The organism is Parabacteroides caeci (assembly GCF_023656795.1).
GTDB classification, from domain to species: domain Bacteria; phylum Bacteroidota; class Bacteroidia; order Bacteroidales; family Tannerellaceae; genus Parabacteroides; species Parabacteroides segnis.
Genome location: NZ_JAMOKT010000006.1, coordinates 115,344 through 165,359, shown reverse-complemented (window position 1 = coordinate 165,359; position 50,016 = coordinate 115,344). Strand labels below are relative to the sequence as shown.

At 42.3% G+C, this 50,016-nt stretch carries 36 protein-coding genes; 14 read left to right on the top strand and 22 right to left on the bottom strand.

The features are described 5' to 3' along the window. Positions 1–103 precede the first annotated feature (103 nt). The 8 genes from NBH15_RS04885 to NBH15_RS04850 are packed head-to-tail and all read right to left on the bottom strand — an operon-like array spanning position 104 to position 2,368. Positions 104–283 carry a hypothetical protein gene (locus NBH15_RS04885; RefSeq protein ID WP_250822137.1) on the bottom strand — a complete coding sequence of 60 codons (180 nt, stop codon included), beginning with the start codon at positions 281–283 and terminating at the stop codon, positions 104–106. Between the two features lie 7 nt (positions 284–290). Continuing rightward, positions 291–431: a hypothetical protein gene (locus tag NBH15_RS04880; RefSeq protein ID WP_250822136.1), complete on the bottom strand. Its 141-nt coding sequence runs from the start codon at positions 429–431 to the stop codon at positions 291–293. A gap of 26 nt (positions 432–457) precedes the next feature. Further along, positions 458–715 (bottom strand): hypothetical protein, encoded by a 258-nt coding sequence (locus tag NBH15_RS04875; protein ID WP_250822135.1) that lies wholly within the window; start codon positions 713–715, stop codon positions 458–460. Positions 716–728: 13 nt separating this feature from the next. Further along, entirely contained in the window at positions 729–1,205 is a 477-nt protein-coding gene (locus tag NBH15_RS04870) for a TRM11 family methyltransferase (protein WP_250822134.1), read from the bottom strand. After that, entirely contained in the window at positions 1,198–1,491 is a 294-nt protein-coding gene (locus NBH15_RS04865) for a hypothetical protein (RefSeq protein ID WP_250822133.1), read from the bottom strand. Before NBH15_RS04865 ends, NBH15_RS04870 begins: the two co-directional genes overlap by 8 nt. A gap of 6 nt (positions 1,492–1,497) precedes the next feature. Beyond that, positions 1,498–1,749 (bottom strand): hypothetical protein, encoded by a 252-nt coding sequence (locus tag NBH15_RS04860; RefSeq protein WP_007654425.1) that lies wholly within the window; start codon positions 1,747–1,749, stop codon positions 1,498–1,500. 12 nt (positions 1,750–1,761) lie between these two features. Beyond that, positions 1,762–2,124 carry a helix-turn-helix transcriptional regulator gene (locus NBH15_RS04855; RefSeq protein WP_250822132.1) on the bottom strand — a complete coding sequence of 121 codons (363 nt, stop codon included), beginning with the start codon at positions 2,122–2,124 and terminating at the stop codon, positions 1,762–1,764. Next, positions 2,093–2,368, bottom strand: a complete 276-nt coding sequence (locus NBH15_RS04850; RefSeq protein WP_007654428.1) for a hypothetical protein — start codon at positions 2,366–2,368, stop codon at positions 2,093–2,095. Before NBH15_RS04850 ends, NBH15_RS04855 begins: the two co-directional genes overlap by 32 nt. Before the next feature lie 143 nt (positions 2,369–2,511). On the opposite strand from NBH15_RS04850, the gene NBH15_RS04845 reads away from it, so the two are divergent. The 11 genes from NBH15_RS04845 to NBH15_RS04795 all read left to right on the top strand — a co-directional run bounded on the left by NBH15_RS04845 (position 2,512) and on the right by NBH15_RS04795 (position 19,189). Next, the gene (locus NBH15_RS04845) at positions 2,512–2,928 is read left to right on the top strand and encodes a hypothetical protein (RefSeq protein ID WP_007654429.1); all 417 of its coding nucleotides are present in this window, start codon (positions 2,512–2,514) and stop codon (positions 2,926–2,928) included. A gap of 78 nt (positions 2,929–3,006) precedes the next feature. Continuing rightward, positions 3,007–3,234, top strand: coding sequence for a hypothetical protein (locus NBH15_RS04840; RefSeq protein ID WP_007654430.1), 228 nt, complete (start codon positions 3,007–3,009; stop codon positions 3,232–3,234). A 199-nt stretch (positions 3,235–3,433) separates the two neighbouring features. After that, positions 3,434–4,000 (top strand): RNA polymerase sigma factor, encoded by a 567-nt coding sequence (locus NBH15_RS04835; protein WP_128133761.1) that lies wholly within the window; start codon positions 3,434–3,436, stop codon positions 3,998–4,000. Then, positions 3,997–4,464, top strand: a complete 468-nt coding sequence (locus NBH15_RS04830; RefSeq protein ID WP_250822131.1) for a hypothetical protein — start codon at positions 3,997–3,999, stop codon at positions 4,462–4,464. Before NBH15_RS04835 ends, NBH15_RS04830 begins: the two co-directional genes overlap by 4 nt. A gap of 12 nt (positions 4,465–4,476) precedes the next feature. Beyond that, complete coding sequence (locus tag NBH15_RS04825) at positions 4,477–5,577, top strand: hypothetical protein (protein ID WP_250822130.1); 1,101 nt, start codon at positions 4,477–4,479, stop codon at positions 5,575–5,577. A gap of 95 nt (positions 5,578–5,672) precedes the next feature. Next, entirely contained in the window at positions 5,673–6,254 is a 582-nt protein-coding gene (locus tag NBH15_RS04820; RefSeq protein ID WP_186958996.1) for an RNA polymerase sigma factor, read from the top strand. 55 nt (positions 6,255–6,309) lie between these two features. Beyond that, positions 6,310–7,278: a FecR family protein gene (locus NBH15_RS04815; RefSeq protein ID WP_250822129.1), complete on the top strand. Its 969-nt coding sequence runs from the start codon at positions 6,310–6,312 to the stop codon at positions 7,276–7,278. Between the two features lie 185 nt (positions 7,279–7,463). Next, positions 7,464–10,868: a SusC/RagA family TonB-linked outer membrane protein gene (locus NBH15_RS04810; RefSeq protein ID WP_250822128.1), complete on the top strand. Its 3,405-nt coding sequence runs from the start codon at positions 7,464–7,466 to the stop codon at positions 10,866–10,868. Positions 10,869–10,879: 11 nt separating this feature from the next. Continuing rightward, entirely contained in the window at positions 10,880–12,817 is a 1,938-nt protein-coding gene (locus NBH15_RS04805; protein ID WP_250822127.1) for a RagB/SusD family nutrient uptake outer membrane protein, read from the top strand. A gap of 93 nt (positions 12,818–12,910) precedes the next feature. Next, on the top strand, positions 12,911–15,970 hold the full coding sequence (locus NBH15_RS04800) for a glycosyl hydrolase (RefSeq protein ID WP_250822126.1): 3,060 nt from the start codon (positions 12,911–12,913) through the stop codon (positions 15,968–15,970). A 45-nt stretch (positions 15,971–16,015) separates the two neighbouring features. Further along, positions 16,016–19,189, top strand: a complete 3,174-nt coding sequence (locus NBH15_RS04795; protein WP_250822125.1) for a glycosyl hydrolase — start codon at positions 16,016–16,018, stop codon at positions 19,187–19,189. Positions 19,190–19,288: 99 nt separating this feature from the next. Here NBH15_RS04795 and NBH15_RS04790 read toward each other — a convergent pair whose 3' ends face one another. Further along, complete coding sequence (locus NBH15_RS04790; protein WP_250822124.1) at positions 19,289–21,748, bottom strand: alpha-L-rhamnosidase C-terminal domain-containing protein; 2,460 nt, start codon at positions 21,746–21,748, stop codon at positions 19,289–19,291. Positions 21,749–21,876: 128 nt separating this feature from the next. Between NBH15_RS04790 and NBH15_RS04785 the strand changes: the two genes are divergently transcribed. Beyond that, the gene (locus tag NBH15_RS04785; RefSeq protein ID WP_250822123.1) at positions 21,877–22,818 is read left to right on the top strand and encodes an AraC family transcriptional regulator; all 942 of its coding nucleotides are present in this window, start codon (positions 21,877–21,879) and stop codon (positions 22,816–22,818) included. A 27-nt stretch (positions 22,819–22,845) separates the two neighbouring features. On the opposite strand, the gene NBH15_RS04780 is transcribed toward NBH15_RS04785, so the two are convergent. From NBH15_RS04780 to NBH15_RS04745, 8 genes are all read right to left on the bottom strand, one after another. Next, positions 22,846–23,916, bottom strand: coding sequence for a uroporphyrinogen decarboxylase family protein (locus tag NBH15_RS04780; RefSeq protein WP_186959004.1), 1,071 nt, complete (start codon positions 23,914–23,916; stop codon positions 22,846–22,848). Positions 23,917–23,944: 28 nt separating this feature from the next. Further along, entirely contained in the window at positions 23,945–24,655 is a 711-nt protein-coding gene (locus NBH15_RS04775) for a vitamin B12 dependent-methionine synthase activation domain-containing protein (protein ID WP_250822122.1), read from the bottom strand. 11 nt (positions 24,656–24,666) lie between these two features. Beyond that, the gene (locus tag NBH15_RS04770; RefSeq protein ID WP_250822121.1) at positions 24,667–25,668 is read right to left on the bottom strand and encodes a uroporphyrinogen decarboxylase family protein; all 1,002 of its coding nucleotides are present in this window, start codon (positions 25,666–25,668) and stop codon (positions 24,667–24,669) included. Between the two features lie 11 nt (positions 25,669–25,679). Then, positions 25,680–26,348, bottom strand: a complete 669-nt coding sequence (locus NBH15_RS04765; protein ID WP_250822120.1) for a cobalamin B12-binding domain-containing protein — start codon at positions 26,346–26,348, stop codon at positions 25,680–25,682. Positions 26,349–26,377: 29 nt separating this feature from the next. Then, positions 26,378–28,870, bottom strand: coding sequence for an alpha-L-rhamnosidase-related protein (locus NBH15_RS04760; protein WP_250822119.1), 2,493 nt, complete (start codon positions 28,868–28,870; stop codon positions 26,378–26,380). A 1,203-nt stretch (positions 28,871–30,073) separates the two neighbouring features. After that, on the bottom strand, positions 30,074–31,660 hold the full coding sequence (locus NBH15_RS04755; RefSeq protein WP_186959009.1) for a sulfatase family protein: 1,587 nt from the start codon (positions 31,658–31,660) through the stop codon (positions 30,074–30,076). Between the two features lie 25 nt (positions 31,661–31,685). Next, entirely contained in the window at positions 31,686–33,548 is a 1,863-nt protein-coding gene (locus NBH15_RS04750) for a RagB/SusD family nutrient uptake outer membrane protein (protein WP_250822118.1), read from the bottom strand. Positions 33,549–33,560: 12 nt separating this feature from the next. After that, positions 33,561–36,758, bottom strand: a complete 3,198-nt coding sequence (locus NBH15_RS04745) for a SusC/RagA family TonB-linked outer membrane protein (RefSeq protein ID WP_250822117.1) — start codon at positions 36,756–36,758, stop codon at positions 33,561–33,563. Between the two features lie 274 nt (positions 36,759–37,032). Here NBH15_RS04745 and NBH15_RS04740 point away from each other — a divergent pair, with 274 nt between their 5' ends. Beyond that, positions 37,033–41,001: a hybrid sensor histidine kinase/response regulator transcription factor gene (locus NBH15_RS04740; protein WP_250822116.1), complete on the top strand. Its 3,969-nt coding sequence runs from the start codon at positions 37,033–37,035 to the stop codon at positions 40,999–41,001. Positions 41,002–41,357: 356 nt separating this feature from the next. Here the strand turns inward: NBH15_RS04740 and NBH15_RS04735 are convergent, their stop codons facing one another. The 4 genes from NBH15_RS04735 to NBH15_RS04720 form a co-directional block, all read right to left on the bottom strand. Continuing rightward, on the bottom strand, positions 41,358–42,707 hold the full coding sequence (locus NBH15_RS04735; protein ID WP_128134133.1) for a Gfo/Idh/MocA family protein: 1,350 nt from the start codon (positions 42,705–42,707) through the stop codon (positions 41,358–41,360). 123 nt (positions 42,708–42,830) lie between these two features. After that, positions 42,831–43,616: a porin family protein gene (locus NBH15_RS04730; protein ID WP_250822115.1), complete on the bottom strand. Its 786-nt coding sequence runs from the start codon at positions 43,614–43,616 to the stop codon at positions 42,831–42,833. 12 nt (positions 43,617–43,628) lie between these two features. Continuing rightward, on the bottom strand, positions 43,629–44,723 hold the full coding sequence (locus NBH15_RS04725) for a PCMD domain-containing protein (RefSeq protein WP_250822114.1): 1,095 nt from the start codon (positions 44,721–44,723) through the stop codon (positions 43,629–43,631). Between the two features lie 221 nt (positions 44,724–44,944). Further along, positions 44,945–46,465 (bottom strand): DUF4301 family protein, encoded by a 1,521-nt coding sequence (locus NBH15_RS04720; protein ID WP_186961919.1) that lies wholly within the window; start codon positions 46,463–46,465, stop codon positions 44,945–44,947. Between the two features lie 176 nt (positions 46,466–46,641). Here NBH15_RS04720 and NBH15_RS04715 point away from each other — a divergent pair, with 176 nt between their 5' ends. Next, positions 46,642–48,855, top strand: a complete 2,214-nt coding sequence (locus tag NBH15_RS04715; RefSeq protein WP_128134136.1) for a RelA/SpoT family protein — start codon at positions 46,642–46,644, stop codon at positions 48,853–48,855. 231 nt (positions 48,856–49,086) lie between these two features. Here NBH15_RS04715 and NBH15_RS04710 read toward each other — a convergent pair whose 3' ends face one another. Then, a complete protein-coding gene (locus NBH15_RS04710; protein ID WP_007654449.1) occupies positions 49,087–49,929 on the bottom strand; it encodes a mechanosensitive ion channel family protein in 843 nt (280 codons plus the stop codon). Positions 49,930–50,016: the final 87 nt, after the last annotated feature.

Below are 50,016 nucleotides of genomic sequence, written 5' to 3'. Positions count from 1 at the left end.
GAACATGAATCTTATTCCATTTTTTTACTGGTTCACTCTTTGTCTTCCTTTCTTTCAATGGTTTGACATATTACAAATCTATCTTTTTTATCTTATCGAAATTCTATCTGCCAAAACTAAGGTTGATTTTTAGATTGGTAATCTTCACCCAGCCGTAGAATTGCCATAATCTGTCTTTTATACAATCTTTAATTTCAGCTTTCAGGGCTGACTTTTTTAATTTGTCATCATCTGTAACCCCGATATCTAAATCAAAGGATATATGTAGTTTCTTTTGTTTCATAACTTTTTTAGTTTTTCTTATCGTAATTATTAATCTCTGTATTCCTGATAAACATTCCATGAAACGGAACTCCTGCGGCTATGATCAGCAAGAAAGTACCAAGCCAATGCCAGAAGTCTTGAAATATAAATTGTAATATTTCTATCATGACTCACACTTTTTTAATTTTGATTGTTATTCAAACATCCACTCTGACCATGACCACATATACAACTCTCGTGTACCTATTCCTTCATTGTCAGTTAATACGTATCTCCCGTTCTCAGTAATATGTCTTATAGTAAGTTCTTCGCCACAATGCTTTTGCATGTTATAGCAAAACACGTTCATATCCTTATCCCTGTTGAGTACTAAACCATAACTATCTTTATTCTGATTATACCAGTCAATGGATTTAATGCGAACTTTATCTCCAACGTTGTATTTATTCATGATTCATCATTTTTTAGTTGTTAGGTAATTTCATAAAACACATCCAGATAGTTTTACCACTCCGGCCAGTTGTATGTCCGAATAAAGGCTGTCGGTCAATAGCTTTCAAAACATCTTTAACGGTTACTTGGGCTTCATTCCATTTAAAAACAAGAACACCGTAATCATCAAGTACCCGGAAGCACTCGTTGAAACCCTGTTTCAGTAACTTTGGCCAATCTTCTGACAATTTGCCGTATTTCTTAGTTAGCCAACTATTCTCACCAACCTTAACCAGATGGGGTGGATCAAACACAACAAGTTTGAATTTTTTAGAAGGGAAAGGAAGATTGGTGAAGTCCGCGATGAGATCAGGATGAACTATCAAATTCCTGCCATCACAAAGAATATGTTCTTCGTTCCGGATATCAACAAACAAGGCTGCCGGATTATTTTTATCAAACCAAAACATCCGGGAACCACAGCAGGCATCCAATATAATTTTATCCATTTGCTTCAGTTCTTTTAAATGTGAATTGCTTAATTACTTTTTCGTCTGTATCGGGAAGTGCTCTATACTGACATTCAGTACCGAGAACAATTCTTCCATCATGAAGACGTATAAGCATTCGAAATGGCAGTTCTTTATCATCCCGAATTATTACTCCAGGAATTGTTTTATCTGCTTTATAGTTAAAGCACACTTCGACTTTGCGGCCAATTCCACCCATTGAATTTTCGACCGTTGTGTACTGCTTTGGAAAACTATCTGTATCTATATTCTTTTCTACTCCCATTATTCGCTATTTTTTATAACTGATTTTTTCCTTTTCCCCAAATTGTCTTGCTAATGCTTTCACTTGAGAATAAAATACCTTAGTTTGCTTCCGTTGCAAAAACTCTACTATTTCTAAGCAATCCGTAAACCAAGTGTATGTAACTGAAGAACTAAGTCGCTTTTTATTCTTGTTTCTATTATAATACCAATAAGACACCACGACATTCCAGCCTTTTTTATTGGGATATACATCCACATCTATTTTATCATCAATCATAGTTTTCTCTATTTAAATTCTTCTTAGCCTTACACACTCAACTCGATATCTCCTCGTCATACGAGTTCTGTATCGGCAAAACTCTTTTGCACATAGTATTTCATTTGAGAGGAAAATACATAACAAAATAGAGGCTATAGCAGAACGGACCATTGGTGAAAGATCCAACGATATATTAAAACGAGTACAAAACCACCAAGCAGAAAGTTGATTTATCTTATTACAACCAGTTTTCTTATAAATATTTTGTACATGATTAACTGCTGTTTTGTATGTCATAGATAATGCATACGCAGCTTCTTTTACGGATGCTCCCCAGGCTAATCTTTCTGCAAGTTGTATTTCACGAGGGGATAAATGAGCTTGTGGATTCATTTTTTACTTCTGTTATATCCCATATCTCATTAGGATCAGTTATACCATATTTTGAAAACACCTGCTCTACTGCTTCCTTCTCCTGTACAGAAATATTCGGGATACGCTTTCGCTTTTGGTAATAGTGTTGCTTGGTTTTAATACCTAAAGCCTCTATTAATTCATTCTGCAGAGGCATATAATCTTCATACTTAACCTTACGAATTCCCTTTAAAAAAGAGTAATTTAAATTCTTTACTGCCATACTAGTGTGTATTTTATAGGGTGTTTACCCTATTGATTTATAAAATTGCTTTCGCTACCTTTGAAACATTGAATGTTTAATACAGGTGCAAATATGTTGGATTTTATCCAACATACAAAACATTTGGTAAGATTTTTTACTACATGACTATTGATTTAACAAATATCAACAATCGTATATTATATTGGATAGATTATTCAATACAGTCTAACCAGTATAGGTCTGAAGCTGACTTTATCAAAAAACTTGGATTGGCTACCGCTAGAACTAAGCTTAGTGATATAAAAAGGAAAAAAGCAAATTTCACTCTCGGTGATGTAGTTATAATTCTTACACACCATACTGAATTAAATCCTTCATGGATTATAAAAGGAGATGGTAATATGTTATTGACCAATGAAGAAAAGCCAGAACAAGAACTTGTCAATGAGTTAAAAAGGCTTAACAAAACAAATCTAGAGCTACAAGAAAGATATGAAAAAGTTCTTGTGGAGCTAGGCCGATATAAAGAACGATTAGATAAGTACGAACCATCAGCAAAGGCAGATCAAGCAGTATGACGATTACTTATGGAGGGAAGTGGAATACAGGCGGGGATGATATTGATTGAAATTTCAATTTAAACATTAATGCAATTTATGGAAAATAAAAAACTTATTCACAGTAACGAATATCATATGCTGAAGCAATCAGATATTCAAAAAGAGATGAAACAGGTAGTAGATAATTTACACATGGCCGCAGGATCAGTTGGTGGTTTTGATCTCTATAAGGTCGTAGAAACCTACATGCTTGATTTAGAAAAACGACACGAAATCAATGAGCTTCTTCATATAGCTGAAGATGCATCTTTTTATAAGGAATAATATATGTCTGTTCCCTGTATGTAGGGAAAATGTAGGGAACAGACTCATATAAACAACTAATATACAAATAAGCAATGCGGTCCGATATGCTCCACACAAAGGCAAAGAGGTTCACTTTAGAGGTGAGCCTCTTTTTTTATTTAAAATAATTCGACCATCTCCCTTTTTTTACGTATCATATTATAAACGGACAAGAAGTATGATGAATGAAGAAGAAATACAAGTACTAATAGATAAAAGCAAAAAGCAGGACATGACCGCTTTTGCCCTATTAGTCACAGAATACCGGCAACTTGTATTCCGACTGGCATTTCGCTTACTCTGTAATGAAGAAGAGGCTAGAGATATGGTACAGGAAACATTTATAAAAGTTTGGTTGAATCTTGACAAGTATAACCGGGAATACCGCTTCTCAACCTGGCTCTATAAAATTACCGGAAACATTTGTTGCGACCGCCTGCGCTTTCTGCAACATACCCCTTCGGGAAACATGCAAGGACCATCTGTCGATAACCTCCCCTTATCTTCTGAAGAGAACATGGAACAAAGTCTTATAAACAAAGACCTAAAGAACCTGATACTCCGGTTCACCGAGGAACTCACCCCAAAACAAAAACTAGTGTTCACCCTAAGGGAAGTAGAGGGCCTTGAAGTATCCGAAGTAGAAGCTATCACCGGTATGTCTGCCGAAAAGATCAAAAGCAATCTTTACCAGGCACGCAAACAGATACGAATGAAAATAAATCAGATGGAGAACAACCTATGAAAAGAGAAGATGAAACATACGAAAAATGGCTGGACAAACTAAAAAATACCGAACCAGTCTTGAATGCTCCGGAAGAGCTGACAAATGATATTTTGAACAAAATAAAAACCTTACCTTCCGGAACGTCCCTTCTGAAAGAAGCAAAAGGGAAAAGTAAAACAAACAGGATATTACTATCGGTCAGCAAAATATCCGGTATTGCAGCAGCTCTCCTGCTTTGTTTTCTGATAAGCGAAACCATTTTCTTTTCACAAGACAAGCAGTACCCGAAACAATCTTATGCGAATAATGCTATCTGGCAAGGGAAAGCCTACTCCCTACCCGATAGTTGGAGCCCAGAAAGTAGCTTACTCGAAAAAAGCCGCTATCTATCCGAACAATGGAAGGAATATAAAGAAGAACTATCAAAAAGAAAAACTTTCTTCCTGTCCAAGAGAATATCTGTAGAAACCATCATTCACTAAAACGAACAAAAGATGAAAACAAAAGGATATATATCAATCATTTCAGGACTGCTTTTTATGGCCTCCTGTTCTTCCAATCACCGGATAGTGACACAAATTTATCCGGACGGACAAATTGACCGTGAAGTATATGCACACGGAGACTCCGCTTTTATAGCGGGCGACGGCTCACACTCTCCTTTCCTGTTCTCCATTCAGGACTGGCAACAGACTCCTTTGAATCCCAGTATCCCTTTTGTTATCTTAGGAAAGAAAAGCGACTCATTCGGCAAAGAGGATCAATTGAATGTAAAAGTCAAACGCACATGGAATATATGGGATACCCCTCTCCGGCTCACTCCCGAAAAGAAATGGATGGAGCCGTTAGCCGTTCCGCAGGAAAAGCTGGAAAAACATTTCAGATGGTTTTATACTTATTATACATTCACATGCAACTATCGTCAAATTGAAGAAAGAGGCCCCATCCCCCTTGAACATTACCTGAACAAGCAAGAACAAGAACTGCTCTTTCAGGGCGACCTAACTCGAACACGGGGTATGAACGGACTTGAGCTAAACGATAAGCTGAATGACTTGACAGATCGTTTCGTGAAATGGTATAATGAGAGTTTGTTTGAAATCCGCTTTGAAACTATTGAGGAATGGGAAGCTAAGTCCGGTAATAAAACCTTTATCTCAAGGCTGAAAGCAGACAAAGAAGCCATCAAAAAATCAGCCATGAGTAAAGGAGAAGATACAGACCTGGATTCGATAGATATATATCAGCTACTCGACACTTTCTACCAGACGAACTATTTCTCCACTGCATATCATCAGAAGGACAAAGATGAGATAAACCGGTTATTTGAAGAGAAATGCCGTCCGATAGAGTTATTCAACCACCAGATAAAATACGAACTTAATATGCCGGGCCAGTTGATAACAACCAATACCACCCTGCACGAAGGAAAAACTCCTTATTGGAAGATAGACGCCTACCGGCTATTACCTGGTGATTATACTTTGGAAGCCCAATCGCGTGTAGCCAATATCTGGGCTTTTATTGTCACGGGGCTACTTGGGATACTGGCTGTCTGTGGTATGATATATGGGAAAAAGCAAAAAGAAAAGTGATCTTTATTATTATTAAATACATTTATAAATAAAGATTTTATGTAAGTTTGCAGCGTAAAAAAGGACAGATATCGAGATTAATCTAATTGAGTATTTTGGAAAAACAAATGCAAGATAATGAGCCACAGCTTATCCTGTCATTGAAAAACGGCTCTTACAAAGCTTTTGAGAGGATATATCAGATGTACGCAAAACGTTTATTTGCGTATAGCCTGCAATTCACAAAATCTCAGGAAGAATCAGAAGAAATTGTACAGGATGTATTTATGAGGCTTTGGACAAACCGAGCGAAGATACGACAGGAAGATACACTCCGTTCTCTCCTTTTCATTATGACAAAACATTATCTCATTAATGCATTCCGTACTAAAATCAATCAACCGGAATATGAAGAGTATATTCAGTACGTAAATGAACACTCGGTAGATGATGCCTCATACCAGCTAGAATATCAGGAATTTGTAGCAAAGTTTCGTGCCATATTGAAAACACTGCCTGAAACACAACAAAAAGTAATTACCTTGTCTAAAATAGAACAATTCTCAAATAAAGAAATAGCAGACAAACTATCACTGAGTGAACAAACGGTAAAAAACCAGCTTTCCCTTGGACTTAAAAGCCTTAAAGAGAAATTGGGAAGCCTTGGAATATATCTTGTGTTATTATTTATTAATTAAATCGGTTTAATTAGTACGAATCAGATAATTGTTTGTCTATAACATACAGAATAGAATGAATAACTTGATAAAGAAATACAGAATAAATGAATTGAGTCCTGAAGATCTATCGGAACTTAAAAGAAGTACCAATGCGATGGATAATCAGGACCTGGAGAGACTGATCCTTGACGACTGGCTACATGAGGAGATCGATACTTCTTCTGTAGATGACAAACTGTTGCAGAAAATAAAAAGCAAAATCGATCAGGGAGTTAAACCCCAAAGTAACCGCTTTTCCCTGATTCTTCGCTGGACACAGTTGGCCGCAGCTGTCCTATTACCAGTCTTTGTAATACTAAGTTTCTACTTGTATCATGAAAATACGACTTTATTATCTAATGAGATTGTAGTGGAAACGGGACAGGGTGAACGTGCCAGTGTTACACTGCCGGACGGAAGTATAGCTTCACTCAATTCAGAATCCAGGCTTGTCTATCTTCCTAAAGATTACAATAAAAAAGAACGAAATATTCACTTTGGAGGAGAAGGTTATTTTCAAGTCAAGCATAATATGGATATACCTTTCTTTATTAATGCACAAGGACTTCAGGTAAAAGTGCTGGGTACTAAATTCAACCTGTTGGTAAGAAAAACAGACCGGACAGCCGAATTGGCATTGGAAGAAGGGCGTGTTTCGTTGCTGTCTACCCATACAAACAAACAGGTCATTTTAAATAAGAACCAAAAGGCGATTCTGGATTATGCCACCGGAAATATAACAGTCGTATATGACGAACATATAAAGGACATATCAGCCTGGAGGCGTGGTGACATGGTATTCCGCAACACACCCCTGTCGCAGGTTATTCGTACTATTGAAGCAAATTATAATGTACGTATAAAAATAGAAAGCGAAGACTATCTAAACGATCCCTTCACCAGCACTCTGCCTGTCACCAATCTGAATGAAGTACTTGAAGTGCTTGAACACTCATATCATTTAAGAGCTGTTATCAACGGTAAAGAAATCTATCTGAAATAAAATCTGAAATCATTAAAGTCAATATCGAACCGCTTTCTAAAAGGAAGCGGTTTTTTTAATACCCGGATACTCATTTTATGTTCTTTAGCATATATTTTCTTCGGTACTAAATGAAACAGACCCTGTCATTACTATTGATAACGATTCTTTAGGAACCATTAAGTTTAATTCTAAAAACTATTAAAATGAACAAACATTTAAGATTAAGGATGTTAACCTTGTTTTCGTTACTATTCTTTTTTTCTGTTTCTCTCTTTGCACAAGAAAAGCTAGTAACGATACATTTGGAAAATGTTTCTCTAAGAGAAATATTCTCTGCTATTGAAAAGCAAACTACTTATCGCTTTTCTTATCGAAACGTGGTGATAGATGCAACAAAAGACATCACCATTTCCCAAACAAAAGTTCCTGTATCTTCCGTACTCAACGAAGCATTAGCAGGAAAAAACCTGGAGTACAATATTGTATCTTCCAAATCCATTGTTATTTCCGACAAACCAAAGAAAACAGCCTCCGACCAGAAAGAAATTTCCGGTATTATTAAAGATAGCAACGGAGAACCGGTTACCGGTGCTACGATCATAGAAAAAGGAACGAGCAATGGAGCCATATCCGATATGGATGGCCATTTTTCTCTCAAGGTTGCAGAGAACGGAATACTACAGATTTCTTATGTCGGTTATGTAGAGCAAATAATTCCTACTAACAACCAAACCATCTTTAACATCATCCTGAAAGAAGATTCCCGATTGCTTGACGAAGTCGTTGTAGTCGGATATGGTAGCATGAAAAAGAAAGATTTAACCGGAGCTATCACCCACGTGGATGCACAAAAACTAGTCAATGAAAGGCCTACTACAGTACAGGATATTCTCCGCGGCACAGCCCCAGGCTTAATCGTTGAGCCTTCATCCAGTGACGCTAAAGAAGGTCCCGGCTTTCTTATCCGAGGGAAACGTTCTCTAAAAGGAGGAACATCACCGCTAATTGTCTTAAACGGAGTGCCATTCAACGGAGACCTTTCAGAAATCAATCCTATGGATATTGAATCAGTCGATGTCTTAAAGGATGCTTCATCAGCCGCTATTTACGGAGCGAAATCGGCCAACGGAGTTGTTATCATAACAACCAAGAAAGGTAGAGGAGAAAAACCTACTGTACAGTTTGACGGGAGTGTTGGATTTGCGACAATGGGAGTTAGCCGTAAATATTACGAACCTGATGAATATCTGCAATATCGGTCGGATTATGCAACCAGCAGTAACGGATTCGAGAATAAAGGATATTACAGCAAACCGACAGCAGAGAATCTAAAGAAATATAACTTAACCGAAGAACAATGGCGTAACCATGATGCAATTGGTCAGGGCTCTACTAATATGGAAGATGTATGGTTGCAACGTATTGGCTTAGGGGATGTTGAGCGTCGTAATTATTTTGCCAATACCCCATATGACTGGTATGACGCAACCTGGCAGACAGGATTACGACAGAACTACAATGTCAGTCTTTCCGGACAAACGTCCCGAGTAAACTATTACTGGTCACTAGGCTATCAGGACAATGAAGGTAATCAGGTAGGAGACCGATTCAAAAACTATAGAACAAACTTACGTATAGATGCTAAAGCGACCGACTTTCTGGAAGTAGGAGCAAATCTGATTTTACAGAGTCGCGATGAGGGATTCCAAAAAGTAGACTGGGAAGAAATGTGTAAAAACTCTCCTTATTCTACCCCTTATTATGAAGATGGCTCCCTGAATCCCTGGCCTATGGGAGAAGGTCACCAGGCACCTGGTACAAATAGTTTTTATAACTTATCCATGTCATCCAAAAGTGCAGGAACACAGACTGTCAATAGTAATTTCTTTGCAAAACTTACTTTGCCATTCAATATCACTTATCAATTTACTTTTGCCCCCCGTTATAGCTGGGCACAAGACAGAAACTGGAATAGTTCTGAAAGTGTTTTCGATACTACACACGGTTCTGCTACCAGAGCGAGTTCACGTTCTATTGTTTGGACATTAGATAACATAATAAAATGGAACTATACATTTGCTCAAAAACATTTAGTCGATGTAACATTGTTACAAAGCGCAGAGCAAAGTCAGTACTGGAGCGAATCTATGACCGGCAAACAGTTCTCTCCCACCGATATATTGGAATGGCATAATATGCAAAGCGCAAATGAGAAGACATTCAGTTCAAACGATGAAAAATACACAGGAGATGCCCTGATGGCACGTTTGTTTTACTCTTATGATAATCGTTATATGTTTACCGCTTCCGTACGCCGGGATGGATTTTCAGCCTTCGGACGTTCCAATCCACGTGCAACTTTCCCTTCTTTAGCTCTGGCCTGGAATTTTTCAAATGAAAGCTTTTTTAATTGGGATCCTATGAGCAATGGAAAACTTCGTATTTCCTGGGGTAAAAACGGTAACCGCGATATTGGTATTTATCAGGCATTATCCCAGCTGACCACCGGTAGCGGTATCAGTAAATACTCATATGCCACTTCTGCCGGAACATTATATGAACTTTCAACTCTACAAATTGAGCGTATGGCCAATAATGATTTAAAATGGGAAAGCACAGCATCATGGAACGTCGGACTCGATTTCGGATTTCTCAATAACCGTATCAATGGAAGTCTGGAATGGTATTATATGCCGACGACAGACTTATTGATGGACCGCACACTCCCTAATATCAGCGGTTATAGTTCTGTTGTAACAAATTTAGGAAAGGTCGTAAACAGTGGTTTTGAAATATCATTACATTCTGTGAATATTGATAATGAAAATTTCAGTTGGAACACTTCATTTAATTTATCTCACAATAAAAACCGCATTAAACATTTATATTATACTTATGAAGACGTATTAGATCAAAATGGAAATATAGTCGGTTCAAAAGAAGTTGATGATATAAACAAAAGCTGGTTTATCGACAAGCCCATGGGGACTATCTGGGATATTGAAATGATAGGAATCTGGCAGGAAAATGAAGCGGAAGAAGCTGCCAAATATGGACAAAAACCAGGCGATGCCAAGGCACGGGATGTAAATAATGACTACCGGATATCTCAGGATGATAATGTATTTTTAGGACAAACAGATCCGAAAGTCAGATTATCTCTCAGAAATGATTTCGTCTTGTTTAAAGACTTCGACATATCTTTCAACCTGTACTCTTATCTGGGACACAAAGCTGCAACAACGGATTATTTAAACTATTTTGATTTTAAAGGAGATTATTTGAATGCTCCGGTGAGAAAATACTGGACACCTGAAAATCAATCTAATTCTTTTGCACGTTTAAAGTCAACATTACCATCCAATGTCTCCCCTAAAAAAATAATCAGCAGAGACTTTATCCGTCTGGAAAATATATCTGTCGGATATAGAGTTCCGAAAAAAATAACAACTTTATTACGCACCCAGGATATCAGGGTATATGCAACGATCCGTAACGTAGCGATATGGGCATTCTCGAAAGAATGGTCAAATGCCAATTATTGGGATATTGAAACAACAGGTTCTATGCCCCGAACATATACATTAGGTGCCAGTATAACATTTTAATCCATTTTATTATGAAAAATAATCTATTCAAATCAGTATCTCTTACGCTCGTTTTATCGACATTAGCTTCTTGTTCCGAAAGTTGGCTGGATCCGGAACCTCTGTCTTTTTATGAGCCTAATATTACATTTTCAACAGTCGAAGGTCTTGAAGGTGCATTAACCCGTTGCAGAAGTGATATGCTTTATTATTTTCTGGGTTCCAATGGAACTGCCGTATCTACAGAATTAATTTTTTCAGATGTAGCTGTATCTGCAATCACAGATTTAAGTGGTTCACAAAATTTTACTTCAGATATTACTCCAACATCTAACAATCTTTTTATTGGAACCAACCTGTCCAATGCATTTTGGACTAGTGGAGTATCCGGAAGCAGTTTTGCCAATGCAGTCATATCACGTCTTCCCGAACTAGATTTGGACGAGACTACTAAAAACCAGATGCTTTCCAGAGCTTATTTTCATCGTGCATGGCGTTACTATCATCTTACTTTCCAGTTTGGAGACATTCCTCTGGTAACGAAAGAAATAACCACTCCCAAACTGGATTTCCGTTCAGTAAAGATGGAAGTGATTATTGAGAAAATGATCAAAGATTTGGAATTTGCGGTAGAAAATATCCCGGAAAGGGACGATTGGGGAAAAGAGAACAAAGGAACCTGTCTGATGTTGCTCACCAAGTATTACCTGGCCGCAGGCGAATTTGAGAAAGCTCTTAATGCCGCAAATACGCTGATAAACAACTGTGGTTATGAATTAATGGAAGAACCGTTCGGCACGTTTGAAAATCCTTTCCCGGATGTTCGTCCGATGACGAGAAATGTCTTATGGGATTTGCACAGACCTGTCAATAAATCTATTTCGGCTAATAAAGAAAGTATTATGACTATCATCAGCCGTTATGAGAATCAGGATAGTAGAGTTAATACGATGTTTTTATACAACTTTACCCCATTCTGGAGTATGACAGATGTTAACAGGGGTATTTTAACTCCAAGTAAGCAAAATATCGGAATAGGCCGACAAGCCGGCACAGCTGAGTTTATGGCACAATATCCTGATTATATAGACCAAAGAGCAGTATGCGGACGAGGTGAATGTTTCATAAGACCAACTTACTTTGCTGAAAAAAGTATGTGGACAGACGAGAATGACCTTCGACATGACAGGAAAACAGGAAACTGGATGGCTATGGAGGATTTGAAGTATAACAACGTAAATCTGTTGGGTACTGATGATGAAAAATATTATTTAAAACCTCTTCAGAAATATGCAGATGACGGAACATTATTGTGTAAAGATACTATACGCTGCTGGTACGGTTATCCTTATTACAAATTATGGGTAGATGATGTTGACCGGGATGTTGCCAATGGATATAAAGGTGTCGATTATCAGGGAGGCCCTGGTGATACGTACCTATATAGGTTAGCAGAAGCATACTTGCTGAGGGCTGAAGCTTACTATTGGCTGAACGATTATGCAAAAGCAGCAGAAGATGTGAACAGGATCAGAAAACGTGCTCATTGTACTACATTCTTTAGTGCAGCCGATATGAACGGTCTGGATGGTATGGATATCATTATGGACGAAAGAGCCCGTGAATTGATGTACGAAGAATTCCGCCATGTAGAACTGGTGCGTGTTTCATATATTAAGGCAAATAAAGAAGGGACATACCAGTCTCCCAAAAGCCTGGCTGACGAAAGCAGTAACAGTTACTGGTGGCACCGTATCGTAAAGTACAATAATTACTATAACAAAGGTATAACTACTTTACACAGCGATGAATATAAAATTGCTAAACATAATATATTCTGGCCTATTACACAAGGAAATATTGATCCTAATTTATATGGTCGCATAAACCAGAATTACGGATATGCAGGTTATGAGAAAAATGAACCGCCAATCAGTTCTCTTGAAGAATTAGAGGCATCCGGTCAGTAAAACTCATCGTATGAAATATAGTGCTCACTACAACTCAGTGGGCACTATTTGATAAGAATCAATCTTACTCACGAATCAAAAGGAAATACATCCATGAATATATCAAAGAAAAACACGTTCCTGGTTACAACATGCAGCCTATTGATTTCTTCGATGGCAGTAGCTCAGGATAAAAGAGAAAAAGACATTCAGCCTGAATGGTTAAAAAAATACAGTGACAAGGAAATTTATAACATGTTTGAAAATCCGCCCATGTTCTATGCCCCTCATACCTTTTGGTTTTGGGACGATGTGATCAGAGACGAACAGACGGCAGCCTCAATGGCCGAAGAGATGGCTAAACAAAAATTAAATCCCGGATATGCACATCCTCGTTCCGGATTTGATAATGCGGTAACAGCACTTCCTGTCGAACAATACCTTGCCGAACCCTGGTTCAATAGCTTTAGTAACGCACTGCAAAATGCAAAGGATAACGGATTAACACTCGGATACTGTGATGATTATAATTGGCCAAGCGGCCAAGTAGCAGGTAAGGTTCTGCAAAAACACCCGGAACTGGAAGCAACTTATCTTGCTCCAAAACGTTATTATGTAAAAGGGAAAACAGAGGTAAAATACGACTCGATAAACTTCGCTGTTGCCGGAAAAATGGTTAACAACCAGCTCGACGCCTCATCACTACGGATTATCGGTGAAGGAAGTAATATCAAATGGACAGCTCCTTCGGGGGACTGGATGATCTACACATACACAATAAAAAAACATCCGGGGATTGATGGCGGAAAGGTAAATTATCTGGACCCGAAATTAATGGAAGTATTTATTCCTTTAGTCCATGAACAATACGACAAACATTTCAAAAAGGACATGGGGTATAGCATCCCAGGAGTATTCGTTGATAATGAAGGCGATTACGGATGGAAAATGGCCTGGTCCGAACATTTGGCAATCCAATATCAGAATAAAAAGAAACGTGATATAAGAACATGGTTGCCTTTATTAACCGAAAAAGACAAAGACGGCTTATTTGTAGTGGCCCGATGTGACTGGTTCGATGTTGTATCGGATGTATATAATGAATGTTATTTCGAACCATTGGTCAAGTGGCTGAAGGAACGTAATATGTATTATATTTCTAATTTGTGGGAAGAGTCATTACAACTCCAGACAATCGCTGTCGGTGATTTGATGAAAACAACACGCTGTGTAACAATGCCCGGTAACGACTGCCTGGAAATGAAATCTCAGGATGTACATGATTTCAAAGAAATACAATCCGTTGCAGAATTTGAAGACCGTCCTTTTATGAGCGAAATCATGGGAGTGGCCGGATGGATACAATCTCCGGAAATGATGAAAATGACAATAAATTCCGTTACTTCATTCGGGGTTAATCATGTTGTTCCTCATGGTATTTACATGAACAGACAATTGGAAACAGTACCTTTTCCCAGTGACTGGTTCACTGAAAATCCCTATTGGAACTATCTACACCAATGGACTGATTTTGCCAGACGAGCAGCCTTCATAACCCGGCAAAGCAACCTGGTTGCAGACGTTCTGCTGGTTCACCCTATTGAAACCGCCTGGTCTTTTTCAGAAAACTATTTCTCAGAAGAAAAGGGTGTACAGAATGCACCGTGGGACCCACGTGTCATTGAAACAGACCAAGTCTATTCGGATGCTATGAGAAAGATGAATCAGGAAAATATTGACTTCCTGATAGCCGACAAACATTACTTATCGAAAAGTACAATACAAAACACCGGCAAAAGCACAACAATAACGATCAACAACCATGATTTTAAGGCAATCGTACTTCCTACAACTTATATTATACCTCAGTCATCATTCAAAAAAATCGTTGAATTCGCCAAACAGGGAGGGTTAGTTGTTTTATTGGGTGAATTACCTCAGGGTTCTCCCGAAAAAGGATTAAACGATAAAACAATTATAGCCCAGGCAAAAACATTAAAACAGTTTCCGAACGTTATCAATTTAGCATCTGATAAAGACAAAATGGAGGCAATGATCACCGTCTTAAACGAAAAGATGGCACCTCAGATACGTCTTAAAAACTCAGGTAGATTATATACGGCTCAAAGAAAGGCCGGTAATACTAATTTATACTGGTTTGCAAACAATACCGATACATTAAAACATTTCACCGCATGGCTCAGAGATGGAAAAGGAGTTGCTGAAATATGGGATTGTGAGACAGGTCAGAAAAAGATTATTCCATCGACAACAGAGAACGGATATCAGAAAGTATCCCTGACATTGAATCCGTTTGAAGCTTATTGGCTGGCTTTTAATCCGGATAAAACAAATTCAAGAGAAGTGAAACCGGATATCACCACCAAAGAAAGAATAATCGATACCACATGGGAAATTAGCTATCCAAATGAAAACACTATTTATAAAACAACGGCAAAAGTATTATATTCAGATAGCCGGTTAAAAGAAAATGAGTTTTTACGATTAGGATATGATGACTCGAACTGGAAATATTATTCCCGCCAAGACGAAAATAATATTAAAAGCATCTATGGTTATTGGAGAATGAATATTCCGGTAGGTACAAAATCAGTTGTAGTTCCATCCTATATGTTGGGAAAAGAAATCTGGCTGAATGATAAAAAGATAAAGGTAACGGATTCTTTAATCAACCTGGCTCCGGAATCAAAATTACTATCGTTTGTAATAAATCGGAAGGAAGAAAAAATAACTGTTGCTCCTTTTAAATTTACAGTTGGTACGAAAGAGAATCAAAAACTGACTTCGTGGTACACTTATGGACTTCAGCAATATTCCGGATTTTTAGAATATGAAACTTCAATTACGATAGACGATACGTCTTCAAATGTTTTTATTGATTTAGGCGAAGTAAAATATATGGCCGAAGTTTTTGTCAATGATCAACCAGTTGGAGCCCGTTTATGGCCTCCTTTCAAATTTGACATTTCTAACACATTAAAACAGGGAGAGAATAAAATCAGGATAAAAATAGGAAACCTGATAGCCAATAAAATGTGGATGAAAGAGGATATGGGAAAACTCCGTACCTGGGGTTGGAAAGGAATACCGGATCTAAACCAATGTAATGCGGGGCTATTCGGACCTGTCAAATTGATTTTCACATCCAAATAAGTACCATCAGAGACTATCTTTTAATCAAATACAAAAGTAATCAGAATGAGAAATGTATTTTTTATCTTACTAATATTACTGACAAACATCTTCTTCAATGCGTGTAAAGAGAAAAACGATACCACCTTTGAAGAAGCATTCGATAATCCACCCGAGTCCACAAAACCCTGGGTGTACTGGTACTGGATCAGTGATAATATATCGAAAGAAGGTATTACACGGGATTTGGAAACGATGGCTGAAGTAGGTATCGGTGAAGCGCTCATCGGTAACGTTGTCGACCCGGGAAATCCCTGGGGGAAAGTGAAAGTCCTCAGCGAAGAATGGTGGAGTTGTGTCGAACATGCTATCAAAGAAGCCGACAGGCTGGGGATCAAAGTCGGCATGTTCAACGGACCGGGATGGAGTATGTCCGGAGGTCCCTGGGTAAAACCCGAAGAGGCGATGCGTTATCTCACATCTTCTGAGACCAGAGTCACAGGAGGCAAAAAAATCGAGATTCAACTGGAGCAACCGGCCGACTTCTTTCAGCAGGTATCCGTACAGGCTTTTCCTGTTCCTAAAAATGATAATGGACATATAACAGCTGACATAGCCGAAATACACGCCGACCAGGCAGAAGTAAGGGCCATGTTCGACGGGAACAGGAAAACCGCATTCAAAGCCGATAAATATCCTGTCATCATCGACATTCACACCAAAGAACCCTATACGGCACGAAGCATTGAATTCGTACCGGTGGAAAGTGGTATCGGAGCAAACTTCAAATTACAAGTCAAACAAAAGGATGGCAATTACAAAACCATAGCCCACCGCGATGTTGCCCGTACAAGGCTGGATGCCAATATGGGCGGGATGACATTCGGACCTGCCACAGAAAGTTTCGAGGCTGTTACGGCTTCCGATTTCCGGATAATCATAGACGGTTATTATGGCGGCCATATCGGAGAAATTGAAATATCGGGAGCTGCCAGATTATCCCATTTTGTGGAAAAACAGTTAGGCCGCTTAAGTGATATTCCACAAGTTAAAGCAGATACATATATGTGGGACAAGCCGGCTGAACCGGAAAATGAAGAATTGAAAATAAGTGCCGACGCGATCATAGATATCACCGGCAATGTAGATGAAAAAGGCGTTTTAAGATGGGACGCTCCGGAAGGAGAATGGATCGTTTTACGAACGGGAATGGCCCTTACCGGTACACAGAACGCTCCGGCATCTCCTGAAAGTACCGGTTATGAAATAGATAAAATGAGTAAAGCGGCAGCTTCAGGACATTTCGATGCTTATGTCGGTGAAATTATCCGCCGTATTCCGCCCGAAAAGCGTAAAGGTTTCAGGCATGTTGTTGCAGACAGTTACGAACAAGGTTCGGAAACATGGACAGAAGGTTTCGGCGAACTGTTTGAAAAAGAATACGGATACAGTCCTTATCCATGGATGCCGGTATTGACCGGGCGTATCGTCGAAAGCGCCGATCGTTCCGACCGTTTTTTGTGGGATCTGCGCCGGTTGGTTGCAGACCGTATTGCCATAGACTATGTCGGAGGACTTCGTGAAAAATGTGAAGAGAACGGCTTACGTCTTTGGTTGGAAAACTATGGACACTGGGGATTTCCTGCCGAATTCTTAAATTATGGCGGGGCTAGCCACGATGTCGGCGGAGAGTTCTGGATCAGTGATCCCAGCCTGGGGGCTGTTGAATGTCGCTGTGCTTCATCGGCTGCCAATACCTATGGGAAACCTTTTACTTCTGCTGAAGCATTCACCTCTTCCTGGTCATTCAACCTGACACCGCGGGATATGAAGAAAATGGGCGACTGGTCCTGGACAGAAGGAATAAACCATTTTGTTTTACATGTGTATATACACCAGGCTTACGAACAAAAACCGGGTATTAATGCATGGTTCGGTATGGATTTTAACCGCCACAGCAACTGGTTCCCGCACTCAGGCTCCTATTTCGACTATATACGCAGATCGACCGCTATTTTACAAACAGGAAAACATGTGGCAGATGTAGCTTATTTTATCGGGGAAGACGCACCGAAAATGACAGGAGAAAAAAATCCGTCTCTCCCTCACGGCTATGATTATGATTTCATTAACAGTGAAGTATTACATAAATATGCAGACGTAAAAGACGGTAGATTGATTTTGAAATCCGGCATGTCCTACAGGCTGCTTGTTTTACCCAATCAACAGACCATGCGTCCGGAAATGCTGGAAAAGATTGCTGAACTGGTTAAAAACGGATTAGTGGTTCTGGGTCCTAAGCCTCTGTCCTCTCCCAGCGGTAAAGATTATCCGGCAGCGGATAACAGGGTTGTTTCCTTAGCGGATGAATTATGGGGGGACAGTGAAAATGTGCACAAATATGGTAAAGGAATGGTCCTTTCCAATATGGATATCAACCAGGCGGCGGAATTATTGAAGCTGAAACCGGATATGGTCATGCCGGAAGGGTTCTTGTTCACGCACAGAAGTACAGGCAATTCGGATGCTTACTTTATTACCAATCAGAAAGACGATAAAAACAAGGGCGAGTTCGGTTTCAGAATAACCGGAAAACAGCCTGAACTATGGAATACTGTCACCGGAGAAAAGCGCGACCTGTACGAGTTCAGGGAAGAGAACGGTTTTACTTATATTCCCCTTGAATTCGACAAATCTGATTCCTGGTTTATCATATTCCGCAAAGGGATAGAAAAGAAAATAGACAGGCCGAACTTCCCTGAAAAAACGACTATGCAAACACTTAAAGGGGACTGGAAAATAACATTCGAAGCAGCAAACGATACCATTGAAAGTATCATTATGCCGGAATTAAAAGACTTGACAACCTTTGACGAACCTTCTATTAAATATTTCACGGGAGTAGCGACATATTCAAACGAATTTGAATACCCGGAAGAACCGACATCCCCCGTATGGATAGATTTGGGAGAGGTAGAAGCGATGGCACAGGTTACGATTAACGGACACAGGCTCCCCTATCTCTGGAGATATCCCTATTCCGTAGAAATCTCTGATTTACTTATGAAAGGCACCAATAAGATTGAAGTGGATGTTGTAAACACATGGTGGAACCGTCTTGTAGGTGACAAACAACCCAACAGTAAACAGCATGCATCTGCTACCGTCTGTAGATGGAATGCCGATAGTAAATTGTTACCGGCCGGATTGGTGGGACCTGTTACTTTAAAAAAGGAATAATCAACCCTTCCTGAAAAGACCTTTTCAGATCTTGCTTCATAAAAAAACTACGGTCTCTCAATGAAACCGTAGTTTTTTTATTTTAATCCAATCCTGCCATTAATCCAGGAACAATGCCGAACAAGCAGCATTTGCCCCCCGCACCTGACAAATACGGACACGTACCGGTTGATTGACTTCAAATGTCACATAACGTCCCATCCCGTAATTGCGGACCATATGGACCGGAGATAAAATTCGTTTATTCTGCAAATCAAACAGTTCGATCGCGCTCCGCCGTCCGTTATAATCCCAATCTACAAAGTAAAGAGATATTTTATACGGCTTATCGTGCCGGTAATCCACATCTATTGTTATCGTCTGACGACAAACCTGCGGATCAAAGGTCATTATAGCTCCTAAACTACGGCTCTCATCATTTTCAATATTGGAGACCAATGCCCGTTTGTCAGAAGCCGTATTCATATAGCTAGAATTTTCTTCTCGCTGGCAAATGATACTTTGACATTGCTTCGGCAGCTTAGTCCGGTGTGCACCTTCCCCGTCGTAATTGAACAAAATATATCCTTTCGAACCATATACTCCTTTCCAGTTACCCTGAGTCAAAGTATCTTCCTTTACCGTCGAAGCCGGATAACAGTACTTGAGTTCTTCTTCAACCACCGGGCTTTCAGCAGGACGGTCATAAGAAAAGCTGAATGTATGCGATCCTTCATTCAAAACAGGCAAATAAACGTGAGTGGCGTTCTTCTTTTCCGGCTGTATCGTTTGTCCGTTCATTTTGATTTCTATATTTGCAGCTCCCATAAGAGGTATAGCCAAGCGCCCTGTTGTTCCGGCAGGAACAGACAAAGATCCTTTTCCTTCCTTTACATCCATATAAACCTGTATTTTCCCATGAGGAGTAGGAACAGCCCCGTCAATACGGGTCAATCCGGTAGTCAGATGGGGACAAACGGTAAAAGTTTTAAATCCCGGAACTTCCGGTTTTACACCTAAAACCTCTTCACTCAACCATTTCGCTACACCGGCACTCCAGGGATGAGTAAAACTGGTATATCCGCACTGGTTATTGACCGGAGCATCATTATCCGCTAGTTTACAGAGATTCCATGAAGGACGGAATACTTCAAAAAATGTTGTCGCTCCATAACGTAACTGTCCTCCCCAGCAATCATCGATCGTATTCATCGCTTCTCCATAACGCCCCAAACAAGCCAGTGCATTGATTACAAAATACTGGTTGAAAGGAGAATAGGAAACACGCTGCAAGCGATCGCTAAAGACATTATTCCATAAAGAAGCGACCTCCTCAGGAGAAACGACACCTGCATTCACTGCATCAGAAGCGGCAAATATATCCAACCCTTCCTGCCAGTCCGGACTACACTGCAATTGCTGTTGCTTTTCATCGGCATACGTTTCATATTTCCGGGACAGATCCTGCCGGCCACAATCATTCATCGCCTTTGCAAACCTCTTCCAGGTCTGAATAGATAACATTTTATATGCCGTATGTGTCTCTTTACAGTTCGGATTCTCAAAACCAGCCCCTAACCGCTCATCCCATCCGTAAAAAGAGACCGAAGGACTTTGTTCATAATGCTGATAAGCGATATCCAGTTTATTGCAGGCATTATTACATAAAGAATCCAAAAGAGACTGATCTCCGGTATACTGGTAATAATCCAGTAAGCTCTGTACCCAATAAAGAGAATAACTCAGGATACCATTAAACTGTTCCGCCGTATAAAGAATGTTCTTACGGACAAAATCATAATTACCAAAAGCGACAAGAGCGGCAGCCTGTGAAGTGTGTGCATCACCGGTCCACGAATGACGGTCACTCCGTTCCATCAGAATGGCACCGAAATAATCTTTCAGCAAATTGAGCCGGACAGTATAGGCGGCAGTGTACCAGATACGGTTCAACTGTTCGTCGTTACTGTTAAAACTTCCTTCATAATTAGTCGGTTTCGTCTGGCAGACCAATCGTACATTCCGTATCCTGAATTTCTTAGACACATCTTTCAAATGTATCCAGGCAAAACGTACACCTTCATACAATTGTTTATTCAACTCTAAACGATACGTTTTACCATATTGCTTAGGCACAGCCGTCTTTACCGGATGCTCGGAACCCAGATTGAAAACAGCCGGCTCATTGAACTCGCTGATACTGCATTCGACAGTAGCCGGCATATCATCACATTCAAATTCCAGCCAACCGGCATTGACCTGACCGAAATCAAACATGATATTACATGCTCCGGTAATTGTTAAGTCCGAATGACCTTTTACCGTCATATTCATCGGTTCATCACATGTAACAGAAACCGGTTTCCGTGTGTACACTTCCAGATCATCGTCGGCATCCGGACTTTTCCACCGGCAATTGACTAATGGGTCCGGCGAGCAAGTGATCTTCTCTCCTGTCGGAACACCCTTCAAAGGTGGATACGGCGACTTCTTCAAGTCTTTTCCTTCCGGACTAGCAGCCAGTACGAACAACGGTGTCAGTAATAATATTTTCGTAAACAGAATCAAGTTTTTAGACATAACTACAATTTTAACTTATAAATAACTATTTAACGCAATCCGAAGATAGTACAATCATAACAAATATGGATATCTTGCCATTGTAATATGATTTATATATATTTGTACAAAGTTCATTGCATCTGAATATGAAAAACAAAAATCTTTTCAAATACCTCGTCAGTAGTGAAAGAGATTTACTCTGGGGATTGATCGTTGACAATGTAGGTCAGGCAGAAATCAGCAAAGACTATAAAATCTATCCGCCCAAAGTAGGACATCCCACAGATTATTACTTTACTCCTCAAAACGGACGTATACTCGATAATTACCAGCTCATTTATATCTCTAAAGGGAAAGGGACTTACTTCACTTCTCCCGATGAAAGTATCCCGATAACAGCCGGAGATATGCTGATAATACCTCCCTATACATGGCATAGCTACTATCCGGACAAAAAAACCGGATGGCAGGAATACTGGATAGGCATGCGTGGTCCTCATCTGGATGCAAGGTTCAAAAACGGCTTCTTCGGAACAAACCGGTTAGTTTATAAAGTCGGGTTGCGCGAAGATATCATCCAGTTATTCAACCAGGCCATAGACTTCGCTTTCTCCGAGCAAGCCACTTACCAGCAAACACTGGCCGGGATTGGCAACCTCATCCTGGGAATGGCTATCTATTATGACTGCAACCAACATTTCACAAATGATGTCGTTATCCAGCAAATCAACCAGGCCCGTATAATCATGAGGGAAAATTTCCTTACAGGAATATCCCCTAAAGATGTCGCTCAACAGATCAATATGGGATACTCCTGGTTCAGGAAACTATTCAAAGAATATACGAATGTCTCGCCGGCTCGTTTTATATTAGAATTAAAACTACAGAAAGCCAAAAGCCTCCTGCTCAACTCCTCCCTGAGTGTCAAAGAGATATCCTATATGGTCGGCTATGAAGATGCAACTTATTTTACCGCACTTTTCAAAAAATATACCGGATTCACTCCTTTAGCTTACAGGGAACAGCTTTCTTCAAACCAACTACAGCATGTTGCCGATTCAGAAAATGACGGGAAGACAGCTCTTTAAACACCGTATCAGACCTTATAACAAAACTTATTCTTGCTTGTATGTTTTCACCGTATCTATCATTGCCAGAATATTTTCCACCGGTGTTCCTGCCTGTGCATTATGACATGAACAACAGATATAACCACCGTCTTTGCCTAACGTTTCAAGGCATTTCCGGGTTTCATCGATCACTTCACCGACTGTCCCCATCGGTAAGATACGTTGATTCTCGACTCCCCCGTGAAAAATAAGATCTTTCCCGTATTGCTGTTTTAGATTAGCCCTGTCCATACCTGGACAAACATGCTGTATCGGATTCAGAATATCTATACCGCACTCGATCAATCCCGGTATCAAAGGAAGGACTGCACCATCCGTATGATACAATACCTTCTTGCCATAACTATGGATAAGGTCGCACCAGTTCTTCAGCCTGTGCTTGAAATGCGTTTCCCACGAATCCAGGGAAATCAGCATACTATCCTGCATTCCCATATCATCACTGATAAATACAATATCGAGTTCATCGTTCAATTCAGTCAGCATCCGTTCCAGCATGACGGTTTGAATGGCGTCGATACGCTCTACCGTCGCATCCAGGAAGTCCGGATTTGCCAACGTATCCATCAGGGCATTTTCCAATCCGCGCATCTGGCAATAAATCTCAAAATGAGATATCCAGGGACCTATCGTTGCGAAATTCCAGGAACGTGCTTCTTTTGCCAATGCCTTCGCTCCTGCATAATCAAATTTATCCGGGTCAGGCCAGGAATGATAACCGGCCAGCTGGGACGGATCCATATAATCGGCAATCGGCGGATTGATATATTCCTGGTAAGTTGCCAGGCCAGCCTTTACCATCCGGGTCGGAACACCCCACATCGTTATCTCCCCGCTATCGTTCGGGTCGAAGAAACGTCCTCCGTAACCGGGAAATATCCAGACTATTTTATCTATTCCCAACTTATTATAAACAGCCATTTCATCTTGTAATGAAGTATATTTCCGAAGTGAATCAAGTACTTCGGGTGTACACCAGAGGTCGACGGGCGGACGATCGACAGGCTGACGGTTTATTGTTGCCCAAATACGTTCTTTGGGAGTCATATTATCCATATCTGTTAACAGTTTATTTATTGCTTGTTCAATGTTGATTATTCTTATTTTTTACCTTCCGGTAAATACAGGTGAGATTGTTGCAGATATCACAGGAATAACTACTTTTCCGCACATTCCTGCCGATGCCGATAATACCGCTTACCGATTTGATCGGGACCATCAGGCAACTGGCTGAAAGTGAGATCTCACATGTATGAGCCGGTACTAATGAGAAAAGCTGCTTCTGATCATCAACAGGCCAGTTACAATAACCGGGACTGTACCGATTGGTTATTTTCATTCCTTCCGACTGTACTTGCTTCTCCAGTTCAGACTGAATAAAATCCATAGACTTTTCAACAACGACACTTCCCATCGTATCCACGATATACCCTTTCAGATACTCACCTTCTTTATTGTACTTTCCGGAATAATCCGAAAATCCCTGTCCGGCCGTACAGATAAAAACGGCGATCTTTTCTGCTCCTTCCATCAGCCGGCAGATTTTACGGGATGTTTTTATAGTCTGTCCCGCTATCCGTATCTCTCCTGTTTCCGGAAACCGTTCTATGTCCTCAAAAACGGCATAGCCTCCCCGTATATCTGAAATTGCAGGGAGTTGCTCAAAAACCTCCGTTACCTCGCACACTACCGGATTATCCGGAGAACGGTCTTCTTCATGCAGCATTTCCAGCAGATCATCCGGAAGAATACCTGTTTCCCGAATTGTCGGACTATAATAACTAAATGCAGCCATCAAAACGTCATTTATATGCTACGATTAAAAGCTGATAAAGCATTATAATAGGCCCGGATATTTTCTTCCGGTACGCAAGGAGGCACATCACAGCCGGTCGACAATACAAAATTCGGGTACTCTGCCGTCTGTTCCAATAAGGAAGTTACCTCTTTCTCAATCTCTTCCGGTGACATCATACGGAGCACTCCTACCGGATCGATATTCCCCATGACCAACGTATCCCCCGGACATTGTTTCAAAACTTCCGTCATTGATATGGCATTACCGAAATGATAGGCTTTCGCTCCGGTGGATATCATGGCGTCTGTACACTGACCGGTATTACCGCAATTATGTAGGATTACCATGAACGAATCGTCCTGTACTTTGTCGATGATATTTTTTACATATACCGAAGAGAACTGTAAACAATCTTCGTTCGATAACAATCCGGCTGCCGGTTCGGCAATTATAACCCCGGAGCATCCCGTCCGTTTCAGTTCCATACAATAATCTTCTATAAAACGGGTACATTTATCGAGCAGCAGAGCTATAGCTTCCGGTTCCAGATAACAAGCGACCATGATCTCCGACATGCCATATAATCTTCCGGCAAGAGAGAAAGGACCGATAGCCCCGGCAAACACCGGTTTATCCGTGATCATCCCGACCGCCATTTTATTAGCCAGTATATACACAGGTATCCTGCCGGATGACAAAGAGGGTATCTGCAATCCTTCTATACTTTCCGAATCGACCAGGCTTCCCAGAATATGCGGCATATCGTTTTCAGGGAATGCGATGGAACTCCCAAACGCTTCCGCTTCTACTGTCAGGTCCATGATCACGGTAGCCGCCTTCGACGGATACATCTTACTCAGTTCATAGATTGCCTGTGCATGTTTCTCTCCGCTCTGAACAGCATCTTTCACGGTTGCCCCTATCATCTCGATGCCGGGATGGGTCATAATCGGCATAGTACAACGTTCGCGTACATTTATAATATCACTGATCCAATTATCTACGTTCATACCATTCTTTTTTATGCAACCAGCTTATCCAATATCTCCACCAATGCCTGCGGTTCGTCCGTATAATAATCGGCGCCGATCTTTTGGGCGAACTCATTGTTCAACGGTGCACCTCCCACACAGGTGATGACTTCGGGAAATTCCGACTTGATCTGCTTGTTGATTTTTTCCATATTGGCCATCGTTGTCGTCAGCAAGGCTGACATTCCTACAAATGCACCCGGATTCATCTTTATGGCATCGATAAACTTCTCGGCAGGAACATCCACGCCTAAATCTATTACCTCATATCCGTTTCCTTCGGCGATCATACTCACCAGGTTCTTCCCGATATCATGCAAATCGCCTTCCACCGTACCGATGATCAGCTTCCCTTTCCGTTTGACGGAACCATCCATAAAATACTTCTTCAGATGTGCCATCGCCCCACTCATGGCTTTGGCACTCATCAAGACCTGGGGTACGAAGACTTTGTTTTCACGGAATTTCACTCCGATACGTCCCATACCGACAATCAGGCCTTTTGAGAGGACATCAGTAGGTGCAACACCCTCTTCCAAAGCCTGCATAGTAAGTTCGTCGGCACCCAACTGCCCTTTCATGCTTGGCGGATAGGGAGATTTTTGATTTATTTTCCCGTTTTCCACACATAATGCGATTTGTTCTAAAATGTCGTTCATAGTTTTTGTTGTTAGAATGTTCAATAATTTTATTTGCCGTATAATCTTACTCTCACTGTTCCTTTACAAGGATAAGTAAAGGAAGCCTTGCCATCTATCCCGACTTCTACAGGAGTCGTTTTACCCTGGATGGCTAATTTGTATTTTAAAGCCGGATTCAATCCTTCAATAATAAACCGGTAATTGTCCGCCGTATTCATTTCCCACGAAATATCATTTCCGGAACACTGTTTCAAGGTTACACCCACCGGCGAAGACGACTCACCAAAGATTTTCAACACTGTTTTTTCTTCATTGTGCGGATAGACAACCAAACCGCCTTCCCGGAAAGAGGCTCCGAAAGCATCACGGCTTTTAACAGAAAAACGGTCTGTCTGCATCTCATAATCATCGACACTCAAACGGATGCGATAGTCGGTATCCCGCAACGTATAATTAAATTCCGTTCCGTTAAGTATCTCAGACAGGTTAGGTTCCAGTCCCATCCTGTTCCATTTCGGACGTATCCCGTAAATGTCGCGGTAAAGAGCCGTCACACTTGTACAGATACCTGCCAAAATATCGGAACCCTGTCCCTCCTGTGTCTTACGGCTATACCGCTGGGAAGAGAGTCCGTCTTTTTTATATTGCGCCAGGATGTTACGGATATATTTTAAAGCGATGTGCTTGTCGTAACCAACATAAGCCCTGACTCCCAGATATCCCCAGGTCGGGAAGATATCCCCGTTCTCATAAGTTGGGAAAGGCCAGTTTCCGGCTGATACTTCCTCTCTTTTAAAGGAGTCGAAACAAAGCGGCCAGTGGAACAGGTTCTCGGCAACCGTTCTTTTCTCAATCTGTTCAAGTACCTGGGCGATCCGTCTTTTATCATCACATAAACCGAAGGCAATCACAGCGAAGTTGACCGGAGTAACCAGGTTATCCCCATGTACAGAACCGTCTTTATCCCTCCAATAAACATATTGTTTTTTCTCCGGCGACCAGAAACCGCCGTCATGGATCGACTTGTTGAAGTTATCTTTCAGCTTCTGTGCCACTGCCGTATAATAATCAGCCTTTGCCTTATCTCCCAAAACCCGTTCACAGCCGGCCCACAGATTAAGGGCTTCATACATCTGGGCATTTACAAACGCATTCTCGAAGCTAGCCCAGACGATATCCAGCCAATCGCTTGCCTTCTCTTCTTTTATAGAGTTATTCATCATCTCAAAAATGCCGTTGCCATTCGAATCCCTTCTGATCAACCAATCCAGCGCCTTCTCGCAACCTGCTTTATGAGATTTCAGCCACTCGATATCACCACACAAGTCAAATTGTTCCGCCGTGTTAATCACATGGCCGGTCTGCGAATCTATCGTGTATCCCCATCTTGCTTCATAATATCCGGTTTTATAATTGAATGTTCCCGGCATCTGATCTTCATCCGCATTATGCCACCGGGAAAGGACACGTCCGTCGGCTGTTATCGCATAATCCCTCTCACTGTCTAAGGTTGCGGACATATTTTTTACATAATTGCCGTCATTCAAGGCCATTCCTATCTGGGCAAAGAAAGGCTCATGCAAACATTTCCAGTTGGTAGTCCATCCGTTTGCTCCTACAATCGTATTATCCACCACCCCGTATCTGCCGGTCGTATTCATCAACTCACGAACCGCTTCCGCATCTATGCCGGGCAGGTTTCCTCTTGAATAGGCAACTGCATAATCGACATATTCCATTTCCAGCGTCATGTTTACATCGCCTTTCTGAACATTAAAAGGGACAAACACATCTGATCGCTGATGGACAAAGCGGTTCAGATTATACCGGGGTTCCAATTCTTCATCTGTCACAAAATGAGTACAGACAAACTCTTTCTTATCACTCTGCGAATATTTTGCCGCCAGCTGTCTCCCATCCGATTTTGCTTTGATACGCAATGCATTTCCCGTATCCGGATTCCAGAAAGTAACACCTCCGGTATGTACGCCATACGTATCATTCACCTCTCTCAAATATTTACACCAGACCATTCCTCCGTTATCCAGGATTCCTCCCTTCCAGACGGCAAGGTCTGCAAAATTCCATTGAGGGAAAGCCATCTCTTCCAGCTTTGCCAGGTTACTGTATTTCCGGTTGATATTCCATATGATCTTGTCACCATTCAGGTCAAAGCTCCATGATTCATTTACACTTATCGAATGATCTCCATAAATGATATTCTTTATAAGTATCTTATTTCCGGACTCTTCCACCTTAATTCCATCCTGACCGGAACAGGAGGTAAAGGAACCTCCCCTGGTTCTGAAGCCTGTATAAACACCTGATTCAGACAATACATTTTTACCTTTTACTTTTAACTGCGTTATTTTACAACCCTCCGAATAGTCGAGTTGAAGAACCAGCTTTTGACTGGGATCGGAGATAGTTATTTTTTTCAGTGCCGGATCATGAGGCACATTATTATTCAGGGCATAAGAATCAAAAGTAAACATACATATCCCCAAAAAGACAAAGGTCACCAGTAATCTCATATTCATGAATTATGCGAATTAAGTTAGTAATTAAAAACATTGGTATTAAATTTCAAGAACAAAGGTCCGTATATATTTTTCTTTGGAACATGAGGATTTGTTCTTTATACATGACAGAATGATACAATTATCGACACGGATTTAGAAGAATAATGAGCCAATGTGGCAATATGCTAATGTGCCAATTTAGAAAGATGAGCTATCTGCTAATTATAGGATGAGCCAGTTGGCGACGGTGTCTTCAGGCTGTAGGCCTGTAACAAATTAGCCCAGGGTTCTAACCCTGGGTTCCCTTGAATTTTTCTCTTTCTGAGCACCCTGTAGGGGTGCGACAAGACGAAAAGGGTTGATATTTAGCCTGTCCCGCCCTTACAGGGCGGAAAGACAGGAGCGGGTTTTCATAAACCCAGGGTTAGAACCCTGGGCTGGTTTGTTAAAGCCTTACAGGCTTACATTGACACCGTAAGGGCGGTTCGCGAACCGCCCTTACCAACGACGCTACATTCATATTTGATAAGAAGTGAATCATATCATAAATATCGACATATTCTCTCAACAAAAGTTTTACAAAATAAATCCTTCATTCCTTCATCTATATGATAGATTGTTGGTTATCTTTGCGTTACTACTGATAAATAATGAACAAAATGAAGGAAACGCTTTTTAATCCCTGATTTTTTAGCTAATAATTGATAGCTTCCAATACCATAAAAAGGTAAATATCTACCGGAAGATTATCTGCCAGCATATCTTATTCTAATACAGAACCAGTAAGCCCTTAGTCCTGATATGCTTTCTTCTTTCTTGTTTTTCAATTATCGGACACTTGTTTGCCATCTGTCGAACGCTTATCGCACAACTATCAAACAAGCGTTCGACAGATGACAAACAACAACGCATATATAACCTTCAGAATAGTAGGCTATTAGAAGAACTCTAATTATCTATTACCAGACTCCTACTTCTTTTCTACCTGTTAACAAAGCTATTTCCTTCATCTTGTTCATTATTTATCAGCAGTAACATTAAGATAACCAACAATCTATCATATAGATGAAGGAATGAAGGATTTATTTTGATAAACTTTTATTGAGATGTTTAAGCGAATAAAACATTTATACGATATATATAAAAGAACCCCTGAAGCCTTTTTGTTCGACTCCAGGGGTTCTACTCTCCACATCTCCTTTACCTATTTCACTTATTCTGTTAGCTTTTCTTTGCTAATTCCGATTCGATAGGATCGTTATATTGTTTCTGCAATTTATGCAGTTCGTCCATCAACTGTTTGGTGATTTCTTCCGTACCGGGTTTATTATAAATGTTATTCATTTCCATCGGGTCGTTTTGCAGGTCGTAAAGTTCCCATACGTCGATGTCATTATAGAAATGCATTAATTTATAACGGTCTGTACGTACGCCATAATGACGTTTTACCATGTGTTCGGCTGGGAACTCATAATAATGGTAATATAAGGAAGTACGCCAGTCTTTCGGATGCTCGCCTTTCAGCAACGGCAGGTAAGAATCACCCTGGATATCTGCAGGAACCGGAGCGCCTGCCAGTTCGAGGAAGGTAGCGGCATGGTCGATATTCTGAACCATTTCAGGAATATCACCCTTTATGCCACCCGGATAGCGAACCAACATCGGTGTGCGGAAAGATTCTTCATACATGAAACGTTTGTCAAACCAACCGTGTTCACCCATATAGAAACCCTGATCGGATGTATAGACGATAATCGTATTATCCAGCAGATCGTTCTTTTCCAGATAATCCAATACACGGCCTACATTACGGTCTACCGAATGGATGACACGGATATAATCGTGCATATACTGCTGGTATTTCCATTCTGCCAAAGCCTTGCCGGAAAGTTTCTTTTCCTTGAACTCTTTGATGATCGGGTCGTAATGCTTGTCCCAGGCGGCTTTCTGTTCCGGAGTCATCCGGTTGTACATATTACGTCCGGCTTTTTCCAATCCAGGATTGGAGTGGATCTCGTTTTCTTTGTCAGCCAGTTTCAGGTCATACACCAGATCCATGTCTTTAATGATATTCATTTCCTGCTGCGAAGCGGCAATACGGCCTTCATACTTGTCGTAGAAAGTTTCCGGTATCGGGAAAACAACATCCTTATACAATTCCAGATCGCAGGTATCCGGCATCCAGGTACGGTGCGGTGCCTTATGATGCAGAAGCAGGCAGAACGGTTTGTTCTTATCTCTTTTCTGGTCCATCCAGTCGATAGCCAGATCGGTTGTTATATTGGTGGCGTATCCTTCTATTTGTTTCTTTTCTCCGTTATCGATAAAATAAGGATTGTAATAATCGCCCTGTCCTATCAATATGTTCCAGTAATCGAACCCGGTTGGTTCGGATGTCAGGTGCCATTTACCGACAATAGCGGTCTGGTAACCGGCTTGCTTCAATAGTTTCGGGAACGTCTGTTGTCCACCGTCGAATGTTTTCGTGTTGTCGGTAAAGCCGTTTGCATGGCTATGCTTACCGGTCAGCAGACAGGCACGGCTGGGACCACTCAACGAGTTGGCAACGAAACTGTTAGTAAAACGGACTCCCTCTTTAGCGATACGGTCGATGTTCGGAGTCTCGATGAACCGATGATCGTACGCACTGATTGTCTGAAACGAATGATCATCACACATAATGTAGAGGATATTCATCGGCTTTTTAGCCTCCTCTGCCCCTGCTTTTTTCTCTTTGCAGGAAGGCAGCGATGCTAACACCGCTGCTCCCGTTAATGAGAATAATACTTTAGACCTAATGTTCTTCATATTCTATATACTTGTATAAATTAGATTACCATCCCGGGTTCTGTTCCCATTTACCTCCTGTCAAAGACAACATACGAGGTTGAATAGGCAACAAATAGTCGCGGCCTACATTAAACCGCCATCCCTGTTCATAACCTGCCGGATTGCTGGGCACAACGTAACGAAGTGCGTCACCCGGTTTACCTGTCAGGAAGAGATTGTTTCCGGAAGCCTGGTCGTAAACCAACTTACCGCCAAATGCGGGATGGTTTTCCAGGTTACTTCCTGTAAATAAGGCACCTTTCGGCCATTTGCCAACGATCAGTTCTTCGGCAGCAGCCCAACGAAGAATATCTTCCAGACGACGGCCTTCACAGGCTTTCTCGATACGACGTTCACGGCGGACAGCCTGAATATATTTATCCAGATGACGGAACGGATAATCAGCCTCCTGATTATACTCCCGATCAAAATCTACGGCAGGCATGCCAACACGGTCACGTAACGGTTGCAAAGCTACAATTATTTTCTGAGAATTGGCCGCTCCGTCCAACTCGGCTAACGCTTCGGCATAATTTAACAGGATATCGGCGTAGCGGAACTGGATTGCCGGGGTTGCTCCTTTGAATTCGGCATCCAGACTACCTGTGTAGTCTATTTGCACATATTTCAACAGTGAATACCCAGTCATATTCTGGTTATAGGCAGACGAACCGATCAGCGGCGGAACCACATAATAAGGAGGCGTATCATCCGGACGCAATTGCTGTCCCGGCGTACAGATTGTCTGTGCCAGACGCGGGTCACGGACACCAGACAACAGTTCGTTTCCAAACACTTTCTTTGCTTCCGTACGTGCAGAACCGACAAAAGGTTTACCGTCTATTGTCAGGTAATCATCTATCAGCGAAGCTGTGACACCGACACCGCCGCCGCCCTGGTTCAGGTAACGGTTCACATTGTTACCAACCTGGTCGCCGTCATACATCTTAAACCAAAGGACTTCCGGGTTACCGGACAGGTCTGTTGTCTGGAACATCTTACGATAATCATCCTGCATATTTCCCGTTGTATAGATTCTCCATACACCACGATCCATGACTTCTTTCGCCGCATTGGCTGCAACAGTGAAATAATTCTTTATTTTTTCGTCCGTGACAGCAGGGTCAAAGAACTTATCGCCTTTTGCCTTATGATATTTCTCCCAGGTTCCTTCAAAGAGAGCCACATCGCTCTTCAGGGCACGGGCCACATCTTTATGGACACGCATGGAAGCACTGTTGTTCTGTTCTCCCAGATAAGAAATAGCTTTATCCAGATCTGCCAGAATGCTATCCGCTACAACGGTACGACTGTCGCGGGGTAACCGCATCTCTTCCTCATTCGGGTCAAGCGGGGTACTCACCCAGGTCAATGGTCCATAGTCCACAAACATTTTGTAATAATACCACGCACGGAAATAATAGGCCTCACCGACATACTGGTTATAATCGGGAGAACCTTGTTCCACGCAATTGCCCAGATTACACAGTAAAAAGTTCAAATTACGGATAGCCGTATAATTAGTCAGCTTGGAAGCACCGCTCAATGTGGTTTCACCAGCCAGACGGGAACTTACCGAACTGGCCGACATATTATCACTATGCGTGTCATAACCGGCAATGCCACTTCCGCCACCGGCACCAAAATCATGTACACGCAAACCGTCACCAAAACTTACTTTTATTTTATCATCTCCATATTTCGGATTTCCTGTCTGGTAAAACTGGTCCAGATAATTTCTCATTTCACCTGTACTGCTGAAAGGCTGCGCAGTCGAAAGTACGCCTTCCGGCATTTTATCCATATCGAAGCAGGATGTAAGGCTGAAAGCCAGGATCATGCCTAAAAATATATTTCTTTTTTTCATAAGATCTTCAAATTATAAGTTAACAACCAAACCCACGGATACTACACGATTCATCGGATAGTTCTTACCACCCTCACTGGTGTAGTCATTCTTTGTGTAGATCGCTTCCGGATCAAACATTCCCTTCAACTTCGTAAAGGTCAGCAGGTTTTCACCAGAGAAGAATACCTGAACTTTCTGCATACCGACCTTATTCGTCCAGATTGCAGGAAGATCGTAGCTGACTGTCAGGTTCTTCAGGCGGCAATAAGCGCCACTCTGAATATACCGGTCGCTGGTAGTCATTGTTTTGTTGCTGAACGGAGTAACGCCGCCTGCCGTATGGATATAAGGCTTCGGATAATAAGCACCCGGATTCGATTCACTCCAGAAATCCAGATGTTCCTTAAACACAGTTACCTGTGCATAGGGACCGCTTCCCCAGAAGTAAGCACCTGTTCCCGGATCCCAATCACGTTTGCCAACTCCTTGGAACATCATGCTCAGGCTGATGCCTTTCCAACTGATAGAACCGTTAACTGTGTACTGATAGCGCGGGGTCGTATTACCGATCACTGTCATATCTCCCATATCATTCAACGTATTGGTCCCGTTATTGATCTTATTATCATTATTCAGGTCGCGATATTTCACATCACCCGGAGTCCAGGGCTTACCACTGATAAATGACAGGTCATACTTTTCATTATAAGCATCTGCTTCTTCCTGTGTCTGGATCAGACCATCGGCACGATATCCCCAGATCTCACCGACCTTTTTACCGGTATACCAGTTTTCTTTCGGATTCGTTCCGGTCGGGTTCGCATATTCCGTTACTTCTGAAGTTGCATCCGACAATGAACCACCGATCGTATACTGAATATCACTACCTATCTGTCCGCGATAATTCAGGGCAAGCTCCCAACCGCGGTTTCTCATCCGTGCATTATTGGTCTTAGGGGCATCTGCTCCGAAGATATCCGGGAAGTCGACGCCGGGACCTAACATATCCTTTGTATCACGCTGGAAAACATCGAGTGTACCGGTCAAAGAGTTTCCTAAGAATCCAAAGTCGAGACCGATATTCTTACTTTCCACCTTTTCCCAGGTAGTAGTCGGATTCACAACACCCGGAGCCCGTGTAAAGATATGACGTCCGTCAGAGAAAATATAATTGCCCAACTTATTATTCAATTCCATTGTTGCGGCAAAAGTATATAAGGCGGCACCGGCCTGGTTACCCAGCAAACCATAGGAAGCACGCAGTTTCAGGTTTGACAGTACATCAGTCACAGAGCTCATGAATTGTTCGCGGGTAATGTTCCATCCCAAAGAGACGGAAGGGAAGAATCCCCAACGGTTGCCGGAAGCAAAACGGGAAGAACCGTCGTAACGTCCGTTCAGTTCAACCAGATAACGTCCGTCATAATCATAATTGATACGTCCGAAGAAACCGCGGGTAGCCCAACCGTTACGGGTATCGATGACAGTCTTGTCGCCGGTTCCCATACCGACATTCGGATTGCTGGTCGAATACAGGCCGGTAATGGAGTTCTTCATCAGACTGAACTCATAATCTTCTTCCTGAAAACCTGCCATCACTGTAAAGTTGTGCTTTTCAGCCAAGCTGAAAAGGTAATTTGTGTACAAATTGATCGACTGATAACGTGTACGGTCATAGCTGCGGGTAAATTTACCGTCGGGAGACATACCTAATTCCGAGCGAACACCTTTTGAAGTACTGACACCGTCGGCACCATAAATAAGCGGGCTGACATTCAGCGCTTCATATTCTTTATTACCTAATTTATAGGTATAGTCGAAGAATATAAACCAGTTCTTAACAGGTTGAATATCCAACCCGGCAGTGATATTCATATTATCACGCTGTGTATTTGTATAGGTTCCGCTCTGCAGATAAGGGATCATTGTCAGTTCCGTGAAATGGCCGTTCGGGTCGACCGGAGAAACTGTAGGACGGAAACGAGCCAGTGAATGATAGAAACCTTCGCTGATACCACCGTCACCAAACGGAGTATTCTGGTCGGAATGCATAAATTTGGTATTCACTTTCAACTTCATCCAGCTAGTCAGCTGCGAAGTAACATTGGCTGCAAAATTGTACCGTTTATAATCCATATCGGCATAACGGAGGATTCCGTCTTCCGAATAGTAACCACCTGAAATATAATATTGTGCAGCCTTACCACCACCGCTCAGGCTGATATTATGATTCTGTTTAAACGCCCAGTTCTTATAATGCAAATCAAAATAATTCACATTACCGACACCAGACTCCGAGTTTTCGAAAGCCGGGTTCATATTGGAATTGGCAGGCAGTTCGAACCACGGATCGACACTACTCGGATCATTAATATACTGCTGTAACAAAGCTAGTTTCTCATCGCTGTACAAACGCGGAGAACCGGCATTGGTTACACCTGCATTCCAGTACTGTGCAAAATCATACGAATTGACCATATCCGGCAGAACAGTCGGCGTACTCCAACCTACCGTACCCTGGTAGTTGATACGCATTTTACCTTCTTCCCCCTTCTTTGTCGTGACAAGAATCACACCGTAAGCGGCACGTGCACCGTAGATGGCACAAGCAGCCGCATCCTTTAATACGGATATATTTTCAATATCACTGGGGTTTACATCGGTGAGGCTCATTTCCACACCATCGACTAAGACGTAAGGGGCCGCATTATTATCCAGGTTACCTTGTCCGCGTAATGTCAAAGTACCGGCTCCACCCGGACGGCCACCATCGGAATTGCTTACCAGCAAACCCGGAACCATCCCTTGCAAACTCTGTACGGCATCGGCAACAGGACGACGTTCCAGCACATCTCCCTTAACGGAAGATACGGAACCGGTCAGATTCACTTTCTTCTGTACGCCATAACCGACAACGACTACTTCATTAATATCAACCGCATCACTAAGCATTTTAATTGTCAAATCTTTCATGCCTTCCTTTATCAGGATTTCCTGAGGGATCAGACCAATATAAGATATTAATAATGTTTGTCCGGGTGATACCGAGATAGAAAAACGACCATCGGCATCGGCAATCGTACCGTTCTGTGAATCTTTCACCTGAACAGCTGCTCCGGCCAAAGGTTCGGAGGTTGCCTCTTCGAGGATAACCCCCGTTACTGTCTGCTGAGCAAAACCTGCCAAGCAAAACAACATCAGTAAGAATGTTAGAAAAGATTTTTTCATAAAACAATAAATTTAGTAAACAACATAATTTAATTCTCAAGACAGGTAAGTTTTTCCAAATTCACCTATATCCAATAACATCGAATTAACCCTATTTCATAAGCACGCTCTGTTTAGTTAATATTTGCAAAGGCAAAGTTGCACTTTCCGGCACATACCGATGTCAATAATCGTACTTTTCATGTCAAAAACCATCCCAAAGTTCTGTTTACACTGAATGTTTTCTATTTTAGATCAGTTTTATTACATTTGCACTTATTAGAAATAAAGTACGATGAGAAGCATCCCTATTATAAAATTATTACAATTTCTGTTTTTGTTTTTCTTCTGTATAGGATATACAAAAGGAGCACCTCCCAGCTATTTCTTCCAGCAGCTGAATCTGGACAAAGGTTTATCGCAAACAACAGTGAATTGTATCCTGGCAGACAATAAAGGATTGATCTGGATCGGGACGGCTTCCGGATTGAGTTGTTTCGACCGTTACGATATGAAAAGTTATTTCCATGAGAAAGACAACCCCTATTCCCTACCGGGAAATACGATCTATTTCATCGCGGAAGATTCATTGAACAATATCTGGGTTTCTACCAATAACGGATTAACCTTATACGATAAAAGTAACGACTCATTCCGCCCTGTCAAATTCGAAGATAAGATAATCACAACAAATTCATTCCATACATTCTCCGGCTCCATCCTTTTCACAGCGGATGAAGGACTATATATCTATGACGGCAAAAGTCGGGCCTTTCGCAAAAGGCCGGTCGTTCAAAAAGATTCATCCGGTTTCGTACCTTATTATATACGTCCCTGGGACAAGGACGAAGTCTTGCTCATCTCACGCAGGAACGGTATCCTCAAATACAACCCGGTTACCGATCAGATTACCCCTACCGATTATCCGATCCTGGCGGGAGACTTGAATGCGGTTTATCTGGACAGCAAGAAAAGGCTTTATCTTTCTTCCTATAATAAAGGCTTCGTTTGTTACGCCCCGGATGGGAAAGAGCTTTACCATATCCATACAGGAAATTCCAGATTGAATAATAATCTGGTTCTTGACTTTCTGGAAATAAACAATAAACTCTGGATAACGACTGATGGCGGAGGAATCAATATTATGGATATGGAAAACACATCCGATATCACTGCCATTGTCCATACGCCGGGAGACAGGAACACGCTCCCCGTAAATTCCGTCAAATGCATCTATAAAGACAAACAGGATAATATCTGGGTAGGGACAGTCAGAGGCGGTATGATCGGTATCAAAGAAGTTTTCATGAAAACATATACGGATGTTCCGCGCAGCAATACCAACGGATTGAGCGATATATCAGTCATCAGTATCCACGAAGACAAACGGGGACGCTTGTGGCTGGGGACAGACGGAGGCGGTATCAACCAATACGATCCTTATACCGATACCTTCAAACATTATCCATCCACTTACGGAGATAAAGTCGTATCCATTACTGATTATTCAGACTCTGAATTGCTCGTTTCCTTATATACCAAAGGTATGTATCTCTTTAATAAAGAAACAGGAAACTACCACCGCCCCTTCTATCTGATCGACGAAGCCACGACAGTCGACCAGTTTCATGGAGGAAATGCCTCACTGGCTTATAGGGTTACCGACGAATGGGCTTATTTTCTGGGTAAAAATGCAGTCAGCCATAGTTTCCGGACCGGAAAGTTCTCTTTCCTGAAGATAGACGGGAAGAAACTGGCCGTAGGTCCGATGAAAATGGTTTGTGCCGACGATAAATCGGCCTTTATCATCCAAAGCAACAATCTGTATGAAGTATATCACGGCAGCGACACGCTACATATCCTCCTCAGCATCGGAGGACATGAAGCGATCAAAGCGGTAGCACGCGACAAGAACGGTATTTTCTGGATCGGAACGGAGTATGGTTTCGGTTATTTCGATTCTAACACAAAGGAATTCACCAAGATTGAAACCAAACTGTTCAACAGTGTCTCTACCTTGCTACTGGACGAACAGGAACGTCTTTGGATCGGTGCCCGCAATATGTTATTCTCATACGATCTCAAAAAGAAACGTTTCGCCTCCTGGGGAGAATCGGACGGTTATACGACGAATGAGTTCATCTATAAATACCAGGTTTTGTCCATCTCCGATTATATCTATCTGGGTGGCGCCTCCGGATTGCTACGTATCAATAAAAACATACCGACCAAAGAAGAGCCGCTGCCCGAAGTCAGGCTGATGGACGTGTTGCTGAACGGAAACTCCTGTATCGACCAGCTGGAAAACGGTCATAACCGGATAACGATTCCCCATACGCACAGCTCCATTGAAATAAAAGTCATCTCGATGGAAAAAGATGTGTTCCGCAGCAAACTATACCGTTATATGATTAACGGAACCGATCAACAATACACCGAAACATACAACCATGTCCTTTCACTGCGTATGCTGGCTCCGGGCAACTACTCCATCCTGGTGTCCTGCAACTCGAAAAGCGGAGAATGGAGCGAACCGGTCGAAGTACTTCATATCACGGTAACACCTCCCTGGTATCAACGCCCCTACGTCTTTGTCATTTTCATCATCCTGTTAATCCTCTTTCTTTTCTGGTCCGAACGCATAGCGAGGCGGCGCAGAAACCGGAAAATGAAATGGCAGATGAAAGAGCACACCAATAAGATGAATGAGGAAAAGGTACGCTTTCTCATCAACATCAGCCATGAACTGCGTACCCCGCTAACACTGATTTACGCACCTCTGAAAAGGATACTCGACAAAAACGGCTGGAATGAACCGGAAAATCTGAAAGGACAATTATCCGGCATATACAAACAGGTGCTGGATATGCGGAACACCATCAATATGGTATTGGATATGAGCAGCCTGAAGGAGGCGAAGAATACGTTGCACAAAACGCCCCATCAACTGAACGAATGGATCTTTTCCGTCGCCAAAGATTTTGAAAGCGAACTGGAAGCCCGCCATATCCGGATAGACTACCAACTGGATGAACATATCGGACAAGTTTCGTTCGACGGTCCCAAATGTACGACCGTCTTATCGAACCTATTAATGAATGCGCTGAAGTTCAGCCCTTCGGACACGACGATCACCGTATCCAGCGAATTACTGGATGGTAAAGTCCGGGTAAGCGTAGCCGACCAGGGAATCGGTCTGGGTAATCTCGATGCCAATAAACTCTTTACCCGCTACTATCAGGGTAACCACAACCAGTCGGGAAGCGGGATAGGACTCTCTTTCTCCAAAGTACTGATAGAAAGGCATAAGGGAACGATCGGTGCCATGAACAATGAAGACTGCGGAGCCACTTTCTTCTTTGAACTGCCACTCGATGCCGAGAATGAAAACATAGAAAAAGAAAACCGGCAAGACGTATGGTTCCCGGTTGAAACACCATCCGAAGCGGAGACATTCTCTACAAACCATTATTCTATCATCATCGTAGAAGACAAGAAGGAATTAAGTTCGTTCCTAAAAGAATCCTTACAGGAATCATTCAAAAATGTCTATGTGGCAGGCGACGGAGAAGAGGCCATTGAAATAATTAACCAGAAGCATCCGGACATCATCGTCAGCGACATTATGATGCCGAAGATGAACGGTTATGAATTGTGTAAAAAGATAAAGGAAGATATGGCAACCAGCCATATTCCTGTTATACTCTTAACTGCCAGGGGTGATCTGGATAGCACGACAATGGGATACAAACTGGGAGCGGACGCTTATCTGGCAAAGCCTTTCGATATGGAATTATTACTGGCAGTCATCAGAAACCAGCTAAAAAACAGGGAAGCGATCAGGCAGAAATATAAAGAAAGCCATTTACTTCCTCCGGAAGCAACCCCTTCACAGACAAACAACCTGGACGAAGAGTTCATGCTAAAATTGAACAAGCTGATTTACGACAACCTTTCATCGCGTGAACTCGATGTCAAGTTCCTTACCACGCAGATGGGAATGAGCCGTACGCCGCTTTATGCCAAGCTGAAGGCCTTAACCAATATGGGGGTTAACGATTATATCAATATGATCCGCATAGATAAAGCCTGCCAGCTACTGGTTGGTTCTTCCATGAATATCACAGAGATATCCGAAACTGTAGGATTCGAGTATCCCCGCCATTTCAGCACACTGTTCAAACAGCTCAAAGGCATGCCGCCATCGCAATACAGGAATAGTAAGGCTACAACAAAAGAATGCGATAGCGAAAGAGAAGATTAGATTCGATATTTGACAAATATGAATGTAGCATCGTTGGTAAGGGCGGTTCGCGAACCGCCCTTACCAACGACACTGTAAGCCTGTAAGGCTTTAACAAACCAGCCCAGGGTTCTAACCCTGGGTTTATAAAAACCCGCTCCTATCTTTCCGCCCTGTAAGGGCGAAACAGATAAATATCAACCATTTCCATCTTGTCGCACCCTTACAGGGTGCCTCAGAAAGAGAAGGATTCAAGGGAACCCAGGGTTAGAACCCTGGGCTAGTTTGTTACAGGCCTACAGCCTGAAGGCACCGTCACTAATTGGTTCATCCTATAATTAGCAGATAGCTCAAATCTTTCTATAATTACCCCCCATTTATTTCCAGTAAGGCAATGTATAAGGATTGCGATACTGATACCAGTACAACCGATGTGCAGCGGCTTCCTTATCATTGACGAAACTTAATGTAGCCGGATTCCATTTTACCGGACGGTTCAGTTCGCGGGAAATATTTGCCAGACAACAAAGCGTATTAGTGCTGCAACCTACCTCTACCGGAGCAATCGGATTCTCACGTGAACGAACGCAATCGATAAAATTCTGCATATGAGGCGAACTTACTTCATATTCCCCTTTACCGACTTCTTTCTTCTTGGCTTTCAACAAGGAAGGATCCGAACATTCGATATAACCGCGTGCTACCTTCAGCCATCCTTTATCACCGATAAACTGGATACCCTGAGCATTCTCATTATCTTCCCGATAGGGTTGTTCGGTCATCACAATACCGTTGGCATATTTCATGGAAGCATATTTCTGTCCGTTATAACCTGCCGGAGTAAATTCTACCGGACCGGAACCGTCCATACCGATAGCAGCCTGAGCGATGTCAAACATATGGGCACCCCAGTCGGCCGTAAAGCCATTACCGGTTTCCTGATACCAACGCCAGGCTCCCCACAACTGTTCGTTCTGCTCCGGATCGAGAGAGATCGGAGGACAAAGATCCGGATGATAGTGTACCTTCGGATCATTCAACGGTCCCATCCATTGATTGAAGTTCAGATTTCCCGGCACAGGCATTTCCGGCAGATCCAACGGTTTTGGAGGTGCACCGACACGGGCATATATTTTCTCTACATGACCGATCGCTCCATTACGAACCAACTCGATCGCTTTCTGAAACTCTTCGCTCGAACGTTGCTGGCTTCCCACTTGCAGCACCCGCTTGTTATCGCGGACGGCTTTTACCATCGCCAGACCTTCGGCAATTGTATAAGCCAACGGTTTCTGGCAATAAACATCTTTTCCCGCCTGACAGGCATGAATGGTAGTCAAAGCATGCCAGTGGTCGGGAGTTGCCACCTCGATCGCATCGATGTCCTTACGTTCCAACATATCTTCATAAAACTCATAGCTGTCGCAACGCGGCGCTACGCCCTGTTGCTTCTGCCAGGCCGTAATTCTACGCACAAAACGTTCGCGTTTCATGGAATCTACATCGCAACCGGCAGCAACCTGCACACCCGGACAATTGGAAAAACTGGTAAAATCGGATAAACCTTGCTGCCCCAGCCCGATAAAGCCTAAAACAACCCGATCGCTCGGTGCGATGCGCACTCCATTGATCGACCAGCTGGGAAGGATTGTAAAACTGGCTAGTCCCAGTGCAGACAAGCCGAGGAATTTTCTTCGGGAAATTCCTTTCTTCTCGTTCTCTTTCATGGTATTAAATTATATTGGTCTTAAAAAATCAATACCGCAAATGTATAGAATTTATTGTAATAAATAAAAAAAAGCGGGAATATTTCATCAAATATTCCCGCTGATATGATATTGTATTATAGCTTAAAATGCATAACCGAAGCCCATATTCAGATAAATCGGATACATGGCAAAAGTAATCGTATTAAAATCTTTCTTGAATATATCGTTCATACCCCAGGTCAGGTCTGCATACACATTCAAATGTTTGAAGGCTTTCCATTCGCCTCCCAGCTGTAGCCCCCATGCAAAACGACGCAGGTCTTTGGAAAAATCGTAAGGAGCACTTTTACCGTCTTCAAATACGACTTTGTTACCGGTCGGATCGAGTTCACGCAAATAGCCGTCGTACACATCGCCCGTAAAATTACCTTCCATCCGATAGGAAACATACGGTCCGGCATTCAACTTCCAACGCGGAGAAACCCGCCAGGCAGCCAGCACAGGAACAGTCAGATACGAGTTATTTACCTTTGTCTTTACCTGTCCGGTCCAAAAGCCTTTCATACGTTCACCACCGTCACCGATGATCTCCATACTATAATTCTTGACACGGGCATCTGTTTTCATACCCTTCGTTTCAAGGCGCAAAGCAAGCATAATCCCCCAGGTGCGCGCCGAGTTAAGCCATTTCGTCACATTCCCCTCGATGGCAATCTGCAATGTCGGGTTATAACTGTCGATGGAGCGTATCTCTTTCGGCAATGGCAATGGAGACGTACCTCCGATACTGAATCCGGCTTTTACCTCATATTCCAACCCGATCAGATATGAATTGATGATACCGACATTCTGGTCTTTCTGGGCAAACAGACTATGGCTAGTCAGCAATAATAAACCCAGGATACTTATAATTAATTGTTTTTTCATACTGTTTTATGTTTATTCTTCCACAGAATGGATCAGTTCGACTTCATCTATATATAATGTACTGCCAACTGCTCCGTTGAACAAATCACCTTCTATACTGGAAGAAAATACAATTGCCACATTATATTTTCCAGCTTTCAACTTATCCCGGTCGATAGTTTTACCCGGTCGCATATTAAACGGCAGATAGAACTGTGTCCATTCATCCGTCTCTTTTGCATCTTCGATCCGTGCGACAGAGATCAAGTTGGGATGGCTGAATTTGTTAGTTCCATCCAGCATCTTCACATCATCGGTCGTCTCATAGAAGATCGCATAGATATCGAACATATCTTTTTTACCGGGAACGATCTTTCCTGATTCAGAGAAATCCGGTCCTGCCTTGTACTTATAATATCCGGTCAGATAAGTCGGTACATACTCGAACGGCATACCGAATTTAGTTGCTTTCAAGGCATTCGTTACGGCACTGAGAATATCGAATGTACCCATAAACAAGTTTCCGGCAGCAATCGGCATACCTAACCGACTTCCAAAGTCACCGGTTGAGCGGGTTACTAATCTTACACAATTATCCTTATAGCCTTTATCTGAAGAAAGTGTCGGAAAGGTATCACGGGGGGCATTTACATCTGTCAGAGCAAATCCGGGGTTACCGCTTGCCCAATCCATTATAGTGTTTCCATTATCATCTGTTTCATAGAAAACATCATAGCCAGCTTTACCTTCATGTCTGACCTGTTCAAAACTATATTGTGTACCGATACCGGTTATCACATAATTCACCTCATAGCGTTTCTTCCATTGTCCATCTTCCGAAACGACAGTGTAATACTGCGGTTCGCTAAAATCAAGCGTCGTTCCGCTAGCCGGTGAAATAGAGGCTCCCGGTGTCAAAGTAAATTCGGGCGATTGTTTCGATAAATCAGTATTTGATTTAACCATCAATGTAATCTTATCATTTGTAATAATAGGATCGCGACGCAATATGTCGGCTGGTACTGTACAGGTCAGGATATCAGCTTCTGCATTCAGCGCCTCGTCCTGGATACAGGACATTCCCATAATACTTAAAAAAAGACAGGTTAATAAGCGTGTCAGCTTCATTTTGTTTCTTTTTTAGTGAATAATCCAATAATTACTTTTTCCATAAAGCGACTGCAAATTTACTTCCCTTTTTCGAATTTGTCTGCAATATTATGTTTTTATTACATATTTTATGGGAGAAGACCAGACTTTCTTCCTATTTACTATATAAAAAGGCGGGCTCTCGCAAGTCCGCCTTTTCGAATGTTTAACCCTTTATACTAACTATGGTATCGATCCGATCATTGATGCTCGGACCGTAGTAAGTCGTTGACAGTCTTTACCGGATTGAAAGTCTCGATAGGGACTTCTACAAATACGGTATTCCAGTCGCTCATTGCACCATTCCACAAACCGGGAAGTTCCAATGCCTTCAAATCGCGACCATCTTTACTCTTGTAAGAGATGAAACCGGTATTTTTATCTACATAATCAGGCAGATTATATTTTTCTCCTTTATGATTCTTCAATGCACATACCAGGTCAACCGGATTGAAGTGGGTGCCTTGTTCGAACATCGCTTTCTTTGCCGGATCTTTCAGGTCGATCTGCGAACTTTCCAGAATCTGCGGAGAGACAGTGCCATCCGGATTCTGTGCCAGGAACGGACCGCCGCCCGGTTCGCCTACATTCTTCACCATACCGCAAACACGCAACGGACGGAGCAGTTTACTCTTGATATAGAGAATCAGTTCGGCATCTTCCAGCAACTTCGTATCCGGATTCTTGATACACAGGTCATCCTGCAGGAAATGAATCATTTCTTCCACCTGGTCATGTGAATATTTTCCTGTTTCGATCAGATTCAGATAATTGAATATACGTTCCTGCAAAGTAACCAACACACCGGCTATCACTTTCTTAAAGATAACAGTCGAACATTTGAAACTGTCGGGAACGACATTGTCGATATTCTTTACGAAAACGACATCGGCATCGATATCATTAAGATTCTCGATCAAAGCACCATGACCACCCGGACGGAACAACAATTTTCCATTCTTGTCGCGGAAAGGATTGTTTTCCATATCGGCGGCAACCGTATCCGTACTCGGCTTCTGTACACTGAAGGAAAGATCATAGCCTACCGAGAACTTTTCTTCGTATGCCTGTTTCTTTTCTGATACCAACTGTTCAAACAAAGCCTTATGTTCGGGAGATACGGTAAAATGGATATTTACTTCACCGGCATTGTTCTTGGCATACATGGCACCTTCAGCCAGATGTTCTTCCATGGCAGTACGGATCGTTTCGCCTGCACGGTGAAACAACAACAGACCTTTAGGCAACTGTCCGTAATTCAAACCTTTGGCATCCAGCAAATTGAAAACTACCGCCTTATAATTGCCGGCAGCGATCAGTGCCGGAATATCTTTTTCTTCGTTTGCCAGGCAAACGGCATTCAATGCATTATAAAAAGCGAAACGGGTAATCTCGCTAAAGAATTTCTTTTCAAAATCACTGGTCGGCACATCGTAAGAGGCTGACAGAAACTCGTACAGGTTCTTAAACATACGGCTGGCAGCACCCGAAGCAGGTACAAATTTCAGGATCCGTTTATTTTTAGCAAGATAGGCATCCCACGCATCCATATAAGTTGCCTGGTCCTCCTGCGATACAACCATTATACCTTTTTCTACTGATGCGGATGCGGCTATTTCCAGATAAGGGAAACCTTTGACGAAACAGGCCAGTTGTTCTTCAATCTGCTGTTCGCTGATTCCTTTATCAGCCAATTGCTTTAAATCGTTTGCGTTTAACATAGTATATCTTTTAAAATTAGTACTCTTCGCATTGTGACATAGCATTTTCCGTCTATGCTTCTCGCAAATGTATAAAAATACTGTTAGAATAGCATTGATATTCGAGGAAAAAAGATACTTTTACAGTATGTTTTACCGCCTGTCCTCAAATGGGCAGTAAAAAAGAAGATGCAACTATGGACATACAACCATTCTTTACGGAAGAAGAAAGAAAAGATTTCTTCTCAAAATACAGACAATTGGTACGTAGCCTCTACTCCTTTTTACATAGAGAGGATATACGGAAAATGAGAGAGTTGATGCAGCGCGTTGTCGCACTCGACTGTTACGGAAGAGACAAGAACGGCATCAACGGATTGATTCGCAATATTAATACTGCACTGATCGCAACAACGGAGATCGGGCTGAAACGGACTTCGGTCATCGCCCTCCTGCTCTATCGCCCGGTGCTGAAAAAGGTTATTACACTGGAAGAGGTCGAAAAGACGTTCGACGCAGATGTCACGCTGATCATTCAGCGCCTGCTGAAGACTTCCGATCTGTATGCCCGCAATACGGCCGTCAATTCTGAGAACTTCCATCACCTGCTCTTTTCTTTTGCAGAAGACGTCAGGGTGATACTGATTATGATTGCCGACCGCCTCTGCCTGATGCGCTTGGGCAAACAGTTGAAAGAGGACGACCGCCTGCGGCTCGCCACCGAGGCTTCATATCTGTATGCTCCCCTGGCCCATCGCCTGGGGTTATATACGATAAAGAGCGAACTCGAAGATCTGTCGCTGAAATACACCGATCCCAAACAGTATGATTTCATCAAGAAAAAGCTGAACGAGACCAAACGTTCACGCGACATTTATATAGCCGAATTCATTGCACCTATCAAGAAAAAGTTGCAGGAAACCGGCTTACAGTTCGATATCAAAGGACGTACCAAATCCATCCACTCGATCAACAACAAGTTGAAAAAGCAGAAGATCGAGTTTGAAGGTATATACGATCTGTTCGCGATCCGTGTCGTGCTGGATACTCCGCTTGAAAAAGAGCGTTCGGAATGCTGGCAGGTATATTCGATCATTACCGACATGTACCAGCCGAACCCCAACCGTATGAAAGACTGGATTTCCATTCCGAAGACGAATGGATACGAGAGCCTGCATATCACGGTCATGGGCCCGCAAAACAAATGGGTGGAAGTGCAGATCCGTACCCGCCGGATGGATGAGATCGCTGAACGCGGACTGGCAGCTCACTGGAAATACAAAGGCGTGAAAGCCGAAAGCGGACTGGACGAATTCCTCAATACCGTACGTGCCGCCCTGGAAGAGAAGGAGAACAACCCGCTCGACCTGATGCAGGATTTCAAGATGGACCTGTATAAGGACGAAATCTATGTCTTCACACCGACCGGCGAACTGATCAAACTGGCGAAAGGGGCCACCGTGCTCGACTTTGCCTTTGCCATCCATTCAAAGCTGGGATGCAAATGCGTTTCCGCCAAGGTAAATGAAAAGAACGTACCTATTAAATATGTACTGAACAACGGAGATACGGTTTCGGTCATCACCTCTCCAGCCCAGACGCCTAAACGCGACTGGCTGAACATCGTCATCACCTCCAAAGCCCGTGTAAAGATCAAGCAGGCCCTCCGTGAAGAGACAGCCAAAGCGGTCGACTTTGCCAAGGAGATGCTCCAACGCCGTTTCAAAAACCGGAAGATCGAGATGGAAGAACCTCATCTGATGCGTTACATCAAGAAGAAAGGATTCAAGACCGTCACCGACTTCTACATCGAAATAGCCGAAGAACGCCTCGACCCGAACAATGTGATCGATGAATATCAGGAGTTTGTCCGCAAGGAAACCGAGACCAACGACCGTTCGGAAACCCGCAGTGCCGGCGAATACATCACGACCACCGAAGTGGAGGAAATATCCACCAACAAGGATGTTCTGGTAATCGACAAGAACCTGACAGGGATTGAATACAAGTTGGCAAAATGCTGCAACCCGATCTATGGCGACGAAGTATTCGGATTCGTTTCTACCCAGGGCATCAAGATCCACCGGATGGATTGCCCGAACGCGCAGGAGATGTTCAGCCGTTTCGGTTACCGCATCATCCGTGCAAAATGGAGCGGAAAAGGCGACAACGGATATGTGGTAACCCTTCGCGTTGTCGGTAGGGACGATATCGCGATCGTCACCAACATCACCTCGGTGATCGGAAAAGAGAATGGCGTCACGCTCCGTTCGTTGAACATAGATTCGGTAGACGGGATATTCCAGGGTAACTTTGCCGTACTGGTGAGAGATACCAATTCGCTGAATATGCTGGTCAAGAAAATAAAATCAGTCAAAGGAGTCAAGACGGTAGACCGCCTGAATTCATAAAAAAAAGGCTCGCCATAACGGTCGAGCCTTTTTCTTTTTTTACAATCAAATAATTAATACTAAAGTAATAAAATAAAGTTCTTTGTATTTTTACCTTAAAAACATTTTCTGTTATTCACTTTTAAATTGATAGACAAAGATAAATCTTTTTGTTCAACTATTAAACGTATTACCGCCCGTCAGACGAACCCCAACGGTTATTGAACAAAAAGATTTATTTTAAGGACAAAATCAGTCTTTTGCCTGATGCACCGTCAGTTGCGGGAACGGGAACCCGATACCTTCAGCATTGAAGGTTGCATAAATAGCTTTATTGGTATCAAAATAAACGCCCCAGTAATCGGAACTTTTTACCCATACACGCACAACGACATTGACACTGCTATCGGCCAGCGCACTCAAGGCTATGAAAGGAGCCGGTTCGTTCAAAACACGTGCATCCTGTGCAAGAACGGATTCGATCACTCTCTTAACATGCTCGTAATCGCTCCCGTATTCCACACCGAAAGTCCATTCCACACGACGCGTCGGCTCATTACCGATATTGGTTACCACCCCGCTGCTCAATGAGCCGTTCGGAATAAAAATATTTTTATTGTCTGCCGTAAGCAAAATAGTATGGAAAATCTGAATCTCCCTCACCGTACCGCCTACACCCTGCGATTCGATATAATCGCCCACCTTATACGGCTTGAACAAAAGGATAATCAACCCGCCGGCAAAGTTCGACAGGTTTCCGCTCAACGCCATACCGATAGCGACACCGGCAGAAGCAAGCAATGCTGCGAATGAAGTCGTCTGTACTCCCAACGCCCCTACAACGGAAATGATCAACAGGATCATCAACGTAACATTCACCAGACTTCCTACAAATGTTTTAACAGACGGATCAAAATCACGTTTCGTTAAAATACGGCGAACAAGTTTGTTAATCATGCGGATAATAAACCGTCCTACAACGAAAACAATGATAGCTTTAATAATTGTCCACCCTAAATGACTACCCTGCTCTATCAGGGAATTGATAAAACCTTCCAATTTCGGATTGGATGCCAACACATCTAATAATATCATATTTCTATCTATTTTAATTAAACACTTTTATCTTATAACAATCAAAGCATCGAAAAGTCTTATAAAATGTGGCAAAGGTATAAAGTT

What these genes read in the sequence shown, in the direction of transcription:
- NBH15_RS04870 (WP_250822134.1), bottom strand. Translation starts at nt 1,205, where the DNA reads ATGGATAAAATTATATTGGATGCCTGCTGTGGTTCCCGGATGTTTTGG.
- NBH15_RS04760 (WP_250822119.1), bottom strand. Translation starts at nt 28,870, where the DNA reads ATGAATATGAGATTACTGGTGACCTTTGTCTTTTTGGGGATATGTATG.
- NBH15_RS04750 (WP_250822118.1), bottom strand. Translation starts at nt 33,548, where the DNA reads ATGAAAAAAAGAAATATATTTTTAGGCATGATCCTGGCTTTCAGCCTT.
- NBH15_RS04840 (WP_007654430.1), top strand. Translation starts at nt 3,007, where the DNA reads ATGGAAAATAAAAAACTTATTCACAGTAACGAATATCATATGCTGAAG.
- NBH15_RS04775 (WP_250822122.1), bottom strand. Translation starts at nt 24,655, where the DNA reads ATGGCTGCATTTAGTTATTATAGTCCGACAATTCGGGAAACAGGTATT.
- NBH15_RS04865 (WP_250822133.1), bottom strand. Translation starts at nt 1,491, where the DNA reads ATGGGAGTAGAAAAGAATATAGATACAGATAGTTTTCCAAAGCAGTAC.
- NBH15_RS04800 (WP_250822126.1), top strand. Translation starts at nt 12,911, where the DNA reads ATGAATATATCAAAGAAAAACACGTTCCTGGTTACAACATGCAGCCTA.
- NBH15_RS04790 (WP_250822124.1), bottom strand. Translation starts at nt 21,748, where the DNA reads ATGTCTAAAAACTTGATTCTGTTTACGAAAATATTATTACTGACACCG.
- NBH15_RS04805 (WP_250822127.1), top strand. Translation starts at nt 10,880, where the DNA reads ATGAAAAATAATCTATTCAAATCAGTATCTCTTACGCTCGTTTTATCG.
- NBH15_RS04780 (WP_186959004.1), bottom strand. Translation starts at nt 23,916, where the DNA reads ATGGATAATATGACTCCCAAAGAACGTATTTGGGCAACAATAAACCGT.
- NBH15_RS04885 (WP_250822137.1), bottom strand. Translation starts at nt 283, where the DNA reads ATGAAACAAAAGAAACTACATATATCCTTTGATTTAGATATCGGGGTT.
- NBH15_RS04725 (WP_250822114.1), bottom strand. Translation starts at nt 44,723, where the DNA reads ATGAAGCTGACACGCTTATTAACCTGTCTTTTTTTAAGTATTATGGGA.
- NBH15_RS04825 (WP_250822130.1), top strand. Translation starts at nt 4,477, where the DNA reads ATGAAAACAAAAGGATATATATCAATCATTTCAGGACTGCTTTTTATG.
- NBH15_RS04835 (WP_128133761.1), top strand. Translation starts at nt 3,434, where the DNA reads ATGATGAATGAAGAAGAAATACAAGTACTAATAGATAAAAGCAAAAAG.
- NBH15_RS04810 (WP_250822128.1), top strand. Translation starts at nt 7,464, where the DNA reads ATGAACAAACATTTAAGATTAAGGATGTTAACCTTGTTTTCGTTACTA.
- NBH15_RS04735 (WP_128134133.1), bottom strand. Translation starts at nt 42,707, where the DNA reads ATGAAAGAGAACGAGAAGAAAGGAATTTCCCGAAGAAAATTCCTCGGC.
- NBH15_RS04875 (WP_250822135.1), bottom strand. Translation starts at nt 715, where the DNA reads ATGAATAAATACAACGTTGGAGATAAAGTTCGCATTAAATCCATTGAC.
- NBH15_RS04765 (WP_250822120.1), bottom strand. Translation starts at nt 26,348, where the DNA reads ATGAACGACATTTTAGAACAAATCGCATTATGTGTGGAAAACGGGAAA.
- NBH15_RS04850 (WP_007654428.1), bottom strand. Translation starts at nt 2,368, where the DNA reads ATGGCAGTAAAGAATTTAAATTACTCTTTTTTAAAGGGAATTCGTAAG.
- NBH15_RS04860 (WP_007654425.1), bottom strand. Translation starts at nt 1,749, where the DNA reads ATGATTGATGATAAAATAGATGTGGATGTATATCCCAATAAAAAAGGC.
- NBH15_RS04730 (WP_250822115.1), bottom strand. Translation starts at nt 43,616, where the DNA reads ATGAAAAAACAATTAATTATAAGTATCCTGGGTTTATTATTGCTGACT.
- NBH15_RS04830 (WP_250822131.1), top strand. Translation starts at nt 3,997, where the DNA reads ATGAAAAGAGAAGATGAAACATACGAAAAATGGCTGGACAAACTAAAA.
- NBH15_RS04720 (WP_186961919.1), bottom strand. Translation starts at nt 46,465, where the DNA reads ATGTTAAACGCAAACGATTTAAAGCAATTGGCTGATAAAGGAATCAGC.
- NBH15_RS04770 (WP_250822121.1), bottom strand. Translation starts at nt 25,668, where the DNA reads ATGAACGTAGATAATTGGATCAGTGATATTATAAATGTACGCGAACGT.
- NBH15_RS04785 (WP_250822123.1), top strand. Translation starts at nt 21,877, where the DNA reads ATGAAAAACAAAAATCTTTTCAAATACCTCGTCAGTAGTGAAAGAGAT.
- NBH15_RS04755 (WP_186959009.1), bottom strand. Translation starts at nt 31,660, where the DNA reads ATGAAGAACATTAGGTCTAAAGTATTATTCTCATTAACGGGAGCAGCG.
- NBH15_RS04795 (WP_250822125.1), top strand. Translation starts at nt 16,016, where the DNA reads ATGAGAAATGTATTTTTTATCTTACTAATATTACTGACAAACATCTTC.
- NBH15_RS04740 (WP_250822116.1), top strand. Translation starts at nt 37,033, where the DNA reads ATGAGAAGCATCCCTATTATAAAATTATTACAATTTCTGTTTTTGTTT.
- NBH15_RS04880 (WP_250822136.1), bottom strand. Translation starts at nt 431, where the DNA reads ATGATAGAAATATTACAATTTATATTTCAAGACTTCTGGCATTGGCTT.
- NBH15_RS04710 (WP_007654449.1), bottom strand. Translation starts at nt 49,929, where the DNA reads ATGATATTATTAGATGTGTTGGCATCCAATCCGAAATTGGAAGGTTTT.
- NBH15_RS04855 (WP_250822132.1), bottom strand. Translation starts at nt 2,124, where the DNA reads ATGAATCCACAAGCTCATTTATCCCCTCGTGAAATACAACTTGCAGAA.
- NBH15_RS04845 (WP_007654429.1), top strand. Translation starts at nt 2,512, where the DNA reads ATGACTATTGATTTAACAAATATCAACAATCGTATATTATATTGGATA.
- NBH15_RS04815 (WP_250822129.1), top strand. Translation starts at nt 6,310, where the DNA reads ATGAATAACTTGATAAAGAAATACAGAATAAATGAATTGAGTCCTGAA.
- NBH15_RS04715 (WP_128134136.1), top strand. Translation starts at nt 46,642, where the DNA reads ATGGACATACAACCATTCTTTACGGAAGAAGAAAGAAAAGATTTCTTC.
- NBH15_RS04745 (WP_250822117.1), bottom strand. Translation starts at nt 36,758, where the DNA reads ATGAAAAAATCTTTTCTAACATTCTTACTGATGTTGTTTTGCTTGGCA.